We start from the raw sequence: 57,671 nt of genomic DNA on the forward strand, positions 1-57,671 counted from the left end.
TTTTAAATTTGATGACCACCTTCCCCAAAAATTGGTTGTTAATATAAAAAATATCTTATGTGTGGAATAGTCGGTTACATTGGACATAGAGATGCCTACCCAGTCATAATGAAGGGTCTTCAAAGACTCGAATATAGAGGTTACGATAGTGCCGGGGTAACCCTTTTTGATGGAGAAAACATCCATCTTGCCAAAACCAAAGGGAAAGTAGAAGATTTAAAACGCAAAGCAGAATCTTCAATCCCGATGAATGGGAAATTGGGCTTGGGGCATACAAGGTGGGCCACGCATGGAGTTCCCAACGATGTAAATTCCCACCCCCATTACTCTAATTCCGGAGATTTGGTCATTATACATAATGGAATCATTGAAAACTATGAATCCATTAAACAGGCCCTTATCAAAAGAGGCTATACGTTTGAGTCGGATACGGACACCGAGGTTCTCATTAACTTAATAGAAGAGGTAAAGAAAAAAGAAGATGTAAAGCTTGGCAAGGCAGTTCAGATTGCATTAAACCAAGTAGTAGGGGCTTATGCGATTGCCGTTTTTGATAAGAACAAGCCAGATGAAATTGTTGTGGCCAAATTAGGTAGCCCGCTTGCTATCGGAATCGGGGAGAATGAATATTTTATCGCTTCCGATGCTTCTCCATTTATCGAATTTACCAACAATGCGGTGTATCTCGAAGATGAAGAAATGGCGATTGTAAGGATTGGTAAAGAAATCAAATTACGTAAAATAAAGGATGACGCCATTGCATATCCCAATATTTTGGAGTTGCAGCTCAACCTTGAAGAAATTGAGAAGGGTGGTTACGATCATTTTATGCTCAAGGAAATCTATGAGCAGCCTAAGGCCATACAAGATACTTACAGAGGAAGGTTGTTGGCGGATAAGGGTATTATAAAAATGGCTGGAATAGATCAGAACCTGGAAAAATTCCTTAACGCCAATAGAATTATAATTGTAGCATGTGGTACTTCTTGGCATGCTGGCTTGGTAGCAGAGTATATTTTTGAAGATATGGCCAGGATACCTGTTGAGGTGGAATATGCCTCGGAATTTAGGTACCGAAATCCTGTAATTACAGAAAATGACGTGCTTATTGCCATATCTCAATCTGGAGAAACAGCAGATACTTTGGCAGCCATTAAATTGGCCAAAGAGAAAGGAGCATTTGTATTTGGGGTCTGCAATGTAGTAGGATCGTCAATTGCTCGAGAAACCCATGCCGGAGCATATACCCATGCAGGGCCAGAAATAGGTGTAGCATCAACTAAGGCTTTTACAACACAGATTACGGTATTGACTCTGATAGCTTTAAAATTGGCTCAAGAAAAGGGGACTCTCTCCCAATCCAAGTATCAGGAATACTTGGCAGAGCTTGAAGCTGTCCCGGCCAAAGTAGAAAAGGCACTGTTGTCCAATCCAATGGTTGAGGAAATTTCCGAAACGTATAAAGATTCAGCAAACTGTCTTTATTTGGGAAGAGGGTATAATTTCCCTGTGGCGTTGGAAGGAGCTTTAAAACTAAAAGAAATTAGCTATATCCATGCGGAGGGGTATCCGGCTGCCGAAATGAAACACGGGCCAATCGCCTTGATTGATGAGCAAATGCCTGTTGTGGTAATTGCTACCAAAAAAGGGCATTACGAAAAAGTGGTCAGTAATATTCAGGAAATAAAATCAAGAAAAGGACGGATCATTGCCGTGGTCACTGAAGGAGATGTAACAGTAAAAGAACTGGCGGATCACGTAATTGAGGTCCCAGATACTTCAGAAAGCTTATCTCCATTATTAACAACCATTCCGTTACAATTATTATCATATCATATTGCTGTGATGAGAGGTTGTAATGTGGATCAACCACGGAATTTGGCAAAATCAGTTACCGTGGAGTAGTAATATCATAACATAGAATTAAATAAAAAAGGCGCTGAAATCAGCGCCTTTTTTATTGAAAACGTAGATTTAAATAGATTTTTTTGTCAAAAAAGTATTATGCATGCATAATTTTTTTCAATTTTGTATAATTGAAATAAAAAAAAATGTATCTTCCCGCTTGATACTTGACAAGCACATAAAACTAAATTAACTCTAATCCATAGCAAATGAAAAAACTTATGTTTGTTTCCCTAATGCTGTTGGGTTTGGCAACTTATGGTCAAACCACTGTACAGGGAAAGGTAGTTGATGAAAATAATGAGCCCATACCAGGAGCCAATGTGGTTTTGAAGGGCAAAGCAGAAGGAACCACTACGGACTTTGATGGAAATTTTACTTTTAATACCGACGAAGAGCCCCCTTTTCAGCTTCAATTTTCCAGTATCGGCTTCTCGGATTTTACGGCGAATGTAACTTCAAACAATCAGACTCTTACGATTACACTTTCGGAAGCTAATACGTTGTTGGATGAAATCGTAATCTCTGCGTCAAGGACTCCGGAGCGAATTTTTGAATCTCCCGTATCCGTTGAAAGATTTGGGCTTAGAGAAATTAAGAATACCACCGCAGAATCCTTTTATGGAGGTCTTCAAAACTTAAAGGGAGTGGACATTAACACCAATAGTTTAACCTTTCAATCTGTAAACACTAGAGGTTTTGCCACCTTTGCCAACAATAGATTTTTGCAGTTGGTGGATGGTATGGACAATACCGCACCCGGACTTAACTTTGTATTGGGTAACCTTGTTGGGATGTCGGAATTGGATGTGCAGAGTGTGGAAATCCTTCCAGGAGCGTCGTCCGCACTGTATGGGGCAGGCGCCTTTAACGGTATACTGTTTATGACCAGTAAAAATCCATTCGATTTTCAAGGGATAAGTGCCTATTTTAAAGCTGGGTATACCGAACAAGAAGCTGCCGGAAACAATTTCTACAAAGATTTTGGTGTGCGGGCGGCTCATGCCTTTAGCGATAAAGTAGCAGTTAAGGCCAACCTTTCAGTTTTAACAGGAGAGGATTGGCATGCTAACAGTAGAGTGGATTTGAACAATCCAGGAGCAGACCGTTCCAATCCAGGCTACGATGGATTGAATGTATATGGAGATGAAGTTGCTACAATATTGGATTTTGATGCGGCAGCAGGGTTTCCTTCTGGAACTGTGGGCTCTGCCTTTATATCCAGGACAGGATATGATGAGGCTGATTTGGCGAACTATAATGCAGAAAGTGTAAAGGCGGATTTTGCATTGCATTACAGACCATTTGCAAATGATCTGGAAGTTATCCTTAATAGTAGAATTGGTCGAGGTACCACCATATATCAAGGTGCGAACCGTTATGCCGTAGCCGGTTTTACTATGCAGCAGCATCGATTGGAAATCAAAAACGACAACTTCTTTGTGAGAGGATATATTGTTTCTGAGAACTCCGGGGATGCCTACGATACGCGTTTTGCTGCCATCAATGTGAATCGTGCTTGGAAGTCCGACACACAATGGTTTACCGATTATGCCAGTGCATACATCCCAACTTATTTAGGAAGTATCCAAGGAGCTGGATTATCTCCCGAACAAGCTTCTACTCAGGCACACATTGCAGGTCGACAAGCTGCCGACCAAGGAAGGTTGATACCTGGAACACCTGGTTTTGAAAGTGCCTTTAACAGTGTAATCAATAATGGTGATTTGACTACTGGAGCCAAATTTGTTGATAAGACCAAATTCCGTCATGTAAATGGTAACTACAATATTGCCCACCTAATTGATGATTGGGCTGATATTCAAATTGGAGGGTCTTTCAGGGAATACGAATTAAACTCCCAAGGAACCATCTTTACAGATATTGATGGTCCTATTAAATATAATGAATACGGGGCATATCTTCAAGTACAGAAGAAATTTTTGGACGACCGTTTAAAATTTACAGGTTCTGCCCGTTTCGATAAAAATGAGTTTTTTGATGGATTTGTTTCACCAAGAGTCTCTTTTGCGTATACTTTGGGAGAGGAAAGAAACCATAACCTAAGGGTTTCTGTGCAGCAAGGTTTTAGAAATCCAACAACGCAGGATTTATTTATCGGCTTGAATGCAGGAAGAGCAATTTTAGTTGGTTCTGCTCCAGATAACTTGGACAGGGATGTTCGGACTTTCAATGTTAGCGAAAGCGGTCAGGCCCTTATAGGTCAATCTACGGTACAATTAGTCGGAAGAGCGGCGTATGAGAATGCTTTTTCCACTGGTTCTTTGCAAGCTGGTACTCCCAATACAGTAGAAACACCTTTGGTACAGCCCGAAGAAATCACAGCTTTTGAAGCTGGCTACCGTGCTCAAGTGGGCAGGTTCACCATTGATTTGAGCGGTTATTACAATAAGTATAAAAACTTCTTGGCTAATACCACTGTTGCCGCACCTTTCTATGGAGAAACAAAAGGTATAATTAATGGCGTGCCGGGAAATGTTGACTCGGAAGGAAATACAATAGATGTAGATCCTCTGCAACAGCAAAGAGCATTACAAGCTTTAGGGAATGGAGACTATCAAATCTATCAAACCTATACCAATTCAGAAGCCGATATCAATTCTTATGGAGGAACGGTTGGGGTGGATACCAAAATCGGTAACTTCGATTTAGGTGTTAACTATACATTTGCAGAGTTGGATATTGATGAAGGAAAGTACCCAAACTTAAGGACCAACTTTAACACGCCAAAGCATAAGGTTAAGGCATCGTTTGGCAATGCCGCACTTTTCGAAAACTTTGGCTTTAATGTAAACTATAGATGGAGTGATACATATTACTGGGAAGCCTCTTTTGCGGATGGTCAAATTCCTGCTTATACCGTATTGGATGCCCAGGTTAACTATTCGGTTCCATCTATGAAATCTATTTTTAAGTTGGGTGGATCAAATCTTTTGGGTGATGAATACTACACTGCAATCGGTACTGGATTTATCGGTTCCATATACTATTTGTCTTGGACCATAAATCCTTAAAGAACAGTAAACAAGCAAAACTAAAGGCGTTGGATTTTCCAACGCCTTTTTTCTTTAAAAAAAAGCTGAAATCGGTTTCTGAATAAAAATGTAAAAGCATATCTTTGCAGCCGAAAAAATAGCGGTTATTTTCCGCGTATTCAATTAAAAATAAACACACTAATGTCTAAAGTAACAGGTAAGGTTGCCCAAATTATAGGCCCGGTCATTGATGTTGAGTTTGAATCAGGAGTAGAAATCCCAAGAATTTATGACTCCCTTGAAATTGCAAAAGCTGATGGCTCAAGATTGGTTTTGGAAGTACAATCACATATTGGTGAAAATACTGTAAGAACTATTTCTATGGACTCTACCGATGGATTGAGCAGAGGAGTAGAAGTTTTAGCTACCGGTAATCCAATTCAAATGCCAATTGGAGAAGATGTTTACGGACGTCTTTTCAATGTAATCGGTGATGCTATCGATGGTATGGAAAACTTACCAAAAACTGGAGACAATGGACTTCCGATTCACAGGGAAGCCCCAAAATTTGAAGACCTTTCCACATCTACAGAAGTACTTTTCACAGGTATCAAGGTAATCGACCTTATCGAGCCTTATGCAAAAGGTGGTAAAATTGGATTGTTCGGTGGTGCCGGTGTAGGTAAAACCGTATTGATTCAGGAATTGATCAATAACATTGCCAAAGGTCACGGTGGTTTGTCCGTGTTCGCAGGTGTTGGGGAGCGTACCCGTGAAGGAAACGATTTGCTTCGTGAGATGTTGGAATCCGGTATTATAAAATACGGAGACGATTTCTTGCACTCCATGGAAGAAGGGGGATGGGATTTGTCCAAAGTAGATAAAAGTGCATTGAAGGAGTCCAAGGCAACCTTTGTGTTCGGTCAGATGAACGAACCACCGGGAGCACGTGCCCGTGTAGCATTGTCTGGATTGACCATTGCAGAATATTTCCGTGATGGATCAGGAGAAGGACAAGGAAAAGACGTTCTTTTCTTCGTGGATAACATTTTCCGTTTTACCCAAGCAGGTTCCGAGGTATCCGCACTTTTGGGTCGTATGCCTTCTGCGGTAGGTTACCAACCAACGTTGGCGACAGAAATGGGTGCCATGCAGGAAAGGATTACATCAACTAAAAGAGGTTCCATTACATCTGTACAGGCGGTTTACGTTCCTGCGGATGACTTGACGGATCCAGCACCAGCGACAACATTTGCTCACTTGGATGCAACAACTGTACTTTCCCGTAAAATTGCCGAGTTGGGTATTTATCCTGCAGTGGATCCATTGGATTCCACTTCAAGGATTTTGACTCCGGACATTTTGGGTAAAGAGCATTACGATTGTGCGCAACGTGTAAAAGAGTTGTTGCAGCGTTATAAAGAGCTTCAGGATATTATTGCTATCTTGGGTATGGAAGAACTTTCTGAAGAAGATAAATTGGCCGTAGGTAGAGCAAGACGTGTGCAACGTTTCTTATCTCAACCATTCCACGTAGCCGAGCAGTTTACTGGTATTCCAGGTGTTTTGGTTGACATTAAAGAGACTATTAAAGGATTTAATATGATTATGGACGGTGAACTAGATCACCTTCCAGAATCTGCCTTCAACCTTAAAGGATCCATTGAGGAAGCTATTGAGGCTGGAGAAAAAATGTTGGCTGAAGCGTAAAACAGTTAAGAGTTAAGAATGTAGAGTTCGGAGTAACTCTTAACCCATAACTCGCAACGCATAACTAGATAAAATGTATTTAGAAATTGTATCACCCGAAGCCACTTTATTTTCAGGCGAAGTAACCTCAGTTACTGTTCCTGGAGTAAATGGTGAGTTCCAGATGTTGGAGAATCACGCACCTATTGTGTCTCTATTACAAGCTGGCAACGTAAAAGTGAAAGGTAACATTACCATTGAAGAAGCTTTTGAAGACAAATTTTCCAAAGGAAAGAATGGGGAAACAGTTTTGTCTATTTCAAGTGGAACAGTGGAGATGAAAGACAATAAGATAATCGTCCTGGCCGATTAAAATAAATGAATTCATCCACAAAAAAGCCGCTCTAATGGGAGCGGCTTTTTTATTTATAATATGATGACATGCCATTCCTTTTCACCTGAATGGTATATGGTTAATGTTTCAAACCCTATAGATTCATGAGCAGCCAAAGACCTTTTGTTCTTACCATCGACTTCGGTAACAATGGTATCAAAACCTTCGGGAAGCTTTTCTTTCATGGTTTGATATAGCTTTCGGAAAATACCTTGTCCCCGATGACTTTTGGCCACACAGATTTGTCCCATTGCCATATAATTGGCCTTACCGTCAAGAGCATTATCGATTTCTTTGAACATCGGGCGAAGCACTTCTATTTCTTCTTTAAATTTAGGATGCATGCAAAGGGCATAACCCACAACTTGATTATCCTCCACCGCAATGATATGTCCACACATATCGTTCATGGCCTTGAGCACATCCATGGTGTGTTCCACAGTTACAAAACCTTCTTTTGTGCTTTCTTCTTGGCTAATGTTTTTAGGCAAATTACGCTGCTGGAGGTCTAGAATTTGTTCAAGTTCCTCTAAAGTGTCCGCTTGTTTGTAGCTAACCATTTATTCCACTTTAAGCCATTCTTTACGTTGCTCGAGCATTTCTTTGGACGGTTTCTCATCTTTGTCCTCCATCAAACTGAAAGAATAATTTGGGCTGGGTACTAAAACCAGTTCTGTGCTTTTTTCCTTTCCGTATCGAGTGAACTTTACCTGCAACGTCTTACCTAAATCGAACTGCTTTAAATAATCATCAAACTTTTGGTCTTCGGTCAATGGTTTATCATTGATACTGAGGATAACATCTCCATTGTCCAAACCTGCCTTGTAAGCAGGACTGCCCATTTTTGTATTTCTGAGAATCATATAACCTGATTTATCAGCGCTCATGGAAACATAAGCTCCAAAATAGGGTGCTGTTTCTGGCTGTTCCAAAACCACCCCTACCGATTCCATAAACGTTTTGTAATCGGGCATTTCGCTTTTATAGACATAGTTGTTGAAGAAATGGTCTCCAAATTTTTTTCCTGCATACGCGTTCAAGGCATCATGAAGATTTTTGATGGTATATGGTATCTCGGTAGCACCATATTTTTTCCAGACAGATTTCATGAAATCATCTAAATTTAGTCCTTCTTCCCTTAAAGAAAGGTCCAAAGCCAAACCTAAAACACTTCCGTAGGAATAATAAGAAATAAACATATTATCACGGTTTACAGGATCTACCGAGGTGGCAGCATCCACAAAAGGCGCTTGGAAACTCATTTCAATGGGATTGAAAAACTGCCGCGCAGGAGAGTTCCAAACATAGTTAAATGTTCCAGCCAAACCGTCTACATATTCTTTGGGTGAAGAAAGACCTGCCCGACATAAAATCAAACCGGTGTAATAACTGGTAAACCCTTCAGCAAACCAAAGGGCACCGCTCATGTTGGCTTCTTCAAAATCAAAAGGCTCCAATGTTTTAGGGCGGATACGTTCTACGTTCCATGAGTGGAAAAATTCGTGTGATACTGTTCCAATATTGCGCTCCATTCCACCGTTTGCCAAGCTTCGGGTACTGGTCAATATCGTGGAGTTCCGGTGCTCCATACCATCGCCCGAGGCGTTGGGAATATAGCATGCTAGAAAAGTGTAATTTCCATAATCAAAATCGGGTAGTTCTCCATAAACTTCCTTTTCAGTAAGTACTACCTTTTTCACTTTTTCAAAATATTCATCGGCCTCTTCTTCTGTGCCATTGTGATGCAATGCCAGATTGATGGTTTTTCCATCTACTTCAAAAGAACGAAGCATGTAGTTGCTAATTTCTGTTGGACTATCCATAAAATAATACAAGTTCGGAGCCGAATAGGTAGTGCCGGAAACCAACGGAAGCTGCGTGGCCACTTTCCAATCCAAATCTTCACGAATGTCAAAAGTCACTTCAATTTTACGCTTGCTCAATTCAGGAACAAACATAAAAGTTGCGGGAATATTAAGGTGTGCATGGGTTTCATCCACTTGGGAATACGTACCCCCGCCTCGGTTGGCAAATAATATATATTTGATGTTGACAGTGCCGTCGTGCCCGCTAACTTCCCATGCATAAGGGTTGGGACGGGTAACGGCCAAAGCATTTCCCTTGCTGTCCGTGGCTTCAAAACCATAGACGTTTTTGGCAAATTCGTGGATAGCATATCGTCCAGGGGAGGTCCTGCTCATCCGAAATTCCACTTTATCTGAACTTAAATCTGAAAAAGTAGCTTCAATTACTGCCTCGTGATGAACGGCATTGTCAAAAGAAATTTTGTAAGTATTCGTTTGGGCGGTCATAGTTAGACCGATACATAATGTAAAAAAAGTAAGGATAAATTTCATTTCTGGTAAAGGTTTGCGAACGACTAAGATACTGTTTAATCACCGTAAGTGCTACATTTGTGCTATGGAGAAATTTCCACAAAAGCTGGCATCAAAAATATCGCAACGGCTGAAAGACAATGCGCTTCGGAGCTTGCCCAAGGCAAGCCAACTAGTTGATTTTTCTTCCAACGACTACTTAGGCTTGACTAAAAATGAAAAAATAGAGAGGCAAATTCAAAAAAACGGGGCAACAGGATCTAGACTACTCACGGGTAATCATGAATTGTTTGATGAGTTGGAAGCTCTATTGCAATCACATCACAAAGCCGAATCTGCCTTGGTCTTTAATTCTGGGTATGATGCCAATGTTGGGTTTTTCTCTTCCGTTCCCCAACGTGGGGACATTGTGTTGTATGACGAATTGGTGCATGCCAGTATTCGGGATGGTATCCAAATGGGTCATGCCAAAGGGTACAAATTTGCGCACAACGATATAGGAAAATTAAAGGAGAAATTAGTATCCCTTCGAGCGCAGTCGAGTAGGGATACGGAGTTTTATGTCGTAACCGAATCCGTTTTCTCCATGGATGGAGATTCTCCAGATTTAAAAGAAATGGCAACGTTCTGTGCTAAAAATAATTGCTTTTTAGTTGTGGATGAAGCACACGCCACTGGAATTTTTGGAAAAGGAACTGATTTAATCTCTGAACTGGGATTGGAAAATGATGTTTTTGCTAGAATCATCACTTTTGGAAAAGCTCTTGGGTGTCACGGTGCGGCCATTTTAGGAAGCAAACAACTAAAGCAATATTTGGTAAATTTTGCTCGAAGTTTGATCTATACTACGGCATTGTCCCCACATTCGGTGGCTGTCATTCTATCTGCTTATCAATATTTAAAAAAGGAAAGCAGTGGCATTTGTAAGCAGCTTTATCAAAATATCGACTATTTTAAACAAGAAATAGAGCGATTTCGGATTTCGGACAAATTCATAGCCAGTAACTCTGCTATTCAATGTGTAATGATTTCTGGAAATAATAAGGTCAAGGAAATTGCGGGCCAACTACAGCAGGAAGGTTTTGATGTAAAGCCCATTCTTTCACCAACCGTAAAAGAAGGAGCGGAAAGGCTACGGTTTTGCTTGCATACCTTCAATACAAATGAAGAGATATCACAAGTTTTGCAATCGCTGAAAAATTATATGGCAACATGAATATACAGTTTTATACTTTAGGCTCGTTTGAGTTTCCAGCGGATGCCGTGGTGATTAAGGGCAAGTTGGAGGCCGAGGGAATCGATGTGTTTTTAAAAGATGAAAACACCATTAATTCGGACCCTTTGATTAGTGCCGCTCTTGGAGGAGTAAAACTTCAGGTTTATTCCAGTGATAAAGAACGGGCCAAAGAAATTTATGATGAAGTCCGAAACTATGCCACGGATGAATTTGGCAATCCGGTAGTTTGTCCTAACTGTAAGGCCACAAAATCAGAAATTTATTACTCCCGAAGTACCATCTTTTATAAACTGTTTCCTTTCTTTGAACCCAGAAAGTACCAGTGCATGCAGTGCAATTTTATTACCAGGCCCGCTAAATGAAAGTATTTGTTACAGGAATCTCAACGGAAGTTGGAAAAACAGTTGCTTCTGCCATCGTGGTGGAATCTTTGCAGGCAGATTATTGGAAACCTGTTCAGGCTGGGGATTTGGAGAATTCCGACAGCCACAAGGTCCAAGATTTTATTACGAATGACAAAACGGTTATCCATCCCAATAGTTATGCCCTGAACACGCCAATGAGCCCGCATGCAGCAGCGGATATTGATGGGATAACCATTGACTTGAATCAAATTAAAGAACCAGAGACCAATAATCATTTAGTGATTGAAGGTGCGGGAGGTTTACTTGTTCCGTTGAACGATACTGATACTATTTTTGACCTTATCAAGCCCGATTACAAAGTAATCGTAGTTTCCAGACATTATTTGGGCAGTATCAACCACACCTTGTTGACCATTGAAAAACTACAGCAAAAAAATGTGGAGATTGGAATTATCTTCAGCGGTGGTGAACATCCCACTACGGAGGAAATTATTCTAAAGAAAACAGGGGTAAAGTGTTTAGGGAGAATCAACGAAGAGACTCATTTTGACAAAGAGGTGGTAACAAAGTATGCGGATGCATTTAAATCTGCCCTGGAATCAATCTAGCCGTTGATAAATAAGCCCTCTTCCAACCGTCGCTGTTAGCTGATAATGCTTTTCAAGGTAAGCATCAATATAGGCATTGTAGTCCACCAACTTTTTATCAAAGATTTCTTTTCCCTCTCTTGCAACTAATGTTTTGGGTTGAATAACTTCCATAATATACCGAAGCTCTTCCATACCTGTATTTCTCGGATTTTCCATATATGGAAACATTTCTTCACGGGTAATATTGCTAGGGTGTGTGGCTGCTTTTGTGGGTGGTTCTTCACCCAATACCCAATATCCAATGTGGTATTCGGTAAAAAAAACATTCTTGGTTTCTAGCTTATGTTCTGTTATGTATGCTGGAACTTCAATACCCTCTCCATTGAAAAAGGTTCCTTTTTGTATTTTATTGGATATAATATTGCCATATTCCAGATATGATTCCATGGGGATCAAAATCAAAAGAATAATGACTATAGATTGATACCTCTTTTTTAAAGGAGGAAGTTTGCCAATGGCTATTCCCAATAGAATCAAAATCAAAGGATATAACTGAATCAGATAATGTCCGTTTACTTTGCCTGCTTGCATATAAGAGAGTAGGATGCCCAAAACAACAACTGTTAAAATTTGAAGTTTTTTATCTTTCCAATCAATTATTTTTAGGGTAAAGCCAGCAATTAGTAGCCCTAAAATGACAATCACGAATGGCAAAGTCTTTAGTGGAGAATGGAACTTGCCTTCTGAATAGGCCAGAGGCGCTTCAAAAATGGATTCCCAGCAAATTTGGATATCGCCTTGAAGGTAATAGGGCATTACGGTGAATGCAATGGTTACGAAAAAACCTATGCCCATATAAATCAAATTGACGATGTTCTTGGAAATTTGTTTTTTGTGAAACCCTTCATATAAAAAATATAAGCCCAAACTCAATACGGGATAGGCCATGTTCAGTTTTGTCATCACCGAAATGCCCAAAAGAAGTCCAGAAGTAAAATACCATTTTCGGTCATCCTTCAAAAACAAAATGTATAGACCCGAAACAAAAAAGAAAGTACTGATATGTTCGGACATTACCCCTTGTAGGCTACCAAACAAACTTTGAAAAAAAACACAGAAGATGGCCGCCCAGAACGCTATTTTTTTGGAAGTGATTTTTGTGGCAATCCCATAGGTGAACAAAGCCGTTAAAGCGACAATAAGAGAACCAAAAAGGCGTATGGCGATAAAACTCTTTCCAAATATTTTAATGATAATGGCAAAAAATAAAAAAGTCATCGGAGGCTTAAGGTCCCATAATTGGGTATAGGGCAAATGTCCATTGGCCCATGATTGTCCCATAATAATAAAAGTGCTCTCGTCCCGATCAATGTAATCCCTAAAAAAGAAGGGAAAACGAATGATGATGGCCAGGACAACCAAAATAAGCAGGACTGTTTTCCAATCAAGATTTTGAAAACTAAAAGAGAGGAATTTTTTAAGCACGGTCGTATTAAGCTTTTTGGCCATTAATTATCATCTTTGCAATATAGATAAATTTGAATGTTTTGAGTGACTCCTTAGTAGAGGAAAAATTATCGGAAAGAGACAAAAAACACCTTTGGCACCCATTGACCCAACATAAAACCAATTCTGAAATGTTGGCCATTGCTAGAGCAAAGGGAGCTTTGCTCTTTGATGAGGAAGGAAAGGAATATGTGGACGGCATCGCCTCTTGGTATACCTGTATGTACGGGCATTGCAACCCCTATATTTTGGATAGGGTAAAAGAACAGATGCAGAAGCTCGACCAGGTAGTATTTAGCGGATTTACCCACGAACCCGCTATAAAACTGTCAGAAGAACTCATTAAAATACTGCCCAAGAACCAAGAAAAACTTTTTTTCTCTGATAACGGGTCCACGGCTACCGAAATCGGAATAAAAATGGCCTTGCAATACCATCATAACAAAGGGCAAAAACGAAATGTGCTTTTGGCTTTTGAGGAAGGATTTCACGGAGACACCTTTGGGGCCATGTCCGTTTCGGGTCTTTCGGTTTACAATGGGCCATTCGAAGACTTTTTTATTGAAGTGGAACGGATTCCAGTACCCACTCCGGAAAACATTGATGACATTCTGAATCACCTGAAGAAGCGGTTGCAGCACAATAATATAGCAGGCTTTATTTATGAACCTTTGGTTCAAGGAGCTGCGGCTATGAAAATGCACGATGCTGATGGACTTGACCGAATTCTTGCATTGCTTCAACAGCACGAAGTGCTTACCATAGCCGATGAGGTAATGACGGGTTTCGGAAAAACCGGAAAATATTTTGCTTCGGACTATTTGGAAAACAAACCGGATATTATGTGTTTGTCCAAAGCGTTGACGGCAGGTCTTGTGCCTATGGGTTTAACTACCTGTACGGAGAAAGTCTACATGGCTTTTTATAGTGATGATGTGGCTAAAGGTCTTTTTCACGGGCATACCTATACTGCAAATCCGTTGGCCTGTACCGCGGCTTTGGCGGCTTTGGAATTGTTGCAAACGGATGAAATTCAACAGCAAATTAAGAATATCACTCTTTGGCACCAGCAATTCGATAAGAAAATAAAAAATCATCCTAAAGTTGCAAGTACACGTCAAACAGGGGTGATTTATGCTTTGGATTTAGATGTTGAAATGGAACGCTATGGAAACTTAAGGAACAAGCTTTTCAAACATTTTATGGCCCATGGCATATTCCTAAGGCCTTTGGGCCATACCATTTATATTTTGGCTCCATTTATTACTACCAAGGAGCAAATGGAACGGATTTATGAAGCTATTGAAAATGCTTTGGAACTTGTGTAACCGACTTTTATGTTGAAAGAACCCATTTCCATAACAGCTATTTCTTCCATATCATCATTGGGGCAAACTTTTGATGAAGTCTGGGAGTCTTATGAAAACGATAGTCATTTTTTGACGGAGGCGGATATTGGTAATCAGTCTGTTTGGGTATCAAAATTGACAGAGACCGTAAAAGGAGCGATTCAAATTCTCCGTCAGTCTGATGCCAATTATAAATATTTGGATGATTCCGTATTGTTTGGCATTTATACAGCACGGAAGGCGGTGGGAACTGCCGGTTGGGGGGAAGGTTCCAATTTCGGGGTCAATATTGGGTCCTCCCGGGGAGCAACCTCACTTTTTGAAAAATATCATCAAGAATTTTTGACTGAGGGAAAATCATCCACATTATCATCCCCAACGACCACCTTGGGAAATATTTCCTCTTGGGTGGCCCACGACTTAAAATCGAAAGGACCAGAAATTTCACATTCCATTACCTGTTCCACTGCATTGCACGCTGTTTTGAACGCTGTGGCTTGGATTCAAAGTGGCATGACGGATAAATTTTTGGTGGGTGGTAGCGAAGCACCTTTAACCCCGTTCACCATTGCTCAAATGCAAGCTTTAAAAGTATATTCCAGAATGCCGTCGCGAGCACAGTCGAGAGGTATTGATAAGAAGAACTATCCATGTTTGGCCATGGATTTGGATAAAAAACAAAACACAATGGTTTTGGGCGAAGCTTCTGGAATGGCTTGTTTGGAAAAAGGGATAAAGAAAAACTCTTTAGCACTAATCGAAGGAATAGGCTATGCAACGGAACCCTTGGAACATGGTGTTTCCATTAGCACCGATGCCCAATGTTTTCAAGATTCCATGAAAATGGCGTTGGGTAATTTAAATCCATTCGAAGTAGATGTGGTGGTGATGCACGCGCCGGGAACAATCAAAGGAGACCTATCAGAATTTAACGCAATTAAAAAAGTGTTTTGTAACAAAATTCCATTTTTAACTACCAATAAATGGAAAGTAGGTCACACTTTCGGAGCTTCTGGCTCGCTCAGCTTAGAAATGGCTGTATTAATGCTTAACCACCAGAGGCCCGTTTCCATTCCGTTCGTTACTTACGAAGCACTTCCTAAAACCATTGAAAAAGTCATGGTAAACGCCGTGGGCTTTGGAGGAAATGCAGTGTCGATTTTACTCTCCAAGAGATAACTTTGGCTGCCGAAGAATATCGGTACAAAGTATTATCTTAACACTTTGTACCAACTTTAAATTTTGTTTGCCATGGAAAACTGGTTCGCAGCTTTGACGCTTTTTGAGAAAATATATTGGATTATTGCTATTGCAGGTTCTGCCATCTTATTGGTGCTTGTAGTAATGACATTGATTGGTGGGGATGTGGATGATATGAGCGATGTAGATACTGATGTTGAGGCCGATACCGGGGTTCACTTTCAGTTTTTGTCCTTTAAGAACTTAATGGGGTTTTTCACCATTTTTGGATGGTCGGGAATAGCCTGTATTGAAAATAATCTGTCAACAGGACTCACGGTTTTTATATCTGTAGTATGTGGACTGCTGATGATGTTGGCCATGGCCACCCTATTTTATTACTTAGCCAAACTACAAAGTAGCGGAACCCTAAAACTGTCCAATGCTGTAAATCAAATTGGCGAGGTATATCTTACTATTGGAGCCAAACGTTCCCGCATGGGAAAGGTATCTGTAAATGTACAAGGAACTTTAAGAGAGCTTCAAGCACTCACTGATGAAGACCACGACCTGGTTCAAGGTAATGTGGTTAAGGTACATGAGGTAACGGACACAGGGATTTTGATTGTTAATCTTTTAAATAAATAAACTACTATGCTAACACTACCATTACAAATGGGCGGGGGAGCCACATTGTTGGCCATCGGTTTCGCCATTCTCTTTTTCTTTATAATTATCATCTCCTTTATACGACGGTATAAACGATGTCCCTCTGATCGTATACTTGTAGTTTACGGAAAAGTAGGTACAGGAAATTCAGCAAGATGTATTCATGGAGGAGCGGCCTTTATTTGGCCAGTGATTCAAGATTATGAGTTTTTGGACTTGACCCCAATTTCTATCGAAGTTGATTTGACAAATGCATTGAGTAGGCAAAACATTCGTGTGAATGTACCATCTCGTTTTACAATTGGTATTTCTACTGAGCCTGGAATTATGCAGAACGCAGCTGAAAGACTTTTGGGCCTTGGTATGCAAGAAGTTCAGGAATTGGCGAAGGAAATTATTTTTGGTCAATTACGTTTGGTTGTTGCTTCGATGGATATTGAAGAAATTAATGCGGATAGAGATAAATTCTTGACCAATATTTCACAAAGTGTTGAATCGGAGCTTAAAAAGGTCGGTTTAAAACTCATCAACGTAAACATTACAGATATAGTTGATGAATCTGGATATATCGAAGCGCTAGGTAAAGAAGCAGCGGCCCATGCCATTAACGCCGCTCGTAAATCGGTAGCCGAAAAAAACAGGGATGGTTCCATTGGGGAAGCCAATGCATTGCAAGATGAGCGTACTCAAGTAGCTGCCGCCAACGCGAAAGCTGTTGAGGGCGAAAACTTGGCGAAAATTGATGTTGCTAATTCAGACTCATTAAGACGTCAAAGAGAGGCAGAAGCCGAAAGAACGGCAATCGCTTCAGAAAAAGTACAGTCCGCAAAAGCTTTGGAAGAATCGTACTCCGCAGAGCGTGATGCGGAAATTGCAAGAGCCGAAAGAGAACGTAGTTCTCAAAAGGCCGATATTGTAATTCCTGCCCAAATTGATAAAGAGAAAGTGGAAATCGAAGCCGAAGCCGAAGCCGAAATGATCCGAAGGAGGGCAAAGGGTGAGGCAGATGCAATTCTCTTTAAAGCTCAAGCAGAAGCAAAAGGTATTTTTGAGGTGTTGACAAAACAAGCTGAAGGTCTAGATAAGATTGTTCAGGCAGCGGGTAATAGTCCAAAAGATGCAGTACTTCTATTGATTGCTGACAAGCTTCCAGAATTGGTTGCGAAACAAGCGGAAGCTATTAAGAACATCAAAATTGACAAGGTTACTGTTTGGGACTCAGGAACTAAAACAGCAGATGGTAAAAACTCTACAGCCAATTTTATCTCAGGAATGTACAAATCGGTTCCACCATTACAAGAAATGTTCAATATGGCAGGTATGGAATTGCCTGAATATCTTAAGGGTAAAGATATCAAAACCGATAATGCAGCTTCCGATGGTGCTGATTTGGCAAATGAACCGAATTCTTCAGAGGAAGAATAGTCCAAAATTAACAGTTGAAACAAAAGAAAACCGAGGCACTTGCTTCGGTTTTTCTCTTCTATAGACTATTTTTGATGTATGATGCAGACAAGACATAACTGGACTAAAGAAGAAATTCTAGCTATATACAACAAACCTTTAATGGAGTTGCTTTATGAAGCGGCTACCGTACATAGAGAGTATCACGACCCCAATACAGTACAAGTTTCAACCTTACTTTCCATAAAAACAGGAGGCTGTCCAGAAGACTGTGGATATTGTCCACAAGCTGCCAGATATCATACTAATGTTGATGGAAATGATTTGATGTCAGTTCAACAAGTAAAGGCCCAAGCTCTTCGAGCTAAATCTTCAGGAAGCTCAAGAGTGTGTATGGGTGCCGCTTGGAGAAATGTAAAAGATGGGCCAGAGTTTGACCAAGTTTTGGAGATGGTGCGAACCATCAATAAATTGGATATGGAAGTCTGCTGTACCTTAGGTATGGTTACCGAAAACCAAGCCAAAAGATTGGCAGAAGCTGGATTGTATGCCTACAACCATAATCTGGACACATCGGAAGAATATTATAAAGAAGTGATATCGACCCGTGGCTACGAAGATCGTTTACAAACCATTGAAAATGTCCGCAAAACGAATGTTACTGTTTGTAGTGGAGGTATCATTGGTATGGGTGAATCTGCTGAAGATCGAGCTGGAATGTTGGTGGCATTGTCCACTTTGAACCCACAACCCGAATCGGTGCCAATCAATGCTTTGGTAGCGGTGGAAGGTACTCCCATGGAGGACCAAAAACCCGTGGAAATATGGGAAATGATTCGTATGGTTGCCACAACAAGAATCATAATGCCGCAAACCCAGGTAAGGTTGTCAGCCGGAAGGACCGAAATGAGTCGCGAAGGCCAGGCCATGTGTTTCTTTTCTGGAGCCAATTCCATTTTTGCAGGAGATAAGTTGCTTACCACTCCAAATCCGGATGTAAATGAGGATATGGCGCTCTTCAAACAATTGGGACTAAATCCACAAAAGGCGTTTGTAAAAGCGCCTCAGCCCGAGACGGTGGATGCGGAAAATTCTCAATTTACTGCACGAGGCGAAAAACCAAAATGGTCCAGACCAGGGCACGTGATTGAAAGGAATGAAGCTGCCAAGGAAAAAGGTAAACTGGTCTCCAAGGATTAGGCTTTGTAAGCATTTCAAAACCTTTTATTAATTTAGTGGTTTCAAATTCCTTGAAATTTTGAAGCTGAACCTGGAACAGATACCTCGAGAAGAAACCCTTTCAAAGAGAGAATTTCTTCAAAAATATTTCAAGCCCCAAAAGCCTGTTGTAATTGAGCGCTTTATTGAGGATTGGCCGGCATATTCCAAATGGAACTTAGATTATGTAAAAGAAGTTGCCGGCGAAAAGGAAGTTCCTTTATATGACGACCGTCCAGTAAGGCACGACGAAGGCTTCAATGAGCCACATGCCAAAATGAAGATGGCAGAATACGTGGACCTTTTAAAAAGTGGCCCAACCAAGTATCGCATTTTTCTTTGGAACATCCTTAATGAAGTTCCAGAACTTCAAAAGGACTTTTCGTTTCCAGATTTTGGATTACGACTCATGAAAGGGTTACCCATGTTGTTTTTTGGTGGTGAAGATTCACATACTTTTATGCACTACGATATTGATTTGGCCAATATTTTCCATTTTCATTTTGAAGGAAAGAAGCAATGTATCCTTTTTTCGCAATCCGAAACTAAATTTTTATATAAAATACCCCACTCCCTGATTACGCGTGAGGATATCGATTTTGCGGACCCCGACCTTAAAAAATGGCCTGCCCTGAAACATGCCAAAGGTTATATTACACATCTGGAACACGGGAATATCCTTTACATTCCCGAAGGGTATTGGCACCACATGAAATATATTACCCCTGGATTTTCAATGAGTCTGCGGGCGGTTGCCAGAAAGCCAAAGAATTTTGGAAAAGCAGTTTATAATATTATTGTGATGCGTCATTTTGATAATCTGATGCGTAGACTTAAGGGACAAGAATGGATTGATTGGAAAAATGAAAAAGCTGTGGAGCGAACGCAAAAATTATTGTTGCAACAGTAATGGTTTACTTGATGAGTTCATTGGTTTTTTCGTACACCAAATGGCTTTCCCAGCCCCTATATAAAAGATAGTCAGCTAATTTTTTCTTTTTTTTAAAACTATTTGTTTCCTTAATTTGGCTCAACCGTTTTCTGGCCAATTCATCAAAGGTTTTTAAGTAATCCTCGTTTGTAATTTCGGCAAGTGCACTTTTAATGTTATAAGGGGAAATCTCACGAAACTTAAGTTCTCGAACAATACGGTTTACCCCCCACTTTTTAATATTGAATTTACCTCTGGCAAAGGCCTTTGCAAAGCGTTCTTCATTGAGAAAATTTTCTTGGATGAGGTGTCCTAAAATTTGATCTATGGCCTCGGGAATCATATTCATATGCTTCAACTTCTCTGAAACCTCTTTATGGCACCGCTCTTGGTAGGCACAGTAGTGTTCCATTTTTTTTGTGGCTTCATCAATGGAGTAAAATTTTTGGGAAGATAATTTTGAGCCCATTTTAGCTAGTTTTGAGTTACCTCAATCATGTTATCTGAAAAAGTAAATATGGTTTTGCCATTACTGGTTTCGGTCTGTTGGAGGCCCTGTTTTACAGTATAATTACCCTTGGGTAAGATAAGCTTGATTTTCCAGTCCGTTTTTGTTTGTTCTATTTTGATTTGACGGCCCGCTTCGGATGAGCTGTACCATACAGAGACTTGATTGTCACCAATTTTTACATTTTCCAAAGCAGCATTGTCCCAGTCTTTTGGCATTTGGGGTTCAATGATGATTGTTTTATTGTGTGCCAAGGGTTTGATCCCGAAGAACTGGTTTATAATGGGCACGGCAAAGGCGTATATATTCCAAGCTTGGGCCATCATACCATAATCTGGGGAAACCTCGTAGATACTACCGGGTAGTGCATAGCTAAAGGAACGTGACATTCTCTTTAAATAGTCTAATGCTACGTCCGGTCTACCATAATTATTTTCGGCAACTGCTTGCACTCCCGTGGGCAGAGTCATTACAGCACCGGTATAAGAAAACACTTGGCTTCCTTTGAAGGAGCTGTCGTCCTCACCAGCTGTATCATCACGATCAATACCTGTGACGAATACTCCGAAAGGATTTATAAATTTCCTCGCATTGTCCAAAGCATATATCGCTTTGGTTGAATCAGCTATACCCATTTCCATGGGGGTGTTCACCACCCAGTTATGGTAAAGTACAAAGGGTCTGGGTTCATCGGATGGATTGCGTAAAATCTGTTGTTTTGTGGCTTCAAGTTCTTCAACTGCCCATGGTTTGTTCAACGTGTCAGCTCTTACCAAAGCATCGTCTATTAAATGTAATGCCTGTTTATCAGTTCCAATAAAATCTGCATAGGATTGAAAAGTCTCCGACCAGAACTCGATATTTATTTTCTCCTTCAACTGATCCGCCAATTCCTGATATTCCCGGGCCAATTCAGTTTCGTTCAACTCGCCGGCCATAAGTGCGGCATCTGCAAAAGCTTTTTGCGTATATGAAGCCACATCTATCATTTCACTGTTAAGACCGTGTATTTCCATCATACCAAAACCATCAGGAAATAGATTTTTATTGTCATCATTTTCCTCCAATAACCATTTCAAACCTTTTTTTATTGTTGGAAAATATTTTTCTAGAAATTCTTTATCTCCATTCCATTTATAGATTTCCCATATCAATGATGCAAACTGGGGAGTTTCATTGATATTTCCTTTATTGAAAACAACACCGTTGGTGGACATTTCGTGAAGAATCCTACCGTTACTGTTCACGGCCATTGAAACACTATCCAAAAGTTTGATGGTATTTTTTACAATTTCATCCTGACCAATAGCCATGTATCCTTTAAGTGCATACTCACTATCCACACCAAAGTACCATGGATAATCTGGGATACCTGCGCCGATACCTGAACCAATTTCTGGAATCGTGCGTACAAGCCAGTCACAATTATATTTTAACCATTCAAAGGTTTTTTGCAGGTGCTTGTCCGGAATGGTTAGTTTAGACTGGTCTGCAAGTTGCTCATAACGAGCTTTTTTTGCTTTGGCCAATGGGACAAAGTTCTCTAGAATGTTCTTGTAAGTATTAATTGCGTCTTCACGGGAATTATATGAGCCGGCTAAGGCAAAATTTAGGGTTTTCTCTGATTTCGCAGGAATCTTAACAACATATTCAAGTGCATTGGATGCTCCATTTTGCTTATTCTGATTTTTGAAGCCGTTTGAAGAAATAGGTGCTTGGTCGGATCCAAAAACATTATACCAAGAATTTAAACTGTCCTTAACTATCCAATAGTTTTCTTTGAAAATAGCTGAATCCTTCGAGTCTATCATATTTGAGCGTTCCCCCAACCAAGTTGGACGTAAGTTCGAATGGCCAACAAAATTTAAACTGCCTTCAATGCTTTCTTGAGCATTATTTTTGATGACAAACTGGACTAAAATACCCTGTAGGCTATCTGGAACAAATTGAATCCTTTCAACAACAAGACCTTCTTTTTCAAATTTGAATATGTGTTTGTTCGCATAGGGGTAGTTTATAAACTCAGAGGCCTTGTTCAATTTCAACACCGTATTACTAACCACTATCTCCACATCGAAGCCGTCCATTAGCTTTATGGGATGGTTCCAAATTCCACCCATTTCACCTTTAATGTGCCAACCCAAGGCAGGAAAGGTTCCATCTTGATGGCCAACCATGTATACCCTGTCACCGGCTGTTACGTAGGGCGAGTTTAGGTAAGCTTCTTTTCCTCGAATATAGGGAGATTGCTTCAACAAATTTGATATAGGTTTCTCTGCAGGGGAGGAACACGCCACAATCAAAGTACTAAATAGGAGGAGGGTGATGTTTTTCATTTTTAAGTGAACTAGGTTATCAAAAGTACTGCTTTGCACCAAACTGGTAAAAACAAAAAAAGCGACCCCATTACTGGAGTCGCTTGGTATTATGGTCGTATTGTTTTACCGTCTTTGTCCTTAAAACGATATTCAAGGTACTTATAGGCATCCCTAGGTTGGATTTTGATCCATTTCTTATAGGTTTTAAACCATTTGGATCGGATAGAAGGAAATCCCTTGGTAAGGTAAGCGGCAATAAACGGATGAATGTTCAATACAATTCCGTTGATTTTTTGCTTTTGCTTAAGGATTCGCTCTAAATCCACTTGGATTTTATCAATTAAAACAATGGGAGCTTCCACTTCGGCACCCGATACGTTCGGGTTTTCCTCACTCGTTTTAATATTCATTTCTGGACGAACCCTTTGTCTTGTAATCTGTACAAGGCCAAATTTACTGGGGGGCAAAATTTTATGCTTCGCCCGATCGTCCTTCATTTCGTCCCTAAGGTGGTCATACAACTTTCGTCTGTGGTCACCTTTGGTCATATCAATAAAATCTACCACAATGATTCCACCCATGTCGCGCAAACGTAATTGTCTTGCAATTTCGGTTGCGGCCAATAGGTTTACTTCGAGTGCGGTATCCTCTTGGTTTTTTGCCTTGTTGGAGCGGTTACCGCTGTTTACATCTATTACGTGCAAAGCTTCGGTATGCTCTATAACAAGGTAAGCCCCGCGGCTCATGGATGCTGTTCGACCAAAAGAGGTCTTAATTTGACGCTCTATCCCAAATTTTTCAAAAATTGGTGCCGGACCGGTGTACAACTTTACAATGGATTCTTTTTGTGGTGCAATTTCATGCAAATAATCCTTGATTTGGTTGTAGAGTGTTTCTTCATCAATATGTATTCCGGTAAAGGAATCGTTGAAGACATCCCTAAGGATGGATGACGCCCTGTTCAGTTCCACCAAAACTTTGGATGGATGCGACGCCTTCTGCAATTTTTTGCACATGTTTGTCCATTTGGAAAACAAGTTCTGAAGATCTTTATCCAGTTCTGCAACTTTTTTGCCTTCTGCTACTGTACGTATAATTACTCCAAATCCCTTGGGCTTAATACTTTTTACAAGTCTAATAAGTCTGTCCTTTTCTTCCTTGCTCGCTATCTTTTGTGATACCGAGACTCTATCGGAAAAAGGTACCATGACCAGAAAGCGCCCAGCTATGGAAAGCTCAGAGCTAATTCTTGGTCCCTTTGTTGATATGGGCTCTTTTACTATTTGTACCAGTAGTGACTGATTGGCTTTTAGCACATCGTTGATGCTGCCATTCTTGTCAATATCTTTTTCAAATGGAAAATTTTTCAGGGAGTAATCTTTTAGTTTCCCTGTTCTAGCTTGTTTAATGAATTTTAACATTGAAGATAGTTGCGGGCCCAGGTCATGGTAATGCAGGAACGCATCTTTTTCATAACCTACATTGACAAATGCTGCATTTAGGCCTGTAACGGGTTTTCTGATCTTGGCTAGGAAGATATCCCCTACGGAAAAGTTATTATTGTCTTCTTCTTTGTGTAATTCTACTAATTTTCCATCCTTTAGTAAGGCAAAATCGACTGCATCGGGCGTAGATCTTACTATTAATTCTCTATTCACCTGAATCGATTTTTATTTATCCCACATGAATTTTGGGATAAATGATTAAACAATATATAGTATCGGTTATTTTTCGAACCGATTGAAATTCGTTTATTGAATCTCTATGTCAAAGAACGTGATAGGGTAAAATGAAAAAGTAGTTGAAACAACTACTTTTTCTTGTGTCGGTTAGCTCTTCTGCGCTTCTTACGCTTATGCGTGGCTACCTTATGTCTTTTTCTTTTCTTTCCACTCGGCATATGGCTCTTGCTTTAGTGTTGTTAATTATATTATTTTACTTGTACATTTGTCTTTACGCCTTCCACAAAAACTTTGGCGGGCTTAAATGCAGGAATATTGTGTGCAGGAATTTTGATGGTAGTGTTCTTAGAGATATTTCTACCTGTTTTTTCCGCTCTGGTCTTGATGATAAAACTACCAAAACCTCTTAAATAAACATTATCACCATTCTCCAAGGATGATTTCACCTCTTCCATAAAGGATTCTACTGTCGCTTGCACATCTCCTTTTTCAATACCTAGTTTTTCTGAGATCCTAGTTACAATATCTGCTTTCGTCATTACTTCTTATTAATTTTCAAATTTTTTTCGGCTTGCAAATATAAACATTATAATTAATCTTTCCTTTTAACCCTTTAATTTTAAGTATATAAACTGATACATTTGAGCTTTATTACTTTATCTAATGAGTTTTGCCCCAAAAATCCTGAATTGGTATCGTGAACATCAACGTGAGCTTCCCTGGAGAGAAACTCGAGAGCCTTATAGGGTTTGGCTATCCGAAATTATACTCCAACAGACCCGTGTAGCTCAGGGAATGCCCTATTATTATAGGTTTGTTGAAGCTTTCCCTACAGTTTATGATCTTGCGAACGCTCCTGAAGAACACGTGTTGAAACTTTGGCAAGGACTGGGCTATTACTCCCGCGCACGCAATTTGCACGCCACGGCCAAAATTGTTGTTGTGGATTTCCATGGAGAATTTCCAAAGACTTATAAGGGATTGAAATCTTTAAAAGGTGTTGGTGATTATACGGCCAGTGCCATTGCATCTTTCTGTTTTGATGTTGCGGAACCCGTAGTAGATGGAAATGTTTATCGTGTGCTGTCCCGATATTTTGGTGTTGATATACCTATTAATAGTACCCAAGGAATCAAATATTTTAAAGAACTCGCCCGTGAGGTGATGGACGCAGGGAACATTCGCGACTATAATCAGGGTATTATGGAGTTCGGTGCCATACAATGTGCGCCCAAAAAACCGTACTGTTTATTGTGTCCGCTTCAAGAAAGCTGTGTTGCGCTGAAAGAAAACAAAGTGGATACCCTTCCGGTAAAACAAAACAAAACCAAGGTGAGGAATCGTTACTTTAATTATTTAGTGTTGCTGGATAAAAATGAAAGTACCGTTTTGGAACAACGTAAAGGAAAGGGCATTTGGCAGAATCTGTATCAGTTTCCATTGATTGAATCCGAGAAAAGGCTTCAAGCTGAAGAATTGAAGCCGTTGATCATGGAAAAAGAAGATGTTCCAGAATTGGAATCTTTATCATTATATAATAATGAACCGATAGTACACAAATTGTCACATCAACATTTATTTACACAATTTTGGATCCTAAAAACTTCTTATATATTAGAGGAAGGAACACATTGGAATGAAATAGGTAATTTTCCGGTTCCAGTTTTGATAGCAGATTTTATTAAGACATTGAAAATTTAGTACTTTTGATTAATTAAAGAGATATGAGCGGAACATTGAATAAAGTAATGCTGATCGGGCATTTGGGAGACGAAGTCAAAATGCACTATTTTGAAGGAGGAAACTGTATTGGCAGATTCCCTTTGGCCACCAACGAGACCTATACCAATAAGCAAACGGGTGAAAGGGTGACCAATACGGATTGGCACAATATTGTTGTGCGCAATAAGGCCGCTGAAATTTGTGAAAAATACCTTAGTAAAGGTGACAAGGTTTATGTGGAGGGGCGATTGAAAAACAGACAATGGCAAGGTGAGGACGGTAATACGAGATACACTACCGAAGTGCATGTACAGGACTTTACCTTTTTAACGACCAAGAAGGAAAGTATGGCCAACGGACAATCTTCGGGTGCTCCCGCCAATCAGCAGCCTTCGCAGCCTCAGACTCCGGCGGCACCTATGGATAACACCGAAGAGGATGATGACCTACCATTCTAAAACCAACGTTTAAAAAGCAATATTAAATTGGATCCCGAGCCCTATTGTTTGGCATTTTACTTTACAGCGTTTAGTGGAATTTTCACTTTAAAAATTGTCGTGCTTGTATTGCTGTTGGCTGGTTCAGCTTTAATTTCAGCAGCAGAAGTGGCGCTATTTGGTCTTTCGCAGACCGATGTGAACGAAATGCAGGAGAGCGATTCTTCCCGAAGCAAACTGATAGTGCAATTATTGGAAAAACCACAAAAATTACTGGCTACGATTCTAATTACGAACAATGCCATTAATATAGGGGTTGTGCTGTTGTTCAGTTCCATTGGCAATACAATTTTTGCCGGTATAGATGGAACCTTTCGTTTTTTATTGGAAGTTGTGGTAGCTACCTTTTTAATATTGATGTTCGGAGAAATTCTCCCTAAGATTTATGCTAATCGTAACCGTGTACAGTTTTCGCATTTTATGGCCGTTCCCTTAAAAGGATTGAATTTTCTGTTTGCGCCATTGAGTTCACCAATGCGATCCGTTACACTGTTTATGGAAGATAAATTGGGAAAGAAAAAGTCCAATTTGAGCATAAACCACCTTTCGCAAGCGTTGGAACTTGCCTCTGAGGGGGATACTACCAAGGAAGAGCAAAAAATATTGGAGGGAATCGTAACCTTTGGAAATACGGATACCAAGCAGGTAATGCGACCAAGGATTGACATTTTTGCCCTGAACGAGAAAATGAAATTTCCAGAGGTGCTCCAAGAAATCAAAAAGAACGGATATTCTAGGATTCCAGTTTTTTCTGAAAATATGGACAATGTCTTGGGCGTCTTATATGTGAAAGACCTGTTGCCTTATATTGAAAGGAAGAACTTTAACTGGATGTCGCTTATTCGCGAGCCTTACTTTGTTCCAGAAAACAAAAAACTGGATGATTTGTTGTTGGAGTTTCAGGATAAGAAGAATCACTTGGCCGTTGTAGTGGACGAGTATGGAGGAACATCGGGAATTGTAACACTGGAAGATATAATTGAAGAAATCGTAGGAGACATTAGCGATGAGTTTGATGATGAGGATTTGGTCTTCTCGAAATTGGACGACTATAATTATGTGTTCGATGGCAAAACAACCCTAAAGGACTTTTATCGTGTAGTTAAGATTGAAGAAGAAGAAGAGTTTGAGGGCCAAAAAGGAGAATCTGAGACCATAGCAGGCTTTGTACTGGAAATATCAGGAAGTTTCCCTAAAATAGGAGAAAAAGTGTTGTTCAAGGACTACCAGTTTATTGTGGAAAGTATGGACAAAAAAAGGTTGAAACGTGTAAAAGTAACATTGCCCCATGAAGCATAATATTTTATTTTTTATTGTTGTAGCAGCACTTTTTGTAGGTTGTAAAGATGAGGTTTTACCCAAACCGAAGGCCATGTTGCGATTGGAATATCCTACGGCAGCGTATACTACCGCCGGTTCGGACTGTGTATATACTTTTGACCAAAACACGCTGTCCAATATTAAAGAAAGTAAAGACTGTTCCATGGTTTTGGACTACCCCATGATGAAAGGGTCGATCTATCTAACTTACAAACAAGTTAAAGATAATTTGGATACGCTACTTGTAGATGCACAAAAACTATCATACGAACATGTAGTAAAAGCGGATAATATTGTGGAACAACCATTTATTAACCAAGAAGATGGCGTGTATGGAATGTTCTACGAAGTAAGCGGTAATGCTGCCTCCCAGTCACAATTTTATGTAACCGATAGCATCAATCACTTTGTGACAGGCTCACTCTATTTTTATGCAAAACCCAATTACGATTCCATTCTTCCTGCAGCGATGTACTTACAGAATGACATTAGAAGAATTATGGAAAGTTTGCGTTGGAAAAAGTGATTATTGTACTGAATCCTTGGCAAGCAGGGCTTCGGCACGAGCGATACTACCATTGATTTTTTCCTTCACCTCTTTTACCTTTTCTTCTTCCTCATCCAGCCATTGCTGTTTCTCTTCGGTAAGTTCTTTGCCCTCCAATATTTCTTCGTGATTAAATCGATCTCCAAAATCCTTCATCCAATCCATCATTGCAGTATTGGCTTCTTGAAGATCTTTCATGGCAACTTCATACTTTCGACCCATTTCGGTAGAGTCCACTTTTGCTTTTAGATCACCGACCAATTTGCCGATTGTTCCCATTTTGGGCATTACCTCATCATGGATGTCCATTACCTCTTCCATTTGTGATGAACCTTCAGGTGCTTTTTTCTCCTCTTTGCAGGAGAAACTCAAAAACAAAACAGTACAGATAAGGATTGAAAAAAGTTTTTTCATGGTGTATAAAATTATGTCTTCAAATTTAACTATTTGGGACAGTAAAAATGAGGGATTAAAGCTAAATATTCAAATAAATAATAAAAGTGACTTTGGTCACATAATAGAATCTTAGGTATTCTTAAATTCGCTGATTATTTCAATTAAGAAGTAAGAGAGTATTGGATAGATCTTCACATACTTTGCCCAGACGGGTTGGCTTTTCTTCGCTTTTCATTCTCTTGATAATGATTAGCAACCTGCGCTTTTCTTCCATGTACGTATACTATAGTTTGGATAGAGAAGGGTTTATAGAACAGCTCTGTGAAAACAAGGACAAACCGGAACTTAATTGTAACGGTAAATGTATGTTGATGCAAATGCTCCGTGCCCAAGCGGAAGACGATGAACCCCTGCCGGTGATTGGTTGGGAGGAAGTTTTGGTGTTTTTTATGGAGATACCTAGTTATAATCTCCCTGATGACAACGAAAATGAGATAGCCCCATTCTATTACTCCGATTCCTATTCGTATCGCTTTAGCGATACCCTGATAAAACCTCCAATGGTTTAAGATATACCCTAAAAACGGCAAATACACATTGCCGAATATGTATAATCTTAAACATAACATCAAAAATGAATATAAGTGCACTGGCAAAACTTTGTGTTTTGCTTTTAGGGACCACTGTGTCCTACGCGCAAGTTTCAAATGCGCAAGATTCCCTAACAAAAAAACCAGTACAATTGGATGAGGTTCTTGTAGAGGGGAAAAGAAAAATAGATCCAGTTTTTTCCACGTTCAAAAGTGAGCCGGAGAAGAAAATTGTCCAATCAAAAAATGTGGCGGATCTTTTTAAAGATATCAATGGATTTAGCCTGATCAAACGCGGTAATTATGCCATAGACCCATCTTTTCGGGCTTCTCAATATGAGCAACTCAATGTTCAATTTAATGGTGGGACCAAGGTGATGCACGCCTGTCCTAACCGGATGGATCCTATTACCACTCATGTGACCCCTGAAGAGATAGAGCGGGTAGAAGTGGTTAAAGGACCATATACCTTTAGATACGGGCCCACCTTTAGCGGTATTGTAAATTTGGTGACTCAAGAAGTTGAAAAACAAGAAAAAGGATATCATGGCAAGGTGAATTTTGGTGGTGAGAACAACGGAAATGCTATTACAAGTTTTGCCAATCTAAAGTATGTCGGGGAACAGTTTGATGCGAACCTTAATTTCGGATTTCGTGATTTTGGGAATTATGAAGATGGTGATGGAAACGAAGTGCCTTCATCCTTCAAGAGCACCGATTATGGCGTTCAGGTAGGCTATAACCCCACAGAGAATCAAAGAATCCAACTTGGGTTTCGACAATCTTTTGGAAGGGATGTATTGCATGCCGGATTACCTATGGATACGGAAATAGATGATAGCAATGTGCTCTCTGTCGATTATAAGTTGGATAATATTTCTGATGGATTGCAAGCATTGAGCGCAAAGGTTTATCGTTCTAAAGTAGACCATGTAATGACCAACAAACTAAGACCGTCTTTTATGATGACAGAGGCGGTATCGGAAGTGGATGCCCTTACTGTTGGTGGTCGAGTTGAACTCGAATGGAAACCTGTTGACGACTTAAAACTCTATACTGGGTTGGATGCATTTTCAGTAGGAAGAACGGGAAATAGAACGCGTTTGGTGAAAAGAAATATGAACGGAGATTTGTTGCCTACTCCCATGGAGTTTGTTGATGAGGTATGGCAAGATTCCCAAATTGATGATTATGGTGCCTTTGTGGAAGGGAAATACCCGTTGTCGGAAAAGTTTTTGTTGAATGTTGGGGCGAGGTACGATATGGTGCGATCCAAAACGGATGCACCAGCTGACGATTTTGTTGCTGAATATCCCGATTTGGATACAAGAACGGAGCATAACTTTAGTACAACAGCATCATTTAAGTATATGGCCACATCCAATCTTTTATTGGAATTGGCCTACGGTAGAGGAGTACGTTCCGCGAATATGATTGAAAGATTTATCAATCATTTTACGGTTGGGCAAGATCCTTACGAATATGTGGGTAACCCCTATTTGGATGCCGAGGTGAACAATCAATTTGAACTGGGCGTTAAAGCAAATACCAATTTTGAGGGATATGCCTTCAACCGATTGGATTATGGGGCTTCTGTCTATTATTCTATCTATGACAATTACATTGTTCCTGTGATAGACCCATCATTGAATAAAAAGTATATGCCGATGGCTGAGCCTACTGACGTAAAAAGATTCACCAATTTGAATGATGCCTACAAAACGGGGTTTGAAGTTTTTGGGGAATTGGCCTTCTTGGAAGATTTTGCATTTAAAACAGAAGTGTCCTATGTGTATGCAAAAAATCAAGATTTGGATGAATCACTTCCATTGACTCCACCTTTGGTGACCCGTTTTAATTTAAGTTTTGAAAGGGAAACGATTTGGGCTAGGGCAACCTATACCCTTACTTCGAAACAATCCGATATAGCACTTTCCTTTGGAGAGCAAACAACGGATGGTTATGGAGTAATGGATTTGCGTTTTGGGGCAAAACCCTTTGAACATTTAACAGTTGGAATTGCAGCGTCCAATATTTTTGATGAGACCTATAATAACCATTTGAATTTCTCTTTTGTGAACCAAGCAGATTATGGCAGAGTGCCTATCAATGATCCTGGAAGAAACCTATCTGCTTTTATACAGTACAGTTTTTAGCAAATTGATGAACAATAAAAAAGGCGCTCTGAAAGGAGCGCCTTTTTTCTATTAAAAAATCTTGTTTATTTAAAGTCTGATGCCTCAACCCCTTCGTTTACCTTAATTTCTTTTACGATAAACTCCATATTCTGAGGTCCCATGCTTTGCATTAACTTAAATGGAAATTTAATGCCAGACACTTCTTGGTAATCACCATAGCCCATGGTACTGGTCATTTGTTGGCCTTGAACCTCTTGCGTGTTGATTTCTTGTACCTTAAGTCCAGTTTCCACATCATAGAAAGCAGTTTTACTATCGCTGATCTTCAATTTGTAGGCTTTTTTGTCACCCACGGGCTCAATGCCTTCTAATGAAACATCTCCTGCCGCCAAGTAATTTAATTCGGGAAAAGCGGCAGATTCTTCTTTGATTTTTGCAATCTCTTCTGGAGAAAGGTCTTTGCGCTGACCTTGAACCACCATATATCCAGCATCACCATCCAAAACTTGTTTTTGCATGGAGTTACCTTGTACTTTTACGTCTTGCATAAATTGGTCTTGGGCAGTTTTCTTCATCTCAAGTTCCAATTTCATGCCCTGCATTTCGGCTTCGGCCACCATGGAGTAAGAATCCACACCTTCCAGTTTTGATTTCCCTCCAACAGCTTCAATATACTTTTCCAAAACGGTATTGGCATCCATACCTTCTGGAATGGCAGTATTATAGTTTGGTTTTTCCGTTTTGCTGGCATACTTATCGTAGAAAAGTACTGGAACATCTTTTTCGTTAAAGGATACCTTTTCCAAGTTTTCCAAAACATCGCTCCCTTTTCCTGTTACAACAACACGTGCGTTGGAAGTTGAAAAATGTTTTTGGGCAGCTTTCTGAACGTCCTCCTTGGTTATGGCATCCAACCGTTCTAAATAGGTTTCGTAAAAATCTTTTGGAAGATTTTCGGTTTCTATATTCAAAGCATAATTCGCGACCGTTTCTGGTTTTTCGAGGGCCATCACAAAGCTTCCGGCATATTTTGCTTTAGCATTTGCCAACTCTTCGTCAGAAACAGGTTCGGAAGTCATTTTGTCTATCTCTTTCAATATTTCTACCACCGAGCTATCGGTAACTGCGTTACGTACTTGCGCGTAGGCGTTAAATCGCATTGGACTATACTTATTGGCTCTGATTCCAGAATAGGAGCCATAAGTGTATCCTTTGTCTTCTCTCAGATTTTTGAATAAGCGGGCTTGGGAGCCTCCTCCCAAAATTCTGTTTGCCAAAAGGGCATCCAAATAATCCTCATCTTTCATTTTTAAATCGGTGATGTTTTCTACCGCAACTTCAGATTGCACGGCGTTGGGTACATCAACAAAGTTGATTTGCGTATACTGCACATCTTTTGGGTCGGAGTAGCTGAACGATGGTGGTGCAGCTTTGGACCATGGCGTAAAGGCTTTTGTGACCAGTTCTTTAACTGTATCAAAGTCAACATCGCCAATCACAACCAAATAAGCGTTGGCAGGTACAAAATAGGAACGATAAAACTGCTCCACATCCAATAAGGTAACATTGTTCACCGTTTCTTCGGTCATAAACTCACCATAAGGATGGTTTTTGCCATAGGCCAAAGCTAGCTGAACCCTATCTGCAATAGCGGAAACATCTTTTTCTTCTGATTTGATGCCGGTGATTATCTTCTCTTTTTCCTTTTCAAATTCCTCTTGGGTAAAGTTTGGATTGAGTGCGGCATCGGCCATCAACTCCAAAATTCTTGGAAAATATTTGGATAGCGAACTGGCAAAGGCACTTTGATCCCCTATAAAGATATTGGCGCCCAAAAAGTCCACTTCATCATAAAACTCATCTTTGGGAATGTTTTTAGATCCTTTTCCCAACATACTTCCGGTAAGCGCAGAGACACCTGCTTTATCCCCCTCCATAATGGGTGGGTTGTCAATGGAGAGTTGAATGCGTACCCGTGGTAACTTATGGTTTTCGACCACCAGTACTTTTAAACCGTTTTTGAGTTCAAAACGGGCTGGCTCTTTTAAGTTGATTTTTGGAGCGGGGCCTGCTTCTGGCGGTGTGCTCCTGTCTATTTGTGCGTAAGAGGCTGTCATAAATAACGACAGTGCAGCTAAAACTATGTACTTTTTCATTTTAATTAGCGTCTTTTTGTTCTGGTAAATACTCCAATTCGATGCGTTGGTTCACCTTCAAATATTTTTTGGCCACTTCCATGATTTCCTCACGGGTTATGGAACGGTAAATGTCTATTTCTGTATTGATGAGGTTGGTATCATCCTTTAGCATATAATTTTCGGCCAAAGAGTTGGCAATGCCCTCAACACCGCTGTTGGCATTTACAAATTGGTTTTCGAACTTATTCTGAAGTTTTTGGTAATCTTTTTCGGAAATCAATTCCATTTGGAGTTTTAAAATTTCTTCATCAATTTCTTTTTTGATGTCTTGAATGGAATTGTCTCCTACCGGAAGCCCTCCAACAATGTAAGAACTGTAATCTTCCGCATCAATAGGTACGGAAAGTATCTGCAGTGCCATTTTTTTCTCGTCGACCAATTTCTTGTAGAGTTTGGAACTCTCACCACTACTCAAATAGGTAGAAATCATGTTGATGACATAAGAATCCCGCTGTCCTTGACCTGGTGTTCTATATGCCAATAGAATCGCAGGAATTTGTATGTTGGGGTCATGATATTTAGCGAAGACTGTTTTTGTAATCGGTTCTTCCTTTACATTTGGTCTTTGTATTTCAGCTCCTCTTGGGATCGGGCCAAAATAGTCTTCGATCATCTTTTTGGTCTTGGCGGTTTCAAAGTCACCAGCTACGACCAATACAGCATTGTTGGGTACGTAGTATGTTTTATTGAACTTTTTGAAATCGTCCAAAGTAGCACTGGCCAAATGCTCCAAAGAACCAATAACTCCCCATCGGTAAGGGTGTTCGGTGTAAAGATTTTTGAGAATTTCATTGAAAAAGGCGCCATAAGGCGAGTTGTCCACTCTAAGCCTTCTTTCTTCTTGAACCACTTCTTTTTGGGTGTCCACTCCAACTTGCCCGATAATAGGGTGCATCAAGCGTTCGGATTCCAACCAAAGACCAACTTCTAAACTATTGGAAGGGAAAACTTCATAATAATAAGTTCGGTCTAAAAAGGTATTGGCATTATTTCTTCCTCCGTTGGCCGCGGTTATTTGGTCCCATTCACCTCTTTCAATGTTTTTGGTCCCTTCGAACAATAAGTGTTCAAAAAAATGTGCAAAACCTGTTTTGTCCGGGTCTTCGTCTTTAGATCCCACATGGTACATTACGGATGTGGTGACCACTGGGGCTGAGTTGTCCTGGTGCAGGATAACATGGAGCCCATTGTCTAGATCATACTCTTCAAAAACTACTTCTTGTGCAGAGAGCAGCACTACTCCAAAGAGCATTGTAAATGCAGAAAACAAATGTTTTTTCATGTTAATAGTCAGTATTTAAAAATTGATGTTGCTAAGAGGTTGGTGTCGATTTTCCAATCGATGTTACGCTAAATATAAAATATTTTCCCGAAGACCTGCAGATTTATAAAAGTCTTAGGGTTTAAAATGTGGTATAATTCACAAACATTCAGTAAATTATACATGAATCCAAAAAGAAAAAATATGAAAAATTTAACCCTTCCAATTAGATATGGTATAGTTACCAGTGCTGTTCTGATTGCTTATTTTTTGATATTGGCCTTGATGGGAAAGCACACCAACGTATTTTACAGTCTTTTCAATGGAGTGATTACAGGATTTGGGATATATGAAACCATCAAGTACACCAAAATAAAGCAAGGTCAGAAATTTAGTTATGGAAATGGGTTTACGGCAGGCATTACCACTGGATTTGTGGCCACCTTGCTTTTTACCATTTTCTTCGCCCTTTATGCTACAGAGTTTGATACTTCTTTTCTGGACAAACTTTCCACAGCATGGTCCAGTGATTACAAAAATTTCCAGGGTATTGTATTTTTTACGGTGGCCATTATGGGATTTGCCACAACCTTAGTCTTAACGCTTTCTTTTATGCAACTCTTTAAAACAAGCAACAATTCAAAAAAAATAATGGGCTAAATCAAAGAGGAATACTTGTAGATTAAGGATTTAGCAGTATATTTGCACCCGCTAATTTTGATAAAGCGAAATAATTTTAATCTAATTAACGCATTATGTACGCAATTGTAGAGATGGCAGGGCAGCAATTTAAAGTTGCAAAAGACCAAAAAGTGTACGTTCACCGTTTGCAAGAGGATGAAGGTAAAAAAGTTACTTTCGACAAAGTTCTTCTTTTGGAAGATGGTGGTAACGTAACCATTGGCGCCCCAGTCATAGAAGGTGCGGCTGTTGAAGCCAAAGTTGTTAAGCACCTTAAAGGAGATAAGGTAATCGTCTTTAAAAAGAAAAGACGTAAAGGTTACCAAAAGAAAAACGGTCACAGACAATATTTGACTGAAATCGTTGTTGAAGGTATTGTAGCCAAAGGCGCTAAGAAAGCGGCTCCTGCTAAAGCAAAAGCTGAAACAAAGCCAGCTGCAGAACCTAAAGCTGAGAAAAAAGCGGCAGCTCCTAAAAAAGAAGCTCCAAAGGCAACCGAGGATTTAAGCTCTAAAACTGTTGCCGAATTGAAGGAAATGGCAAAAGCCAAGGAAATTACCGGTTACTCTTCCATGAAGAAAGCCGAGTTGATCGAAGCGTTAAGCAAATAAAGAAAAGAACTAAAATTTATATATCATGGCTCACAAGAAAGGTGTAGGTAGTTCAAAAAACGGTAGAGAATCAGAATCGAAACGCTTAGGTGTTAAGATTTTTGGTGGTCAGGCAGCAATTGCTGGTAACATCATTGTAAGACAACGGGGTACCAAGCATAATCCTGGCGAAAATGTATACGCAGGAAAAGACCATACTTTGCACGCCAAGGTAGATGGTATTGTTAAGTTTGAAAAGAAAGTTGGTGGTAAATCCTATGTTTCCATCGAACCTTTTGAAGCTTAGTAAGCAACAATAATATTTAATAAAAAAGCTCTGCATTTGCGGAGCTTTTTTATTTTAATTGGATGCCAAGTTTAAAATCGAAGTTTTCGTTTTCGAGCTGTAATTTCCCAAGTATCTACTTTTTGCCCGTTTTCAATTACCGAGACTTCATCATGCAGATTAATAGTGGGACAGATGTGATACGGAATACCGTAAAACACATCGCCTACTTTGTATCTGTCCCAATGTTTTACCTTGATTACACCATGTTCTTCACTTTGTGAAAGTAGCTCATAATCCTCCAAGTTCAAGAATTTAACCCGTTTGTCAATCGGGTTCTCAGCTGCAACCGATTTATGGCCCAAATCCACCGTTATTATACCCTCCGTAGGCTTAGAAATTACCCGTGTAACCAAAAGAGCGGCGGGCTTAAAATTTTGTTCCGTTAATTTTTCACCATAGCCCCAATCCCAAAGTACGCAAGTGCCCGGGCTGGTAATTCTACTTTTCTCTATTAAATGAGAGGTGAATGAAGGTGTTCCGCCACAAATCATTCGAGCATCCGGAAACCTTTCCTGAACAGCCTTAAAATAGGTGTTTACAATTTTAAATCCCTTTTCAATCTTAGTTTTCCTCTCGGAAAAATCAGAATCACGTAGGTGGCCATCATATACATGAAAGCCTTTAAAAGACAAACCTTTACAGGTGTTCAGATATGCCATGAGTTCATCCAGTCCCTTTCCTATTTCAATGCCGGACCGATTCATGCCATTATTGATATCAATGTAAATAGGAATGGTAAGCCCATATTCCAATCCTTTTTGGTTTAAAAGGTCCGCGCTATCCTCATTGTCCAAAATCGTGGAAAACTGGGTTTTTTGGAAGTGCTTTATCAAATCCATAAGGCGTTCCACTTTTGGGCCGACCAGTTGGTGGGCAATCAAGACACTTTCGGCACCGGCCTCGGCGGCAATCTCCGCTTCGGATATGGTAGAGGCTTTAAAATTGGAAATTCCAGATGCCAGCAAGAGTTCCATAACCTTGGGCATTTTGTTGGTTTTGATGTGTGGCATCAATCTTTGCGCTTTTCCATCAACGAGTGAAATCATCTCATTTATATTGTACTTGACATGCTCCAAGTACAATGCAATTGAAGGAGAATCGACTGTTTCCACATTTTGTATGGTGTACCAATTATTTTCCATTACTATTCTTTTTCGTTCGAATAAAGGTAATAATCACAATCGGATGGCCCGTAATTTTTAAAAAACTAAAATGGGCTTATACCTAGAATCACTTTTCAGAAAAGAGCATCTAGTAAAAATCTTTTCGTAGCTTTAATAACATTAACTATAAATCTTATATCATGAAAAAAGTAATTATTTCTTCTTTATTGGCCTGCTCAATTTTGTTTTCAAGCTGCTTAGGTTCTTTCAGTGCTTTCAATAATTTAAAAGATTGGAACCAAGGACTAACAGATAGTAAGTTTTTGGACAACCTAATTTTTTGGGGATTGAATATAGTACCTGTTTATGGGTTATTCTTTCTAGGAGATGTCATTATATTCAATGTTATTGAGTTCTGGTCAGGTTCCAACCCTATTGCTATGAAGGATGGGGAATCCGAGACTCAAATGGTGGAGCATGATGGAAACACCTTTGAAATGATAGCAACCAAGAACAGAATTCAGGTTACTGTTGTTGAAGGGCCTAAAAAAGGAAAGAAAATTGATTTGGTGTACAAGCCGGATGAGAAATCTTGGAACGCTATACGTCCTAATGGAGAAATTATAAAACTATCCTCTTTTGAAGAAGGTTTCTACATTGTTTACATGCCAAATGGTGAAGAAGTAAAAATTGACCCAATGAGTACTAAGGAAGAAGGATTGGCTTTGCTACAGGAAAGTAAAACTTGCTACTATGGTGAAACCTTGTTAGCGGATTAAGAACATAATATCCAATAAAAAAACCCATGGTTCTGCCATGGGTTTTTTGTTTTATATCACTTTTGTACTTAGTATCTGTAATATTCAGGCTTAAATGGTCCCTCTACTTTTACACCGATATAATCTGCTTGCTCTTCATTAAGTTCGGTCAATTCAGCACCTAAACGGGACAAGTGCAATCTGGCTACCTTTTCATCCAAATGCTTGGGAAGCATATACACTTCGTTGGCATATTTGTCGCTATTCTTCCAAAGCTCAATTTGTGCCAAGGTCTGGTTAGTGAAAGAGTTGCTCATGACAAAACTTGGGTGGCCTGTGGCGCATCCTAAGTTTACCAATCTTCCTTCGGCCAAGATAACTACATCCTTACCATCAATAGTGTATTTGTCCACTTGTGGTTTTATTTCATCTTTGGTGTCACCGTAGGTCCCATTTAACCAAGCCATATCGATTTCATTGTCAAAATGCCCAATATTACAAACAATGGCCTTGTCTTTTAGAGCTCTAAAATGCTCTTCACGGATGATGTCTTTGTTTCCTGTAGTGGTGATTACAATATCGGCTTTGGAAATAACGGTCTCCAATTTTTTCACCTCAAAACCGTCCATACAAGCTTGAAGGGCGCAAATTGGGTCAATTTCCGTTACCGTAATTATGGCACCAGCACCGCGGAAAGATGCCGCAGTTCCTTTTCCAACATCACCATAACCTGCAACAACCACACGCTTGCCTGCCAACATAGTGTCGGTGGCTCTACGAATGGCATCCACAGCACTTTCGCGACATCCATACTTGTTGTCAAATTTGGATTTGGTTACAGAATCGTTCACGTTAATGGCCGGCATTGGGAGAGTTCCTTTCTTCATTCTTTCATACAAGCGATGTACTCCCGTAGTGGTTTCTTCTGAAAGACCTTTTACACCTCCCGCCAATTCTGGATATTGGTCCAAGACCATATTGGTAAGGTCGCCACCATCATCCAAAATCATGTTCAATGGCTTTCTATCTTCTCCAAAGAATAATGTTTGCTCGATACACCAGTCAAATTCCTCTTCGTTCATTCCTTTCCATGCATAAACGGGGATGCCGGCAGCAGCAATAGCAGCAGCAGCGTGATCCTGAGTGGAAAAAATGTTGCAAGAACTCCAGGTTACCTCTGCTCCAAGGGCCACCAAGGTTTCAATCAAAACAGCGGTTTGAATGGTCATGTGAAGACAACCGGCAATCCTAGCACCTTTTAAAGGTTGTTGGCTTCCGTATTCTTCACGCAATGCCATAAGACCTGGCATTTCGGCTTCGGCCAACTCAATTTCTTTCCTTCCCCAATCTGCAAGAGAGATATCCTTTACTTTATAAGGTACATATGGAATTGTCTTTGTGCTCATACTTTTTATAAATTTACTTTTGTAGCTTAGCTTAAATAGTGCGACAAAGATACGAAATCACTTAACTTTTGTTAATGCCCGTTTACAAAACAATAACAGTTTCCCCGACCACTAAAGTTTACATCTGGAAGGTTACCGAGCCAGAAGTGGAACTTTCCAAAGATGTGGAGCTTACACAGCATTGTCAGAACCGTATGGACGGTATGAAATCAGAGGCCCACCGAAGGGCTTTTTTAAGTATTCGCCATCTTATGGCGGAGGCAGGTTATGTAGATCATGATCTGTACTACGATGATTTTGGTAAGCCCCATCTTAAAGATGGAAAGTTCATCTCCATTACCCATTCGCACAATTTTACTGGAATTATCATTAGCGAAACTGATGAAGTCGGTATCGATATTGAGATGCAACGAGATAAAATCCTTCGGATTGCCCACAAATTCACACCGATTCAAGAATATAAAACCTTGGCGAATTCCGAAGCGTTGATGCGAAAACTGACCATTGTTTGGGGAGCTAAGGAATCACTCTACAAAATCTATGCGCAACAGGGGTTAAGTTTTTTACGACATATCAATGTTATTGATTTTTATTTTGATGATACCAGAACAGTGGCAGAAATCATGTATCAAGGCAAAAAATCGCATTATGAAGTTCAATTCTTGGAGTTTGAAGGATTTACTTGTGTGTATGCCTTAAAAATGATGGGGGGATGAAGATTCCTTTTCGTAGTTTTGTCCGGAAACCATAACTGCCCATGAAAATATCCGTTGAACTTACTTTATCCCCCCTTCAGGACGATTTTGAAGCACCGATCATTGCTTTTATAAAAAAGCTACGCGATTCAGGACTTACCGTTTTGGAAAATCCTTTGAGTACACAGGTTTTTGGGGATTATGATAAAGTAATGAAACTGCTCCATTCCGAAATCAAAGAAAGTTTTGAAAACTTGGACCATGTGGTACTGACCATGAAAATGGTAAAATCCGACCGAAGCGAGTATGAACCCCATTTTTGATTTTTTTCTAGGTCCCTACGCAGACCGGGAACTATCCCTGATTATTTTAGAGGCTACCGCTTTTTTCTTTGGAATTGCTAGTGTGATCTATGCCAAAAAAGAAGATATTTTGGTGTACCCCACAGGCTTGGTTGCAACTGTGATAACTACCTACATATTTTTTACAGATCGCTTATTTGGGGATATGATGATGAATTTCTATTACTCCATTATGAGTATTTATGGCTGGTGGAATTGGGCCCGAAGAAAAGATAATAGGGAACATGTAGTGCATATTTCCAGAACAAATGCCAAGGAGAAATGGATTGGATTTGGGTTCTTTTTATTAACCATGTTGGTTACGTATGGCGTGTACAAGATATTTGGGGCAGAAATAGGACCAACCAATTACGTGGATATTTTTACTTCAGGTGTTTTTTTCACAGCAATGTGGTACATGGCCAATAAAAAGTTGGAAAACTGGACCCTTTGGATTTTGGGTGATTTAATAACTGTACCTTTGTATGCATATAGAGGATGGGGGATGTTCTCTTTACAATACCTCATTTTTACTGTATTGGCAATACAGGGATATCTAGTATGGAAGAAAAACTTGGGCAACAGCCTTCAAACCTCATAAAAGTAGTCCTTTTTGGACCTGAATCTACCGGCAAGACAACGTTGTCCAAACAGTTGGCCAAGTATTACAATACTGAATGGGTGCCCGAATATGCCCGCGAATACCTTCAAGATAAATGGGACAGGGAACAGAAAACTTGTGAGCCGCACGACTTGGTTCCTATCGCATATGGACAGATGCGTTTGGAAAACGAATTGGCAAAAAAGGCAAACAAAGTACTTATTTGCGATACTGATCTTTTGGAAACCAAAGTATATTCCGAGGCCTACTATAATAGCACCTGTGACCCACAATTGGAAAAATACGCCTTAAAAAATACCTACGACCTTTACTTCTTGACATATATTGATACACCATGGGAAGCGGATGATTTACGTGACAAACCAGATGAAAGAGAACGAATGTTTGCGTATTTTAAGGAGGCTTTGGAGAATAATAACAGGAAATTTATTATCTTAAAAGGGGATAAAGCGTCAAGGCTATCCACAGCAATAAAACACATAGATAAACTTCTCCAAAAACATGATTGAATTAAGTCCTAAAGACTTGGAACAATTGGATTCCAAAGGAATTTCCAAAGAAAAAGTAGAAAATCAAATACAAACATTTAAAGAAGGCATCCCTTTTGTTCAACTATCACAGGCTGCTGTGGTGGGCAACGGCATACTTCGGTTCTCCGAAAAGGAGGAACTAGACCTGCTTCAATATTTTGAAGATCATAGGGGCGACCTTGATCTATTAAAATTTGTGCCCGCATCCGGAGCAGCTTCTCGAATGTTCAAGGCGATATTCAATTTTTTGGAAGCATTTGACCCTTCCACGGAAAACCTATCCGACTATATTCAACGAACCGGTGATACCGATGTGCAAAAGTTTACCGAGAATCTCTCCGATTTTCCTTTTTACGATTTGATCATGTCAAGAATAGAAGGCAAAGCATCCAACAAGGATGAAGAAGCCTATCTTTTTGTAGAGGAAATGTTGACGGAAGGTGGTCTTAACTACGGGTTTTATCCCAAAGGTCTTTTACCTTTTCATAAATATGAATCTGGTACCGCTACCCCATTTGAAGAACATTTAAAAGAAGCTGCGCTTTATGCTAAAACAAAAGGCAAGGCCAATCTTCATTTTACGGTATCGGAACAGCACGATGAGATGTTTGCCAAAGAAGAAGGGTTGGTGGCCCCGAAAGTTTCAAAGAAAACGGATACTACTTTCAACGTCTCGTATTCCAATCAAAAACCATCCACAGATACCATCGCTGTGGATATGGAGAACAAACCCTTCAAAAACAGTGATGGAACTATTCTGTTTCGTCCAGGCGGACATGGAGCCCTTATAGAAAACCTTAATGATCAAGATGCTGATATTATCTTCATTAAAAATATTGATAATGTGGTGATTGATAAGAATTTGGAAACGGTTTCCAACAGCAAAAAAATGTTGGCAGGTGTTCTAAAAAAGGTTCAGGATAAGGCCTTTGCTTATGCTAAACTTTTGGAAGAAGGTGATGTTTCCGTGGAAAAAGCAGATGAGATAAAAGCATTTTTGGAAAAAGACCTCAATGTTCGAATGCCCAATAATTATGATGATTTAGGAGTGGAAGAGCAAAAATCGGTTTTGAAGGATAGAATTAATCGTCCTATCCGAATTTGCGGAATGGTCAAAAATGAAGGGGAGCCTGGGGGAGGTCCTTTTTGGATCAAGGATGGCGAGGGAAATATTTCTCTTCAAATTATAGAGTCTGCCCAGATTGATATGGACAATAAGGACCAAGCTGCCATATTACAAAATTCAACACACTTTAATCCAGTAGATTTGGTTTGTGGTGTTCGAAACTATAAAGGGGAAAAGTTTAATTTGTTGGACTATGTAGATTCCAAGCAGGGATTTATTACGGGAAAAACCAAAGAAGGAAAAGAACTGAAAGCTCTGGAGCTTCCAGGTTTATGGAATGGAGCCATGGCGTTTTGGAACACTATTTTTGTGGAGGTGCCATTGGTGACCTTCAATCCTGTAAAGACGGTCAATGACCTCTTAAAGCCAACCCACCAAGCATAAGAGCTTTGTAAACAATATATTAAACCCGCCTTTTTTAAAAAGAGCGGGTTTTTTTGTGCTTTGATGTGACCTGTCTACAAAAAACGTGTCTTAAAAGTATATTCGAAATTGTTTTCGATGACATGATTAAATTTTGATAATCCTTGCGGGTTGTCTCAACTAGGTTGGTTGATTTGGTAAGAGACCGTGCATTTTGCGCGGTCTTCTTTTCATAAGGTTCGGAAACGATAGGCAACAGCATAAATATGTTTTATAAAATAGTTCTGTTCTTTAATCTAGTCTCAGTAGGCATGGCCTTGTATATATTGATATCATACCTAAAAAACAGAAGTAATAACAAGAACATGAAGAATCAGGATGATGCTATGTAAACACTAGCCACGTATTATCCATTTCTGCCAATCTGTACCATGGTCTTTTTTCCTTGTGACCATTAAATTGGCAACAATGAGAGGCTGCTTCGGCAGCCTTTCTTTTTTATAATATTTCTAATTCGGTATTTTTTTAGAATTAATTGAATTTGTTTTTAAAAATGAGGACAACAGCTTACATTTGTCACATCTCAAAGGGGTGCTTTTACCAAAAGGCTGAGATTATACCCAATGAACCTGGGCGGGTAATGCTGCCAAGGGAATGCGCAAGTCGCATCTTGGAATTTCTGTGTTTCCTTAGAAACAACAATCAATTACTAACAAAGAATAATGACCCCTTTTATTCGTAACATTTTTACGAATGAAACTCTATTCAATTATTCAATTAAGGGCCGTTCTTGGCTCATTGCGACCGACAAACCATAAACGGAATCGTATCAAAACTTTATGTGCAATTATGGCCTTGTTTGGCTTATCTCTTGCCATGAGTGCCCAAGAAGAACCCATTGACACTCTCGAAGGAAAAAAAGTGGTACTGGACGAGGTGCTGGTACAAGCGGTTAGGGTAACCAAAGATTTTCCCATTACTTTTTCTGATTTGGACAAAGTGGAATTGGCTCCACGAAACTTGGGTCAGGATATTCCTGTTCTCATGAATTTTATGCCAGCAGTGGTCACTACCTCCGATGCTGGTGCTGGAATTGGTTACACAAGTATTCGAGTTCGCGGTAGCGATGCCACACGGGTAAACGTGACCATTAACGGAGTTCCCTACAACGATGCCGAATCGCAGGGAACCTTTTGGGTGAACATGCCCGATTTTACCTCTTCCACCCAAAGTTTGCAATTGCAGCGTGGAGTAGGTACTTCCACAAATGGAGCTGGTGCCTTTGGGGCAAGTTTGAACATGCTTACCGATGCTTTTTCCAAAGAAGCCTATGCTCGAATTTCGTCTTCTGTGGGAAGCTTTAATACCCTGCGGAACAATGTGAAGTTCAGTACAGGATTGATGAACGACCATTTTGAATTTTCTGGACGATTGTCGCGAGTAACTTCGGATGGCTATGTGGATCGTGCATCCGCAGAATTGGACGGTTATTTTCTTCAAGGCGTTTATAATGATGACAACACTTTGATCAAAGCATTGCTTTTTGGAGGTCATGAAGTTACCTACCAAGCCTGGAACGGTATAACAGCAGATCAGTTGGAAAATAACCGTACCTATAATTCTGCCGGAGAGTATACCGATGATAACGGGGTCATCCAATATTATGACAATGAGGTCGACGATTATAAGCAAGACCATTTTCAATTACATTGGTATGAAACCTGGAATTCCGCTTGGAACACACATTTGGCCGTCCACTACACACGTGGTCGAGGGTTCTTTGAGCAATACCGGGAAGACGATGATTTTGCTACCTATGGTTTGGAGCCGATTACGGTAAACGGCGATTTGGTGGAAAACACGGATTTGATTCGCCGCCGATGGTTGGACAATGATTTTTATGGAACCATTTTTTCTGCCACCTATAATAACGATAATCTGGAATTCATCGTAGGTGGTGGTTATAATGAGTACAAAGGGGATCACTTTGGTGAAATTATCTGGGCCGAATATGCCAGCAACAGCGAAATTCGAGACAGATATTACGATGATAATTCTACCAAAACCGATTTTAATATTTATACCAAGGCCAATTATAAGTTGACGGACCAATGGTCCTTATTTGGAGATGTGCAATACCGCGGCGTTACCTATGAGGCCAACGGAGATGAAACCGGTCTGGTGGATGATACCTTTAACTTTTTTAATCCGAAGGCTGGGGTTACGTTCGATTTGAACCGTAACAACAATTTCTATTTCTCTTACGCAAGGGCCAATCGTGAGCCAAACCGTAATGATTATGAGAGCGGAAGTCCAAAGCCGGAAAAACTCAACGATTTTGAGTTGGGGTGGAGGTATGTTTCCCCAAGTTTTCAGTTAAATACCAACGTATACTATATGCGCTATAAAGACCAGCTGGTGTTAACGGGAGAATTGAACGATGTGGGAGCTCCACTGCGATCTAATGTAGGGGACAGTTACCGTTTAGGGCTGGAAATCGACGCAAATGTTAGCTTGTCCAATGCATTTAAATGGAGGCCAAACATTGCTCTGAGCGATAACAGGAATATGGATTTCTTTTTTGAGCGTGATGGAGAGCTTCAGAATTTGGGTAATACCCATATTGCATATTCACCACAATTGATTGCTGGGAATATCATTTCCTATCAACCTAATGAAAACTTTCAGCTTTCCTTGTTGTCCAAATTTGTAGGCAAGCAGTATTTGGGAAATATAGATTCTGATGGTTCTGTTTTGGACAGTTACACGCAGACTGATTTCAATATTCAATACACCATCAATACCAATTCCTTTGTGAAAAGCATTGTGCTATCTGGTTTGGTGAACAATATTTTTGATGCCGATATTGTTTCCAATGGATATTTCTACACTTTTGATGATGATTATTCCAACCCTGGAACCATCACAACCATAGAAGGTGCTGGATACTACCCACAAGCAGGAATCAACTTTCTTCTGGGAGCAACAGTCAATTTTTAATATTGATAATCAACGGGATTCTGTAATTTTAACACAATGACAGAATCCCGTTTTAATTTTTCCGAAGAAAAACCGCTCTGCTGGGGTGTTATTGGCTGCGGTGGCGTTACTGAAAAGAAGAGCGTTCCCGCTTATAAAGCCACTCCCGGTTTTAGGGTCGATATGGTCATGCGGCGCAATACCGAAAAGGCCGAAGATTACGCCAAACGCCACCATATTCCAAAATGGACCACCAATGCAGATGAAGTGATCAATAATCCTAATATTGATGCTGTTTATATCGCTACACCACCCAACACCCATAAATTTTATGCGCTAAAAGCTGCAGCAGCTGGCAAAGTTTGTTGTGTGGAAAAGCCGATGGCCCCAACCTATGAGGATAGTTTGGTGATTTATGAAGCCTTTCGGGCTAAGAACATTCCACTTTTTATAGCGTATTATCGACGTTCTTTGCCGCGTTTTTTAAAAATTAAACAATGGTTGGATGATGGCTTGATTGGTGAAGTTCGCCATATCCATTGGCAAAAGACCAAAGCGCCAAACGAAATTGATTTGAGTAAAAAATATAACTGGCGGACCGATGCAACTATCGCCCGAGGTGGATATTTTGATGATTTGGCCAGCCATGGACTGGATTTGTTCGCCTTTCTTTTAGGTGATATTGTCGATGCCAACGGTTTTGGAATAAATCAACTCGACTTGTATTCCGCTTTTGATGCAGTAACAGCAAATTGGATGCACGAGGGAGGTGTCACAGGTACGGGCAGTTGGAATTTTGGAACGTATCACAGAACGGACAAAGTTGAAATATTGGGATCTCAAGGAAGTATTCGCTTCGCTGTTTTGGACGAAGCTCCGTTAGAACTCAAGAATGAATCAGGCTATCAAGCTTTGGAAATTCCAAATCCAGAGCATATACAAGAGTTTCATGTGGAAAATATGAAGCAGCATCTATTAAGTGAAGCAGTGCATCCATCAACTGGAAAAACAGGTCTTCATACCAGTTGGGTCATGGAAAAAATTTTGAGCCGATACTGATCAGTTGGAAATTATCACCGTGTTCCCGCTTTGGGTAGCCCTATAAAATAGGAGGTCGTAATATCTGTTACCATCGTCGGGCCTATCCAATTGTTGTCCGGTAAAAAGGCTGTAGGTATATCCTTCACAACTACAAACCACATTTTGCCCGTCTATCATCATAGTGGAGCATTCGTTGGGAGTGTGGTTAGGACAACTGGCCTCAAAGGCATAATAAGTATTTAAACTGGATTTTATCACAAAAGCACCTCTTGTTCCCACACCATTATTGCCAACATATACCGGATTGCCAATATTGTTGAGGTTGTTATATAGGGGTAGATTGAGATTTAATTCAAATCGAAACCGTACTTCCTGCAAATAAGGATTTCGGTTGCTGTTATCCGAGCTACAGGATAGAACAAGTGCCAAAAGAACAATGGCCCAGAAGTGCTTCATAGTCAATGTTTGAAAACGATTCTGGAACAAAGTTGATGAAAAATTACTTATATTTGCGTTAAATCCTCGCAAAAATACCGTGCAGGTCATGGGTATAGTTGAGGATTTTTTGTATTTGTAGAGTAAGAGTTCATTGGGGAAATTTTTTGATTTTCTTCGATGCCTCTTTGCATTAAAAATTAACGATATGAGCAACGTTTCATACTATACGCCCGAAGGATTAAAGAAATTGAGGGACGAGTTGAATCAATTGAAAGATGTAGAGCGTCCCAAAGCATCCCAAGCTATTGCAGAGGCAAGAGACAAAGGAGATCTTTCCGAGAATGCAGAATATGATGCTGCAAAAGAAGCCCAGGGTCTTTTGGAAATGAAGATTTCCAAAATGGAAGAAACCTTGGCCAATGCCCGTTTGATAGATGAATCACAATTGGACACCTCCAAAATCTTGGTTCTTTCTACTGTTAAGCTTAAAAATCAAGCCAATGGCATGGAAATGAAGTATACCTTGGTGGCAGAGAGTGAAGCCGATTTAAAAACAGGCAAAATTTCGGTAACATCCCCTATTGGAAAAGGATTGTTGGGAAAAGAAGTTGGTGATGTGGCAGAGATCAAGGTACCCAACGGAACTTTGAACTTTGAAATTTTAGAGATTACTCGAGAATAACAGCAACAAAATTGGTTATATTTAATCCTGTTGAAAGACGGGATTTTTTATTTTAAAACGGAATCAGAATGGCCAGTATCTTCACAAAAATCATCAATGGGGAAATACCTTCCTATAAAATTGCGGAGGATGATGATAACTACGCATTTTTGGACATCAACCCAAACTCTAAAGGACATACGTTATGTGTTCCGAAAAAAGAGGTGGATAAGATTATGGACCTTGATGAGGAATCCTACATGAAGCTCATGGCTTTTTCAAGAAAGGTGGGGCTTGCCATTGAGAAAGCAGTACCTTGTAAACGTGTGGGAATGTCCGTTATTGGTTTAGAGGTACCCCATGTGCATGTGCATCTTATTCCACTGCAAAGTATGGCGAATGCCACTTTTCAACACAAGGAAAGTCTTACCGCCGAAGAGTTTGAAAACGTTGCATCGGAAATCCGGTCTTTTCTTAATTAAGACCTTCTAGGTAAAAATAGACTCCTGCTGCTACCAAGCACAGCATCAATATCAAAAGGATAAAAAACAACATGGTAAACCTTACGGCAGGTCTGTCTGGTTTAACCAGTTTGTTGTAGTAGTCGAAAACCCGCTCAATATCAGGGGTCCAGTTTACCGGGTAAATAATCGAGTTACACTTTTTACATTTGATTTCATGTGTCACAACACCTGTGGTCCTGTGGTAAAGTGCATTAAAAGTGTGTTTTTGGTAAAATGTAATTTTAAGTTCCTGATTAAAACATTCGGGGCAATTGTTGGTGATATCAGCTTCTTGTATTACAAGTTGTTTTTCCTTGGCCATAGTTCAATTTTCATTTGCTCGTAGGGAAATTTGCATGATAGTTCCTTCTTTACTAGACGAAAATACTTTAATTTTTCCTTTATGGTATTCTTCAACAATTCTTTTTACCAACGAAAGTCCTAATCCCCAGCCTCTTTGTTTGGAAGTAACCCCGGGGTTAAAAATGTTCTGGAAATCGCTTTTGGGGATGCCGTGGCCGGTATCTGAAACCAAAATGTTGATGGTTTGTCCCTTTTTTTCGATTTGAATGGCAATATTCCCTTTCCCTTTCATGGCATCGATACCGTTCTTTACCAAATTCTCAATGCTCCAGTTATATAAGGGAGGATTCATTAAAACTGGAGTCTCATCTACATTGGAACTAAAAGAAAAATGAACAAGCTTTGAGCTACGTTGTTTTAGGTAATCATAAGCTTTTTTGGTTTCCGCAACAATATCATGTTCTCTTAATTCCGGAACCGACCCAATTTTGGAAAAACGTTCGGTAATCGTTTCCAAGCGGTCGATATCCTTCGCTATTTCTAGTGTTACTTCTGGGTTGATGTCCTCCGATTTCAAGAGCTCGTTCCAACCCAATAGTGAGGTAAGGGGGGTTCCAATTTGATGAGCCGTTTCCTTGGCCATTCCCGCCCAAAGTTTGTTCTGTTCCGATGCTTTGTTCGTTCGAAAGAAAAAGAATATGACCGCGCCAAACAAGAAAATGATCAACAACAAGGCCAATGGGTAGTACTTTAATTTGTTCAGTACTTCGGAGTTGCCATAATACAGCGTTTCCAGCAATTCATCTTCCTGTATAATTTCTATGGGTTTGTTCTCACTTTTAAACTGTGCAATTTTTTTTAGGATGTATGCGCTGTCCGATACCTTCTCTTCCGGGATATTGTGTGTTTTGTAGGACCCCTCTTCGTTCATCAAAATCATTGGAGTGGAAGTATTGTTGCCAAGTACCTTAAGGGTGAGATTTCCCAGTTCTTGGTCCACTGAGGATTGGATGAGCTCCAATTGGGCCGTGGCCCATATTTCCATTTTTAAACGTTCCTCCTCTTTAAATTTTCTAAAAAAGCTATTGGTGTTCCATAAAATAAGACTCACAATAATGAATGCCGAAATCAGCATTATTATGTTTGAAGCTTTCCGTTTAGGACTAAAGTTCATTAGTGGTCAAATTCTTTTTAAAGATAGGTAAATGGAAAACATGTTGATAGTTCGTTAAAATAACGTCTGCTATTGGAATTCATTTTATGTACTTTTGAGTTTTCAACAAAAATTAACATTGCATGGAAGTTCAGGGAAGAATCAAAATGATAGATGAAACCAAAACGTTTGGTAACAATGGTTTCAGAAAAAGAGAAGTGGTCGTAACTACTGAGGAGCAATATCCTCAGCATATATTGGTTGAGTTTGTGCAGGATAAGTGCGACTTACTAAACAGCTATAGCGTTGGTCAAATGGTGAAGATTAGTATCAACCTAAGAGGAAGAGAGTGGGTGAACCCTCAAGGTGAGACCAAGTATTTCAACTCCATTCAAGGATGGCGTATTGAAAATCTGCAACAAGAACAAGGTTCAGATAATATGCCTCCCGTTCCTCCAATGGAAGCTTTTGAACCGGCAGACGACTTGAATGAGGAAGATCATGATGATTTGCCATTCTAATAGGAAAAGGTAACTTAAAGACAACATAGAAAATCTGAACCTTTGGTTCGGATTTTTGTGTTTTTGGCCCTATTTGTATTTTTAGAAAAAATTGCTTGTGGAAAATACTCCTTTACATTTTTTGAGCAAAAGGTTGGAGTTTCCTCCTGTTGATACCGCTACTGAAGATGGATTGCTTGCCGTTGGCGGTGATTTATCGCCAGAAAGGTTGTTGTTGGCCTATAAAAATGGAATTTTTCCGTGGTTCAATGATGACTCTTTGATTTTGTGGTGGGCACCCGATCCACGAATGGTTCTTTTTCCCGAAAAAGTTAAGGTATCCAAAAGCATGCGCAAAGTAATTCGTAATGGAACATTTACCCTAACCCAAAATACTTGTTTTGAGGAAATAATGGACTATTGTGCCCAAATTGAGCGAAAAGGGCAGGACGGTACATGGATTACCCCTGAAATGAAAATGGCTTACATGAATCTGTACAAAAAAGGATATGCACGGTCTTTTGAAGTTTGGGAAAATGAAGAACTTGTTGGTGGTTTGTACGGAGTGGATTTGGGGCATGTGTTCTGCGGGGAAAGCATGTTCAGTTTGCGACCCAATGCTTCTAAGTTTGCCTTTATAAAAATGACGCAGGAACTGGGCGAGAAGGGATACCAAATTATCGATTGTCAAGTGCATACCAACCACTTGGAGAGTTTGGGAGCTGAGTTAATCCCCAGAAAAGAGTTTGTGAAGATATTACAGGGATAATAGGGTGTTCGTCAATAAAACTCGAAAATTATACTTGATGGTACCTAAAGCAGTTTACCTCGTGGTCGTTTACCATTCCGGTAGCCTGCATGTGAGCATAAATTACTGTACTTCCCACAAATTTGAACCCTCTTTTCTTTAAATCTTTACTTATTACATCGGATAATTCAGTTGTGGCCGGAGCATCTTTATAATTTCCCCACTCATTTTTAATGGGTGTTCCATCCACAAAATCCCAGATGTATTTGCTGAAACTACCAAACTCTTTTTGAACCTCCATAAAAGCAATTGCATTGGAGATTGTGGCATTTACTTTTAATTTATTTCGGATAATTCCAGAGTCCTGAAGAAGAGCATCAATCTTAGTTTGATCGTAGTTTGCAATCTTTTTGTAGTCAAAATGGTCAAAAGCCTTCCTAAAATTTTCACGTTTTTTTAATACAGTGATCCAGCTTAATCCAGCCTGAAAGGTCTCCAGAATCAAGAACTCGAACAGGGTTTCATCGTTCTTTACGGGTACGCCCCATTCCTCATCATGATAGGCTTCGTAAAGGGGGTCGCCAACACACCAACCACATCTGTGCTTGTCCATAATTATTTTTTTGGTAAAAGTAACGGAAAATAAGAAATCGTTAAGTGGAAGTTAAAGTATTATAGTTTGATAGTAATACTATTATATTTGCGAGAAAATATTTTAAAAATTGGCTGGAATGGATATTTTGATGAAATCCGTGAAATTGGAAATGAATGGAAAACTCTATGTCAAGGACCCTGAATCTTCAGATTTGGGCAAAAAAATTATAGAGCACAGTATTTTGTTGATTGACGAAATTGGTTTCGAAAGCTTTACGTTTAAAAAGCTTGGCGCTCGAATCCATTCTAATGAGAGTTCGATTTATCGGTATTTTGAAAACAAACACAAACTTCTGCTCTATTTGGCATCCTGGTATTGGGGCTGGATGGAATATCGTATGGTTTTTGCTACCAATGGCATTTCCGATCCAGTGGAAAAACTAAAAAAGGCAATGGAGGTACTTACACAAAATGTGGAGGAGGACAGTTCCTTTTCACACGTAAACGAGGTAGTGCTAAATAAATTGATTATCAATGAGTATTCAAAATCCTATTTGGTAAAAGAGGTGGACCAAGAGAACAAGGATGGTTACTTTACAATTAGTAAGCGAATAGTGAGCCGTATCAGTAAAATGATTCAAGCTGTGGATAATAATTATCCTTACCCTTTGAGTTTGGCAAGTACCATTTTGGAAGGTACGTTGCACCAATATTTTTTAGCAGAGCATTTCCCCAAGCTTACCAATTGTAATCAAAAAATTACTCCAACCCAATTTTTTACGGATCTAATATTCCGAACGTTAAATCTTAAAGTTAATGGCTAAAAATATACTGACCGCTTGGCAGCGCTTAATAGGGTTGTTGGCCTTGGATAAAAAGGACATTTTTCAAATATTTTACTATGCTATTTTTGCTGGTTTGGTAAACCTGTCCCTTCCTTTGGGTATACAGGCAATTATTAACCTCATACAAGGGGCAAGGGTGAGCACCTCTTGGATTGTATTGGTTGTGTTGGTTACTTTGGGGGTTGCATTTGTCGGTGTGCTTCAGTTAATGCAGATACGCATTATTGAAAACCTTCAGCAGAAAATTTTTACCCGCTCATCTTTTGAATTTGCCTATCGTTTTCCAAAAATCAAAATGAGTGAGCTTCGATACTATTATCCGCCTGAACTGGCCAACCGTTTTTTTGATACGCTCACAGTTCAAAAATCACTCTCTAAAATACTTATCGATTTTCCGGCAGCTTTGTTACAGATAGTTTTTGGATTGTTGTTGCTTTCTTTCTACCATCCTTTCTTTATTATCTACGGATTATTATTGCTTTTGCTTATATATATCGTGTTCAAGTTTACTGCGCAAAGGGGATTGGATACCAGTTTGGAAGAATCCAAGATAAAATACAAGGTGGCACATTGGGTACAAGAAATTGCCCGTTCCATTGTCAGTTTCAAACTTTCTGGAAAAACCTCCCATGCGTTGGACAAAAACGATGCACTGGTAGATGAATATTTGGAGGCCAGAGAAGGTCACTTTAGAATATTGGTCTTGCAGTTTATTCAAATGATAGGCTTTAAAGTCTTGGTTACAGCGGGGCTATTGTTGATTGGTGGGTTGTTGGTTTTGGACCAACAGATGAATATTGGACAGTTTGTTGCGGCGGAGATCATTATTTTATTGGTGATTAGCTCGGTGGAGAAGATGATTTTAGGTTTGGAAACATTTTACGATCTATTGACTTCTTTGGAAAAAATGGGCCAGGTCGTGGATAAAGAACTAGAGCCCCAAACTGGTGAAACTCCATTTAAAGATGCAGAGGGCTTAACCGTGGAACTGGAGGATATTGTTTACAAAGTTCCGGGACTGGATAAAAAAATAATAGACAATCTATCACTTACAATTACACCTGATACCAAATTGTTGGTACAAGGAAAGAGTGGGTCGGGAAGATCTACCCTACTTCGGATGATCGCCGGGATCCTTGAACCCGACACAGGGAAAATATACGTTAACAATGTAGCGCTCCATGGAGTTAAGTTGAGCCAGTATCGATCTTATTTGGGCCACTCCCTTAACGAAGAATATCCTTTTGACGGAACCCTATTGGACAACATTACCTTTGGTAACAAGGATATTTCGATGGAAGATGTGTATTGGGCCTTGGAAAAAGTAAGCCTTACTCAATTTGTAAAAGAACAGCCCAATGGACTTAAAACAGTATTGTATCCTGAAGGAAAAAAAATACCTGATTTTATTTCCAGAAAGATAGTTTTGGCCAGAAGTATTGTAACCCGACCTAAACTTATGATTCTAAAAGATCCCTTGGAGCAATATGATGAAGAAGGAACGGAAAGGATGATGGATTTTTTGGCCGACCCTTCCAATGGATGGGCTTTAGTGATTGTTAGTGAAAACCCAAAATGGGCAACTCGCTGCAATCAAATCATTCGAATGGATAAAGGTAGATTGATCAACGTAAAATAAAGTTCATGCTGAATATTTCTTCAAATACTAAATTGAACGTGAAGGTGGACCTTACTGGATATAAGGCTGGTAAAAAAGTTTTTCACAAGAGACATTATAAGCAATTTAATCGCTTTTTGGCGTCCTTTTCCATTATAGTGCTTTTTATGATGTTTCTGCCATGGACTCAGAACATTTCAGGTAGAGGGTACCTTACGACCTTAACTCCCGACCAACGGCCACAAACCATTCAATCCCCTATCCCGGGACGAATTGAAAAGTGGTATGTAAGGGAAGGGGATTATGTGGAAAAGGGAGATACCATTCTTTTCATCTCGGAAGTGAAAAGTGAGTACTTTGACCCAGATCTTGTAGAAAGAACCGGGAAACAGATTAAGGCCAAATCCATGTCGGTTACCTCTTATCAAGAAAAGGTGAAGGCTTTGAACCAACAGATCAAGGCACTGAATCAGGAACGAGGGCTAAAGCTGGAACAGGCCAAGAATAAATTGATGCAGTCCAAGTTAAAGGTAAAGAGTGATAGTATTGACCTAGAAGCTGCAAAGACCAATATAGCTATTGCCCAACGCCAGTATGATCGTACCGAAAAGCTACAGGAAGAAGGGTTGAAGGCAATAACCGATTTGGAAACAAAACGGCTCAAACTTCAGGAGACTCAGGCCAAGTTAATAAGTCAGGAAAATAAATTGTTGGCGAGTAAAAACGATGTGATCAATGCTCGAGTAGAAATCAATAGGGTGCAAGCAGAGTACACGGACAAAATTTCAAAGGCACAAAGTGACCTTTATACCGCACAATCCAATCAGTTCGATTCCGAGGCTCAGGTCACCAAATTGGAGAACCAGTATACCAATTACGAAATGAGGAGCAATATGATGTACATAAAAGCCCCTCAAAATGGTTATATCACTAAGGCCATTCAATCCGGAATTGGGGAAACTTTTAAAGAGGGGGCACGTTTGGTGGGCATAATGCCTTCGGATTATGATATTGCCGTAGAAACTTTTGTGGATCCCATAGACCTTCCATTGATTCATTTGGACGAAAAGGTAAGAATTCAGTTCGATGGTTGGCCCGCAATAGTTTTTAGCGGTTGGCCCAATGTTTCCTACGGAACATTCGGTGGAAAAGTGGTCGCTATTGAGAATTTTATCAGTCCAAATGGTAAGTATAGAGTATTGTTGGCCCCAGATGAGGAAGAAGCAGCTTGGCCCAAGGATATCCGTGTAGGCTCAGGGGCAAGCACTATGGCACTATTGGAAGATGTTCCCATCTGGTTTGAATTGTGGAGGCAGTTGAATGGCTTTCCCCCTAATTATTATCAACCCCAAAATACAAGTGCAGATGCCACAAAGAAATAGAAGATTACTTTTATTTTGTACCCTCTTTTTCTTTTCTGTAAGCTTTTTTTACGCTCAGCAGGACTCCTTGGTACTTGGATTTAAAGAGTATTTGGGCTATGTAAAAAAATACCACCCTATTGCTAGGCAAGCCCAGCTGAACATGGCCATTGGACAGGCGGAACTTATGAAGGCCAGGGGAGGTTTTGATCCCAAAGTTGAAGTGGATTTTGACAGGAAGGAGTTCAAGGGTACCGAATATTGGGACCGATTGAACGCCACGTTCAAAATCCCGACATGGTTTGGGATTGAGCTCAAAGGGAATTTTCAGCAGAATGATGGGTACTATTTAAATCCTGATGAAACTTTGCCTGAAGATGGTTTGTACAGTGCAGGGGTTTCCATGTCCGTACTCCAGGGGTTTTGGGTCAATGAGAGGATGGCAACGCTCAGAAAAGCCAAACTGTTCAGGGAACAAACGAAGGCAGACCAAGATTTACAGGTCAACCAAGTGTTGTACAATGCCTCACTTGCCTATTTTGATTGGTTGAAAGCTTATAGGGATGCTGAGGTGTACAAAGATTTTCTGGATAATGCTGAAATGCGTTTTCAAGGAATAAAAGAGCGTGCCTTGGCAGGCGATATCGCCATGATCGATACCGTGGAGGCCAAAATTGCGGTTAGGAATAGGGATTTGGGTTATCAGCAGGCGAAAGTGAAATTGATGAAGAAATCACTGGAGCTCAGTAATTATTTGTGGATCGAGGATGTGCCTGTAGAGCTTCAAGCTGGGATACAGCCCAATCTGGAACCGGAAATGGACATCAATTCAACTTTGGAAATAGAAGGAGTGCCATTGGATAGTTTCAATTTGGAGACACATCCGAAACTAATGTCCTTGGACTATAAAATTGAAGGATTGACGGTAGACAAGCGTTTAAAAGCAAATAAATTACTTCCCAAGCTAAAGGCGGAGTATAACTTTGTCACCGAAACGCCCGAATTGATCAATTCCTTTGTCACCGAGAACTACAAAGCTGGATTAAGTTTTGAGATGCCCATATTTCTTCGGAAAGAGCGTGGAGATCTTAAATTGGCCAAGTTTAAGCTCAGGGATGCGGAATATGAAAGGGACAATGCACAAGTGGAAATACAGAACAAGGTAATAGCCATTTACAACGAACTGGATTCTTTTACCGATCAGAATCAGTTAATAGAAGATATTGTAAACGATTATTCAACCTTGTTAAATGCAGAGGAACGAAAATTCAGTTTTGGTGAAAGCTCCCTGTTCCTGATCAATTCTAGGGAGAGTAAACTCATCGACGCCTACTTGAAGCAAAACGAAATGCAGAACAAGTTTTTCTACGCTAAGGCAATGTTGTTCAAGAGTTTGGCCATTAATCCAAAAGCTTTGT

54 protein-coding genes (1 of these 54 cut by a window edge) are annotated in these 57,671 nt (G+C 39.9%); 38 read left to right on the forward strand and 16 right to left on the reverse strand.

Annotated elements, in window-relative coordinates; genetic code table 11:
* Window positions 1-57 precede the first annotated feature (57 nt).
* The 4 genes from glmS (at window position 58) to ACQQ5U_RS07295 (ending at window position 6,963) form a co-directional block, all read left to right on the forward strand.
* Window positions 58-1,905: a glutamine--fructose-6-phosphate transaminase (isomerizing) gene (gene glmS, locus ACQQ5U_RS07280; RefSeq protein ID WP_437396362.1), complete on the forward strand. Its 1,848-nt coding sequence runs from the start codon at window positions 58-60 to the stop codon at window positions 1,903-1,905.
* Between the two features lie 209 nt (window positions 1,906-2,114).
* Window positions 2,115-4,940: a TonB-dependent receptor gene (locus ACQQ5U_RS07285; RefSeq protein WP_437396363.1), complete on the forward strand. Its 2,826-nt coding sequence runs from the start codon at window positions 2,115-2,117 to the stop codon at window positions 4,938-4,940.
* 162 nt (window positions 4,941-5,102) lie between these two features.
* Complete coding sequence (atpD, locus tag ACQQ5U_RS07290) at window positions 5,103-6,611, forward strand: F0F1 ATP synthase subunit beta (RefSeq protein WP_437396365.1); 1,509 nt, start codon at window positions 5,103-5,105, stop codon at window positions 6,609-6,611.
* A 73-nt stretch (window positions 6,612-6,684) separates the two neighbouring features.
* A complete protein-coding gene (locus tag ACQQ5U_RS07295) occupies window positions 6,685-6,963 on the forward strand; it encodes a F0F1 ATP synthase subunit epsilon (protein WP_437396367.1) in 279 nt (92 codons plus the stop codon).
* 53 nt (window positions 6,964-7,016) lie between these two features.
* On the opposite strand, the gene ACQQ5U_RS07300 is transcribed toward ACQQ5U_RS07295, so the two are convergent.
* Both ACQQ5U_RS07300 and ACQQ5U_RS07305 read right to left on the reverse strand, forming a co-directional pair.
* Window positions 7,017-7,544: an N-acetyltransferase family protein gene (locus tag ACQQ5U_RS07300; protein ID WP_437396368.1), complete on the reverse strand. Its 528-nt coding sequence runs from the start codon at window positions 7,542-7,544 to the stop codon at window positions 7,017-7,019.
* Complete coding sequence (locus ACQQ5U_RS07305; protein WP_437396370.1) at window positions 7,545-9,341, reverse strand: M61 family metallopeptidase; 1,797 nt, start codon at window positions 9,339-9,341, stop codon at window positions 7,545-7,547.
* A gap of 64 nt (window positions 9,342-9,405) precedes the next feature.
* Here ACQQ5U_RS07305 and ACQQ5U_RS07310 point away from each other — a divergent pair, with 64 nt between their 5' ends.
* Genes ACQQ5U_RS07310 through bioD form a run of 3 tightly spaced genes read left to right on the forward strand, consistent with a single transcriptional unit; the run spans window position 9,406 to window position 11,530 of the window.
* Window positions 9,406-10,536: an aminotransferase class I/II-fold pyridoxal phosphate-dependent enzyme gene (locus ACQQ5U_RS07310; RefSeq protein WP_437396372.1), complete on the forward strand. Its 1,131-nt coding sequence runs from the start codon at window positions 9,406-9,408 to the stop codon at window positions 10,534-10,536.
* Window positions 10,533-10,919 (forward strand): putative signal transducing protein, encoded by a 387-nt coding sequence (locus ACQQ5U_RS07315; protein WP_437396373.1) that lies wholly within the window; start codon window positions 10,533-10,535, stop codon window positions 10,917-10,919. The genes ACQQ5U_RS07310 and ACQQ5U_RS07315 overlap by 4 nt, the downstream gene beginning before the upstream one ends.
* A complete protein-coding gene (gene bioD / locus ACQQ5U_RS07320) occupies window positions 10,916-11,530 on the forward strand; it encodes a dethiobiotin synthase (protein ID WP_437396374.1) in 615 nt (204 codons plus the stop codon). The genes ACQQ5U_RS07315 and bioD overlap by 4 nt, the downstream gene beginning before the upstream one ends.
* Here bioD and ACQQ5U_RS07325 read toward each other — a convergent pair.
* On the reverse strand, window positions 11,522-13,021 hold the full coding sequence (locus ACQQ5U_RS07325) for an ArnT family glycosyltransferase (RefSeq protein ID WP_437396375.1): 1,500 nt from the start codon (window positions 13,019-13,021) through the stop codon (window positions 11,522-11,524). The genes bioD and ACQQ5U_RS07325 overlap by 9 nt on opposite strands.
* Window positions 13,022-13,059: 38 nt before the next feature.
* Here ACQQ5U_RS07325 and bioA point away from each other — a divergent pair, with 38 nt between their 5' ends.
* The 6 genes from bioA (at window position 13,060) to ACQQ5U_RS07355 (ending at window position 19,747) form a co-directional block, all read left to right on the forward strand.
* Window positions 13,060-14,346 carry an adenosylmethionine--8-amino-7-oxononanoate transaminase gene (gene bioA / locus ACQQ5U_RS07330; RefSeq protein ID WP_437396376.1) on the forward strand — a complete coding sequence of 429 codons (1,287 nt, stop codon included), beginning with the start codon at window positions 13,060-13,062 and terminating at the stop codon, window positions 14,344-14,346.
* A 9-nt stretch (window positions 14,347-14,355) separates the two neighbouring features.
* Window positions 14,356-15,546 (forward strand): beta-ketoacyl synthase N-terminal-like domain-containing protein, encoded by a 1,191-nt coding sequence (locus ACQQ5U_RS07335; protein ID WP_437396378.1) that lies wholly within the window; start codon window positions 14,356-14,358, stop codon window positions 15,544-15,546.
* 72 nt (window positions 15,547-15,618) lie between these two features.
* Complete coding sequence (locus tag ACQQ5U_RS07340) at window positions 15,619-16,194, forward strand: hypothetical protein (protein WP_437396379.1); 576 nt, start codon at window positions 15,619-15,621, stop codon at window positions 16,192-16,194.
* Window positions 16,195-16,200: 6 nt separating this feature from the next.
* Entirely contained in the window at window positions 16,201-17,640 is a 1,440-nt protein-coding gene (locus ACQQ5U_RS07345; RefSeq protein WP_437396380.1) for a flotillin family protein, read from the forward strand.
* A gap of 78 nt (window positions 17,641-17,718) precedes the next feature.
* On the forward strand, window positions 17,719-18,819 hold the full coding sequence (gene bioB, locus ACQQ5U_RS07350) for a biotin synthase BioB (protein WP_437396382.1): 1,101 nt from the start codon (window positions 17,719-17,721) through the stop codon (window positions 18,817-18,819).
* Between the two features lie 58 nt (window positions 18,820-18,877).
* Complete coding sequence (locus ACQQ5U_RS07355) at window positions 18,878-19,747, forward strand: cupin-like domain-containing protein (protein ID WP_437396384.1); 870 nt, start codon at window positions 18,878-18,880, stop codon at window positions 19,745-19,747.
* 4 nt (window positions 19,748-19,751) lie between these two features.
* Here the strand turns inward: ACQQ5U_RS07355 and ACQQ5U_RS07360 are convergent, their stop codons facing one another.
* The 4 genes from ACQQ5U_RS07360 to ACQQ5U_RS07375 form a co-directional block, all read right to left on the reverse strand.
* Entirely contained in the window at window positions 19,752-20,237 is a 486-nt protein-coding gene (locus tag ACQQ5U_RS07360) for a regulatory protein RecX (RefSeq protein WP_437396385.1), read from the reverse strand.
* A gap of 5 nt (window positions 20,238-20,242) precedes the next feature.
* The gene (locus tag ACQQ5U_RS07365; RefSeq protein ID WP_437396387.1) at window positions 20,243-22,612 is read right to left on the reverse strand and encodes a glycogen debranching protein; all 2,370 of its coding nucleotides are present in this window, start codon (window positions 22,610-22,612) and stop codon (window positions 20,243-20,245) included.
* Window positions 22,613-22,701: 89 nt separating this feature from the next.
* Window positions 22,702-24,252 carry an Rne/Rng family ribonuclease gene (locus ACQQ5U_RS07370; RefSeq protein WP_437396389.1) on the reverse strand — a complete coding sequence of 517 codons (1,551 nt, stop codon included), beginning with the start codon at window positions 24,250-24,252 and terminating at the stop codon, window positions 22,702-22,704.
* 272 nt (window positions 24,253-24,524) lie between these two features.
* Window positions 24,525-24,815, reverse strand: a complete 291-nt coding sequence (locus ACQQ5U_RS07375; RefSeq protein WP_014032385.1) for an HU family DNA-binding protein — start codon at window positions 24,813-24,815, stop codon at window positions 24,525-24,527.
* 124 nt (window positions 24,816-24,939) lie between these two features.
* Here ACQQ5U_RS07375 and mutY point away from each other — a divergent pair, with 124 nt between their 5' ends.
* From mutY to gldD, 4 genes are read left to right on the forward strand one after another with little or no spacing between them, the layout of a single operon-like run.
* On the forward strand, window positions 24,940-25,977 hold the full coding sequence (gene mutY, locus ACQQ5U_RS07380; RefSeq protein WP_437396391.1) for an A/G-specific adenine glycosylase: 1,038 nt from the start codon (window positions 24,940-24,942) through the stop codon (window positions 25,975-25,977).
* A gap of 23 nt (window positions 25,978-26,000) precedes the next feature.
* The gene (locus ACQQ5U_RS07385; RefSeq protein WP_437396393.1) at window positions 26,001-26,456 is read left to right on the forward strand and encodes a single-stranded DNA-binding protein; all 456 of its coding nucleotides are present in this window, start codon (window positions 26,001-26,003) and stop codon (window positions 26,454-26,456) included.
* Between the two features lie 27 nt (window positions 26,457-26,483).
* Window positions 26,484-27,794, forward strand: coding sequence for a gliding motility-associated protein GldE (locus ACQQ5U_RS07390; protein WP_437396395.1), 1,311 nt, complete (start codon window positions 26,484-26,486; stop codon window positions 27,792-27,794).
* A complete protein-coding gene (gene gldD, locus ACQQ5U_RS07395; RefSeq protein WP_437396397.1) occupies window positions 27,784-28,341 on the forward strand; it encodes a gliding motility lipoprotein GldD in 558 nt (185 codons plus the stop codon). The genes ACQQ5U_RS07390 and gldD overlap by 11 nt, the downstream gene beginning before the upstream one ends.
* On the opposite strand, the gene ACQQ5U_RS07400 is transcribed toward gldD, so the two are convergent.
* Window positions 28,342-28,776, reverse strand: coding sequence for a hypothetical protein (locus ACQQ5U_RS07400; protein WP_437396399.1), 435 nt, complete (start codon window positions 28,774-28,776; stop codon window positions 28,342-28,344).
* 227 nt (window positions 28,777-29,003) lie between these two features.
* Between ACQQ5U_RS07400 and ACQQ5U_RS07405 the strand changes: the two genes are divergently transcribed.
* A complete protein-coding gene (locus ACQQ5U_RS07405) occupies window positions 29,004-29,327 on the forward strand; it encodes a hypothetical protein (RefSeq protein WP_437396400.1) in 324 nt (107 codons plus the stop codon).
* Window positions 29,328-29,392: 65 nt separating this feature from the next.
* Window positions 29,393-31,504: a TonB-dependent receptor domain-containing protein gene (locus tag ACQQ5U_RS07410; protein ID WP_437396402.1), complete on the forward strand. Its 2,112-nt coding sequence runs from the start codon at window positions 29,393-29,395 to the stop codon at window positions 31,502-31,504.
* Between the two features lie 65 nt (window positions 31,505-31,569).
* On the opposite strand, the gene ACQQ5U_RS07415 is transcribed toward ACQQ5U_RS07410, so the two are convergent.
* Together ACQQ5U_RS07415 and ACQQ5U_RS07420 are read right to left on the reverse strand one after the other, a co-directional pair.
* Window positions 31,570-33,642: a M16 family metallopeptidase gene (locus tag ACQQ5U_RS07415; protein ID WP_437396403.1), complete on the reverse strand. Its 2,073-nt coding sequence runs from the start codon at window positions 33,640-33,642 to the stop codon at window positions 31,570-31,572.
* A 1-nt stretch (window position 33,643) separates the two neighbouring features.
* Window positions 33,644-34,966 (reverse strand): M16 family metallopeptidase, encoded by a 1,323-nt coding sequence (locus ACQQ5U_RS07420; protein ID WP_437396405.1) that lies wholly within the window; start codon window positions 34,964-34,966, stop codon window positions 33,644-33,646.
* A gap of 183 nt (window positions 34,967-35,149) precedes the next feature.
* Here ACQQ5U_RS07420 and ACQQ5U_RS07425 point away from each other — a divergent pair, with 183 nt between their 5' ends.
* The 3 genes from ACQQ5U_RS07425 (at window position 35,150) to rpmA (ending at window position 36,523) form a co-directional block, all read left to right on the forward strand.
* Window positions 35,150-35,605 carry a DUF4199 domain-containing protein gene (locus ACQQ5U_RS07425; RefSeq protein WP_437396407.1) on the forward strand — a complete coding sequence of 152 codons (456 nt, stop codon included), beginning with the start codon at window positions 35,150-35,152 and terminating at the stop codon, window positions 35,603-35,605.
* Window positions 35,606-35,700: 95 nt separating this feature from the next.
* Window positions 35,701-36,237, forward strand: a complete 537-nt coding sequence (rplU, locus tag ACQQ5U_RS07430; protein WP_437396409.1) for a 50S ribosomal protein L21 — start codon at window positions 35,701-35,703, stop codon at window positions 36,235-36,237.
* Between the two features lie 25 nt (window positions 36,238-36,262).
* Window positions 36,263-36,523 carry a 50S ribosomal protein L27 gene (rpmA, locus tag ACQQ5U_RS07435; protein WP_437396411.1) on the forward strand — a complete coding sequence of 87 codons (261 nt, stop codon included), beginning with the start codon at window positions 36,263-36,265 and terminating at the stop codon, window positions 36,521-36,523.
* Between the two features lie 71 nt (window positions 36,524-36,594).
* Here the strand turns inward: rpmA and ACQQ5U_RS07440 are convergent, their stop codons facing one another.
* On the reverse strand, window positions 36,595-37,707 hold the full coding sequence (locus ACQQ5U_RS07440; RefSeq protein ID WP_437396413.1) for a D-TA family PLP-dependent enzyme: 1,113 nt from the start codon (window positions 37,705-37,707) through the stop codon (window positions 36,595-36,597).
* Window positions 37,708-37,868: 161 nt separating this feature from the next.
* Here ACQQ5U_RS07440 and ACQQ5U_RS07445 point away from each other — a divergent pair, with 161 nt between their 5' ends.
* Entirely contained in the window at window positions 37,869-38,447 is a 579-nt protein-coding gene (locus tag ACQQ5U_RS07445) for a DUF3332 domain-containing protein (protein ID WP_437396415.1), read from the forward strand.
* Between the two features lie 68 nt (window positions 38,448-38,515).
* Here the strand turns inward: ACQQ5U_RS07445 and ahcY are convergent, their stop codons facing one another.
* Window positions 38,516-39,832 carry an adenosylhomocysteinase gene (gene ahcY / locus ACQQ5U_RS07450; RefSeq protein WP_437396416.1) on the reverse strand — a complete coding sequence of 439 codons (1,317 nt, stop codon included), beginning with the start codon at window positions 39,830-39,832 and terminating at the stop codon, window positions 38,516-38,518.
* A 74-nt stretch (window positions 39,833-39,906) separates the two neighbouring features.
* Here ahcY and ACQQ5U_RS07455 point away from each other — a divergent pair, with 74 nt between their 5' ends.
* The 7 genes from ACQQ5U_RS07455 (at window position 39,907) to ACQQ5U_RS07485 (ending at window position 47,547) form a co-directional block, all read left to right on the forward strand.
* Entirely contained in the window at window positions 39,907-40,548 is a 642-nt protein-coding gene (locus tag ACQQ5U_RS07455) for a 4'-phosphopantetheinyl transferase family protein (protein WP_437396417.1), read from the forward strand.
* A 41-nt stretch (window positions 40,549-40,589) separates the two neighbouring features.
* On the forward strand, window positions 40,590-40,850 hold the full coding sequence (locus ACQQ5U_RS07460) for a YkoF family thiamine/hydroxymethylpyrimidine-binding protein (protein ID WP_437396419.1): 261 nt from the start codon (window positions 40,590-40,592) through the stop codon (window positions 40,848-40,850).
* Window positions 40,834-41,469 carry a nicotinamide riboside transporter PnuC gene (pnuC, locus tag ACQQ5U_RS07465; RefSeq protein ID WP_437396420.1) on the forward strand — a complete coding sequence of 212 codons (636 nt, stop codon included), beginning with the start codon at window positions 40,834-40,836 and terminating at the stop codon, window positions 41,467-41,469. The genes ACQQ5U_RS07460 and pnuC overlap by 17 nt, the downstream gene beginning before the upstream one ends.
* On the forward strand, window positions 41,430-41,999 hold the full coding sequence (locus ACQQ5U_RS07470; RefSeq protein WP_437396421.1) for an AAA family ATPase: 570 nt from the start codon (window positions 41,430-41,432) through the stop codon (window positions 41,997-41,999). The genes pnuC and ACQQ5U_RS07470 overlap by 40 nt, the downstream gene beginning before the upstream one ends.
* A complete protein-coding gene (locus tag ACQQ5U_RS07475; protein WP_437396422.1) occupies window positions 41,992-43,530 on the forward strand; it encodes a DUF4301 family protein in 1,539 nt (512 codons plus the stop codon). Before ACQQ5U_RS07470 ends, ACQQ5U_RS07475 begins: the two co-directional genes overlap by 8 nt.
* A 732-nt stretch (window positions 43,531-44,262) precedes the next feature.
* A complete protein-coding gene (locus ACQQ5U_RS07480; RefSeq protein ID WP_437396424.1) occupies window positions 44,263-46,509 on the forward strand; it encodes a TonB-dependent receptor in 2,247 nt (748 codons plus the stop codon).
* Between the two features lie 36 nt (window positions 46,510-46,545).
* Window positions 46,546-47,547: a Gfo/Idh/MocA family protein gene (locus tag ACQQ5U_RS07485; RefSeq protein WP_437396426.1), complete on the forward strand. Its 1,002-nt coding sequence runs from the start codon at window positions 46,546-46,548 to the stop codon at window positions 47,545-47,547.
* On the opposite strand, the gene ACQQ5U_RS07490 is transcribed toward ACQQ5U_RS07485, so the two are convergent.
* Window positions 47,548-47,985 carry a Rieske (2Fe-2S) protein gene (locus tag ACQQ5U_RS07490; protein WP_437396427.1) on the reverse strand — a complete coding sequence of 146 codons (438 nt, stop codon included), beginning with the start codon at window positions 47,983-47,985 and terminating at the stop codon, window positions 47,548-47,550. It lies immediately after the preceding gene.
* Between the two features lie 187 nt (window positions 47,986-48,172).
* Here ACQQ5U_RS07490 and greA point away from each other — a divergent pair, with 187 nt between their 5' ends.
* The gene (gene greA, locus ACQQ5U_RS07495) at window positions 48,173-48,649 is read left to right on the forward strand and encodes a transcription elongation factor GreA (protein ID WP_437396429.1); all 477 of its coding nucleotides are present in this window, start codon (window positions 48,173-48,175) and stop codon (window positions 48,647-48,649) included.
* Window positions 48,650-48,717: 68 nt separating this feature from the next.
* Window positions 48,718-49,110 (forward strand): HIT family protein, encoded by a 393-nt coding sequence (locus ACQQ5U_RS07500; protein ID WP_437396430.1) that lies wholly within the window; start codon window positions 48,718-48,720, stop codon window positions 49,108-49,110.
* Here the strand turns inward: ACQQ5U_RS07500 and ACQQ5U_RS07505 are convergent.
* The gene (locus tag ACQQ5U_RS07505; protein ID WP_437396432.1) at window positions 49,103-49,453 is read right to left on the reverse strand and encodes a hypothetical protein; all 351 of its coding nucleotides are present in this window, start codon (window positions 49,451-49,453) and stop codon (window positions 49,103-49,105) included. The genes ACQQ5U_RS07500 and ACQQ5U_RS07505 overlap by 8 nt on opposite strands.
* A 3-nt stretch (window positions 49,454-49,456) precedes the next feature.
* Window positions 49,457-50,608, reverse strand: a complete 1,152-nt coding sequence (locus ACQQ5U_RS07510) for a sensor histidine kinase (RefSeq protein WP_437396434.1) — start codon at window positions 50,606-50,608, stop codon at window positions 49,457-49,459.
* A gap of 122 nt (window positions 50,609-50,730) precedes the next feature.
* Between ACQQ5U_RS07510 and ACQQ5U_RS07515 the strand changes: the two genes are divergently transcribed.
* The gene (locus ACQQ5U_RS07515) at window positions 50,731-51,108 is read left to right on the forward strand and encodes a DUF3127 domain-containing protein (RefSeq protein ID WP_437396435.1); all 378 of its coding nucleotides are present in this window, start codon (window positions 50,731-50,733) and stop codon (window positions 51,106-51,108) included.
* Between the two features lie 91 nt (window positions 51,109-51,199).
* Window positions 51,200-51,856 carry a leucyl/phenylalanyl-tRNA--protein transferase gene (aat, locus tag ACQQ5U_RS07520; RefSeq protein ID WP_437396437.1) on the forward strand — a complete coding sequence of 219 codons (657 nt, stop codon included), beginning with the start codon at window positions 51,200-51,202 and terminating at the stop codon, window positions 51,854-51,856.
* A 28-nt stretch (window positions 51,857-51,884) separates the two neighbouring features.
* Here aat and ACQQ5U_RS07525 read toward each other — a convergent pair whose 3' ends face one another.
* A complete protein-coding gene (locus ACQQ5U_RS07525; protein WP_437396438.1) occupies window positions 51,885-52,448 on the reverse strand; it encodes a DNA-3-methyladenine glycosylase I in 564 nt (187 codons plus the stop codon).
* A 118-nt stretch (window positions 52,449-52,566) separates the two neighbouring features.
* Between ACQQ5U_RS07525 and ACQQ5U_RS07530 the strand changes: the two genes are divergently transcribed.
* The 4 genes in view from ACQQ5U_RS07530 to ACQQ5U_RS07545 are tightly spaced (at most 5 nt apart) and all read left to right on the forward strand, a layout consistent with a single transcriptional unit that may run on beyond the window.
* Window positions 52,567-53,253, forward strand: coding sequence for a TetR/AcrR family transcriptional regulator (locus ACQQ5U_RS07530; protein ID WP_437396439.1), 687 nt, complete (start codon window positions 52,567-52,569; stop codon window positions 53,251-53,253).
* Complete coding sequence (locus tag ACQQ5U_RS07535) at window positions 53,246-54,913, forward strand: peptidase domain-containing ABC transporter (RefSeq protein WP_437396441.1); 1,668 nt, start codon at window positions 53,246-53,248, stop codon at window positions 54,911-54,913. Before ACQQ5U_RS07530 ends, ACQQ5U_RS07535 begins: the two co-directional genes overlap by 8 nt.
* Before the next feature lie 5 nt (window positions 54,914-54,918).
* Window positions 54,919-56,274: an HlyD family secretion protein gene (locus ACQQ5U_RS07540; protein ID WP_437396443.1), complete on the forward strand. Its 1,356-nt coding sequence runs from the start codon at window positions 54,919-54,921 to the stop codon at window positions 56,272-56,274.
* On the forward strand, window positions 56,258-57,671 hold the 5' portion of the coding sequence (locus ACQQ5U_RS07545; RefSeq protein ID WP_437396444.1) for a TolC family protein. The gene runs 2 nt beyond the window's last position; 1,414 of the gene's 1,416 nt are visible here — the first part of the coding sequence; the start codon lies at window positions 56,258-56,260; only part of the stop codon is in view: it crosses the right edge, with 1 base visible at window position 57,671. Before ACQQ5U_RS07540 ends, ACQQ5U_RS07545 begins: the two co-directional genes overlap by 17 nt.

It is taken from the genome of Flagellimonas lutimaris (genome assembly GCF_051494225.1).
GTDB lineage: Bacteria > Bacteroidota > Bacteroidia > Flavobacteriales > Flavobacteriaceae > Flagellimonas > Flagellimonas lutimaris_A.

Bases quoted from the DNA above. Each gene is read 5' to 3' on its own strand.
- glmS (WP_437396362.1), top strand. From the start codon at position 58: ATGTGTGGAATAGTCGGTTACATTGGACATAGAGATGCCTACCCAGTC.
- ACQQ5U_RS07285 (WP_437396363.1), top strand. From the start codon at position 2,115: ATGAAAAAACTTATGTTTGTTTCCCTAATGCTGTTGGGTTTGGCAACT.
- atpD (WP_437396365.1), top strand. From the start codon at position 5,103: ATGTCTAAAGTAACAGGTAAGGTTGCCCAAATTATAGGCCCGGTCATT.
- ACQQ5U_RS07295 (WP_437396367.1), top strand. From the start codon at position 6,685: ATGTATTTAGAAATTGTATCACCCGAAGCCACTTTATTTTCAGGCGAA.
- ACQQ5U_RS07300 (WP_437396368.1), bottom strand. From the start codon at position 7,544: ATGGTTAGCTACAAACAAGCGGACACTTTAGAGGAACTTGAACAAATT.
- ACQQ5U_RS07305 (WP_437396370.1), bottom strand. From the start codon at position 9,341: ATGAAATTTATCCTTACTTTTTTTACATTATGTATCGGTCTAACTATG.
- ACQQ5U_RS07310 (WP_437396372.1), top strand. From the start codon at position 9,406: ATGGAGAAATTTCCACAAAAGCTGGCATCAAAAATATCGCAACGGCTG.
- ACQQ5U_RS07315 (WP_437396373.1), top strand. From the start codon at position 10,533: ATGAATATACAGTTTTATACTTTAGGCTCGTTTGAGTTTCCAGCGGAT.
- bioD (WP_437396374.1), top strand. From the start codon at position 10,916: ATGAAAGTATTTGTTACAGGAATCTCAACGGAAGTTGGAAAAACAGTT.
- ACQQ5U_RS07325 (WP_437396375.1), bottom strand. From the start codon at position 13,021: ATGGCCAAAAAGCTTAATACGACCGTGCTTAAAAAATTCCTCTCTTTT.
- ACQQ5U_RS07335 (WP_437396378.1), top strand. From the start codon at position 14,356: ATGTTGAAAGAACCCATTTCCATAACAGCTATTTCTTCCATATCATCA.
- ACQQ5U_RS07340 (WP_437396379.1), top strand. From the start codon at position 15,619: ATGGAAAACTGGTTCGCAGCTTTGACGCTTTTTGAGAAAATATATTGG.
- ACQQ5U_RS07345 (WP_437396380.1), top strand. From the start codon at position 16,201: ATGCTAACACTACCATTACAAATGGGCGGGGGAGCCACATTGTTGGCC.
- bioB (WP_437396382.1), top strand. From the start codon at position 17,719: ATGATGCAGACAAGACATAACTGGACTAAAGAAGAAATTCTAGCTATA.
- ACQQ5U_RS07360 (WP_437396385.1), bottom strand. From the start codon at position 20,237: ATGGGCTCAAAATTATCTTCCCAAAAATTTTACTCCATTGATGAAGCC.
- ACQQ5U_RS07365 (WP_437396387.1), bottom strand. From the start codon at position 22,612: ATGAAAAACATCACCCTCCTCCTATTTAGTACTTTGATTGTGGCGTGT.
- ACQQ5U_RS07375 (WP_014032385.1), bottom strand. From the start codon at position 24,815: ATGACGAAAGCAGATATTGTAACTAGGATCTCAGAAAAACTAGGTATT.
- mutY (WP_437396391.1), top strand. From the start codon at position 24,940: ATGAGTTTTGCCCCAAAAATCCTGAATTGGTATCGTGAACATCAACGT.
- ACQQ5U_RS07385 (WP_437396393.1), top strand. From the start codon at position 26,001: ATGAGCGGAACATTGAATAAAGTAATGCTGATCGGGCATTTGGGAGAC.
- gldD (WP_437396397.1), top strand. From the start codon at position 27,784: ATGAAGCATAATATTTTATTTTTTATTGTTGTAGCAGCACTTTTTGTA.
- ACQQ5U_RS07400 (WP_437396399.1), bottom strand. From the start codon at position 28,776: ATGAAAAAACTTTTTTCAATCCTTATCTGTACTGTTTTGTTTTTGAGT.
- ACQQ5U_RS07405 (WP_437396400.1), top strand. From the start codon at position 29,004: ATGATTAGCAACCTGCGCTTTTCTTCCATGTACGTATACTATAGTTTG.
- ACQQ5U_RS07410 (WP_437396402.1), top strand. From the start codon at position 29,393: ATGAATATAAGTGCACTGGCAAAACTTTGTGTTTTGCTTTTAGGGACC.
- ACQQ5U_RS07415 (WP_437396403.1), bottom strand. From the start codon at position 33,642: ATGAAAAAGTACATAGTTTTAGCTGCACTGTCGTTATTTATGACAGCC.
- ACQQ5U_RS07420 (WP_437396405.1), bottom strand. From the start codon at position 34,966: ATGAAAAAACATTTGTTTTCTGCATTTACAATGCTCTTTGGAGTAGTG.
- ACQQ5U_RS07425 (WP_437396407.1), top strand. From the start codon at position 35,150: ATGAAAAATTTAACCCTTCCAATTAGATATGGTATAGTTACCAGTGCT.
- rplU (WP_437396409.1), top strand. From the start codon at position 35,701: ATGTACGCAATTGTAGAGATGGCAGGGCAGCAATTTAAAGTTGCAAAA.
- rpmA (WP_437396411.1), top strand. From the start codon at position 36,263: ATGGCTCACAAGAAAGGTGTAGGTAGTTCAAAAAACGGTAGAGAATCA.
- ACQQ5U_RS07440 (WP_437396413.1), bottom strand. From the start codon at position 37,707: ATGGAAAATAATTGGTACACCATACAAAATGTGGAAACAGTCGATTCT.
- ACQQ5U_RS07445 (WP_437396415.1), top strand. From the start codon at position 37,869: ATGAAAAAAGTAATTATTTCTTCTTTATTGGCCTGCTCAATTTTGTTT.
- ahcY (WP_437396416.1), bottom strand. From the start codon at position 39,832: ATGAGCACAAAGACAATTCCATATGTACCTTATAAAGTAAAGGATATC.
- ACQQ5U_RS07455 (WP_437396417.1), top strand. From the start codon at position 39,907: ATGCCCGTTTACAAAACAATAACAGTTTCCCCGACCACTAAAGTTTAC.
- ACQQ5U_RS07460 (WP_437396419.1), top strand. From the start codon at position 40,590: ATGAAAATATCCGTTGAACTTACTTTATCCCCCCTTCAGGACGATTTT.
- pnuC (WP_437396420.1), top strand. From the start codon at position 40,834: ATGAACCCCATTTTTGATTTTTTTCTAGGTCCCTACGCAGACCGGGAA.
- ACQQ5U_RS07470 (WP_437396421.1), top strand. From the start codon at position 41,430: ATGGAAGAAAAACTTGGGCAACAGCCTTCAAACCTCATAAAAGTAGTC.
- ACQQ5U_RS07475 (WP_437396422.1), top strand. From the start codon at position 41,992: ATGATTGAATTAAGTCCTAAAGACTTGGAACAATTGGATTCCAAAGGA.
- ACQQ5U_RS07480 (WP_437396424.1), top strand. From the start codon at position 44,263: ATGAAACTCTATTCAATTATTCAATTAAGGGCCGTTCTTGGCTCATTG.
- ACQQ5U_RS07485 (WP_437396426.1), top strand. From the start codon at position 46,546: ATGACAGAATCCCGTTTTAATTTTTCCGAAGAAAAACCGCTCTGCTGG.
- ACQQ5U_RS07490 (WP_437396427.1), bottom strand. From the start codon at position 47,985: ATGAAGCACTTCTGGGCCATTGTTCTTTTGGCACTTGTTCTATCCTGT.
- greA (WP_437396429.1), top strand. From the start codon at position 48,173: ATGAGCAACGTTTCATACTATACGCCCGAAGGATTAAAGAAATTGAGG.
- ACQQ5U_RS07500 (WP_437396430.1), top strand. From the start codon at position 48,718: ATGGCCAGTATCTTCACAAAAATCATCAATGGGGAAATACCTTCCTAT.
- ACQQ5U_RS07505 (WP_437396432.1), bottom strand. From the start codon at position 49,453: ATGGCCAAGGAAAAACAACTTGTAATACAAGAAGCTGATATCACCAAC.
- ACQQ5U_RS07510 (WP_437396434.1), bottom strand. From the start codon at position 50,608: ATGAACTTTAGTCCTAAACGGAAAGCTTCAAACATAATAATGCTGATT.
- ACQQ5U_RS07515 (WP_437396435.1), top strand. From the start codon at position 50,731: ATGGAAGTTCAGGGAAGAATCAAAATGATAGATGAAACCAAAACGTTT.
- ACQQ5U_RS07525 (WP_437396438.1), bottom strand. From the start codon at position 52,448: ATGGACAAGCACAGATGTGGTTGGTGTGTTGGCGACCCCCTTTACGAA.
- ACQQ5U_RS07530 (WP_437396439.1), top strand. From the start codon at position 52,567: ATGGATATTTTGATGAAATCCGTGAAATTGGAAATGAATGGAAAACTC.
- ACQQ5U_RS07535 (WP_437396441.1), top strand. From the start codon at position 53,246: ATGGCTAAAAATATACTGACCGCTTGGCAGCGCTTAATAGGGTTGTTG.
- ACQQ5U_RS07540 (WP_437396443.1), top strand. From the start codon at position 54,919: ATGCTGAATATTTCTTCAAATACTAAATTGAACGTGAAGGTGGACCTT.